Source organism: Streptomyces sp. NPDC004539 (assembly GCF_040610055.1).
Classification (GTDB): Bacteria; Actinomycetota; Actinomycetes; order Streptomycetales; family Streptomycetaceae; genus Streptomyces.
Window position 1 is genome coordinate 1 of record NZ_JBEXLS010000050.1, and the last position, 48,961, is coordinate 48,961.

8 protein-coding genes are annotated in these 48,961 nt (G+C 74.3%); 7 read left to right on the forward strand and 1 reads right to left on the reverse strand.

Translation table 11 applies throughout. The features are described from left to right. The 7 genes from ABZX85_RS48710 to ABZX85_RS48740 all read left to right on the forward strand — a co-directional run. Window positions 1-1,603, forward strand: a 1,603-nt coding sequence (locus ABZX85_RS48710) for an SDR family NAD(P)-dependent oxidoreductase (protein ID WP_355884847.1), incomplete at its 5' end; no start/stop codon positions are given. A gap of 53 nt (window positions 1,604-1,656) precedes the next feature. After that, on the forward strand, window positions 1,657-13,749 hold the full coding sequence (locus ABZX85_RS48715) for a type I polyketide synthase (RefSeq protein ID WP_355884848.1): 12,093 nt from the start codon (window positions 1,657-1,659) through the stop codon (window positions 13,747-13,749). 9 nt (window positions 13,750-13,758) lie between these two features. After that, a complete protein-coding gene (locus ABZX85_RS48720) occupies window positions 13,759-23,190 on the forward strand; it encodes an SDR family NAD(P)-dependent oxidoreductase (protein ID WP_355884849.1) in 9,432 nt (3,143 codons plus the stop codon). A gap of 37 nt (window positions 23,191-23,227) precedes the next feature. Next, a complete protein-coding gene (locus tag ABZX85_RS48725; protein ID WP_355884850.1) occupies window positions 23,228-24,427 on the forward strand; it encodes a cytochrome P450 in 1,200 nt (399 codons plus the stop codon). Between the two features lie 172 nt (window positions 24,428-24,599). Further along, window positions 24,600-33,506, forward strand: a complete 8,907-nt coding sequence (locus ABZX85_RS48730; RefSeq protein ID WP_355884851.1) for a type I polyketide synthase — start codon at window positions 24,600-24,602, stop codon at window positions 33,504-33,506. A gap of 65 nt (window positions 33,507-33,571) precedes the next feature. Next, window positions 33,572-44,302 (forward strand): SDR family NAD(P)-dependent oxidoreductase, encoded by a 10,731-nt coding sequence (locus tag ABZX85_RS48735; protein WP_355884852.1) that lies wholly within the window; start codon window positions 33,572-33,574, stop codon window positions 44,300-44,302. 322 nt (window positions 44,303-44,624) lie between these two features. Further along, the gene (locus ABZX85_RS48740; protein WP_355884853.1) at window positions 44,625-47,228 is read left to right on the forward strand and encodes a LuxR C-terminal-related transcriptional regulator; all 2,604 of its coding nucleotides are present in this window, start codon (window positions 44,625-44,627) and stop codon (window positions 47,226-47,228) included. Window positions 47,229-47,304: 76 nt separating this feature from the next. On the opposite strand, the gene ABZX85_RS48745 is transcribed toward ABZX85_RS48740, so the two are convergent. Then, on the reverse strand, window positions 47,305-48,961 hold a 1,657-nt coding region (locus ABZX85_RS48745; RefSeq protein WP_355884854.1), incomplete at its 5' end, for an SDR family NAD(P)-dependent oxidoreductase.

Genomic DNA, 48,961 nt, shown 5'->3' on the forward strand with positions numbered 1-48,961 from the left:
GCTCCTCCCGCGCGGCGGGCACTTCGTGGAGATCGGGAAGACGGACCTGCGCGACAGCGCCCAAGTCGCCTCGGAACACCCGGGTGTCGCGTATCTGCCCTTCGACCTCGGGGACGCCGGGCCCGACCGGATACGCGAGATCCTCGACGAACTCCAGCCCCTCTTCAGGGCCGGCACGCTCACCCCGCCGCCGGTCACCGCCTGGGACGTGCGGCGGGCCCCGGACGCGTTCCGCGCGGTCGCGCAGGCACGCCTCGTCGGCAAGGCGGTACTGACCCTCCCCGCCCTCACAGACACGGACACGGTCCTGGTCACCGGCGGCACCGGCACCCTCGGCGCGCACGTCGCCCGCCACCTGGTCCGGGCGCACGGCGTACGGCGCCTGGTGCTGACCTCCCGGTCCGGCGGGGGAGCGGACCTGGTGGCCGAGTTGACGAAGCTGGGCGCCGAAGTCCGGGTCGCGGCCTGCGACATGGGCGACCGGGAGGCCGTGGCCCGGTTCCTCGACGGCATCGACGGACTGACCGGCGTCGTGCACTGCGCGGGCGTCACCGACGACGGCGTCCTCACCGCCCTCACCCCCGAACGCACCACCGCCGTCCTCCACCCGAAGGCGTACGGCGCCCTCCACCTGCACGACCTCACCGCCAATCTTGACCTGGACTTCTTCGTCCTGTTCTCCTCCGCGTCCGCGACCTTCGGCGCCGCCGGACAGGGCAACTACTGCGCCGCCAACGCCGCGCTGGACGCGCTCGCCGTCGAACGCGTCCGGCAGGGCAGGCCCGGTACGGCGATCGCGTGGGGGCTGTGGGAGGAGGCCAGCGGGATGACGGCGGCGCTCGGCGCCCGGGACCTGGAGCGGTTGCGCCGTACCGGCACCCGGCCGCTGGCCACCGCCGAGGGGCTGGCCCTGTTCGACGCCGCGCTCGCCGGAACCCAACCGGCGGTCACCGCGGCGCCGTTCGACCTGTCGGCGCTGCGTGCCCGCTACCGCGAGGAACCGGCCCCCGCACTGCTCGCCGGGGTCCTCGGGACACCCCGGCCGCAGCGCAGGGCCACCACCCGCCACGAGTCCGCCGGCACCGGGGACTTCAGGGCGGCCCTGGCCACGCTGGCGGAGGAGGACCGGCCGGGACGGATACTGGCGCTCGTCGTCGAACGCACCGCACAGGTCCTCGGGCACGCGCACGCCGGGGACATCGACCCGGAACAGGCGTTCAAGGACCAGGGCTTCGACTCCCTGACCGCCGTCGAACTGCGCAACCGGCTCACCGCGGCCACCGGCCTCACCGTCCCCGCGACCCTCGTCTTCGACCATCCCTCACCGGCCGCGCTCGCCGAACACCTGCTGAAGCTGCTGCTGCCGGCCGAGACGGACCCCGCCGAGCGGCTGCGGCGCGACCTCGACCGGCTGGAGACGGCCGCCGAGGCGCTCGACCCCGGCGACCCGGCGCACACCGAGACCGCCGAACGCCTGCGCCGCATCCTCGGCCGGCTCACCACCACCGCGCCGGCCGAGGACACACCGCACACCGGACTCGGCGGCGCCAGCGCCGACGAACTACTGGCCTTTATCGACAGCGAGTTCGGCGACCTGACCTGACCGGCGAACAGCCGACCCTCCCCCCTCCACCGAAGCGGCCCATCGGAGAACCCGTGGCGAACGACGACAAGGTTGTTGACTACCTCAAGCGGGTGACCGCCGACCTCCAGCGCACCCGCAGCCGGCTCGGCGAGCTGGAGAACGACCGCCGGGAACCGGTGGCCATCGTCGCGATGGCCTGCCGCTTCCCCGGACAGGCCGACACCCCCGAGGCCCTGTGGGACCTCGTACGGGAGGGCCGCGACGCCATCGGACCCTTCCCCGAGGACCGCGGCTGGCAGACCCAAGCCCTCGCCGACGCCGGCGTCCGCCTCGAAGGCGGATTCCTGTACGGCGCCGGGGAGTTCGACGCCGCCTTCTTCGGGATCTCCCCGCGCGAGGCGCTCGCCATGGACCCCCAGCAGCGGCTCCTCCTGGAGACCTCCTGGGAGGCCGTCCGGCGCGCCGGCCTCGACCCCGCCGCGCTCAAGGGCAGCGACGCGGGCGTGTTCGTCGGCATGACCGACCAGAAGTACGGCCCGCACGGCGAGACCGCGCTCGGCGAGGTCCGCGGCCATGTCCTCACCGGCACCACCAGCAGCGTCGCCTCCGGCCGCCTCTCCTACCACTACGGCCTCGAAGGGCCCGCGCTCACCGTCGACACCGCCTGCTCGTCCTCCCTCGTCGCCCTCCACCTCGCGACCCGCTCCCTGCGCGCCCGCGAATGCTCCCTCGCGCTGGTCGGCGGCGCCACCGTGATGGCCGCGCCCTCCCTGTACGAGGAGTTCCTCCTGCAAGGGGGTCTCGCGGGCGACGGCCGCTGCAAGTCGTTCGCCGACACCGCCGACGGCACCGGCTGGGGAGAGGGCGCGGGCGTGCTCGTCCTGTGCCGGCTCTCCGACGCCGTCCGCGAGGGCTATCCCGTGCTCGCCGTGATCCGCGGCTCGGCCGTCAACCAGGACGGCGCCTCCAACGGCCTCACCGCACCCAACGGCCCCTCCCAGGAACGCGTCATCAAGTCCGCGCTCACCGACGCCCAGCTCAGTCCCGGACAGATCGACGCCGTCGAGGCCCACGGCACCGGGACCCGGCTGGGCGACCCCGTCGAGGCGCAGGCACTGCTCGCGACGTACGGGCAGGACCGCGAACACCCCCTGTATCTCGGCTCGTTGAAGTCCAACATCGGACACACGCAGGCCGTGTCGGGACTCGGCGGCGTCATCAAGACCGTGCAGGCGCTGCGCGCCGCGATCCTGCCGAGGACCCTCCACCTGGACACGCCGACCCGGGAGGTGGACTGGACCTCCGGAGCCGTCGAACTCCTCACCGAGGAACGGGAGTGGCCGCAGACCGGACGACCCCGCCGCGCCGGTGTCTCCTCGTTCGGGATCAGCGGGACCAACGCGCACGTCATCCTGGAACAGGCACCCGACCCGGAGACGGCCCCCGCCCCGGACGACGCCGACCGCCCCACCACCGTCCTCCTCTCCGCGCGCACCCCCGAGGCCCTGCGTGCCAGCGCCGCCCGGCTGCGCGAGCACGCCGCGCGACCCGACGCCGCCCCCGTCCCCGTGCTGGCCCGCGCGCTCGCCCCGGCCGCCGCGCACTTCGCGCACCGCGCCGCCGTCACCGGCACCGGCGCCGACGAGATCCGCGCGGGGCTCGACGCGCTCGCGCAGGGCCGCCCGCACGCCCACGCCGTACGCGGCAGCGCCGCACCGGCCGGGAGACTCGCCTTCCTGTTCACCGGACAAGGAGCTCAGCGTGCCCGCATGGGACGCGAACTGTATGCCGCGCATCCGGTGTTCGCCGACGCCTTCGACGCCGTCCGCACCCGGCTGGACCCGCTCCTGGAACGGCCCCTGGAGGAGGTCCTCGACTCCGACGAACTGCTCGGACGCACCGCCTACACGCAGACCGCGCTGTTCGCCGTGGAAGTCGCCCTGTTTCGGCTGCTCGGACACTGGGGCATCACCCCCGACCTCATGCTCGGCCACTCCGTGGGGGAGCTGGCCGCCGCGCACGTCGCCGGGGTGTTCTCCCTCGACGACGCCTGCACGCTGGTAGCCGCCCGCGCGACCCTGATGCAGGCGCTCCCCGAGGGCGGCGCGATGCTCGCCGTCGAGATCCCCGAAGCGGACGCCGAGGAACTCCTGACGGCGGCCGGCACCGGCGGGAAGCTCGCCGTGGCCGCCGTCAACGGGCCGCGCGCGACCGTGCTCTCCGGCCTCGCCGAAGCCGTCGACCAGACCGCCGCCCTGTGCGCGGAACGGGGCCTGCGCGTACGCCGCCTCAAGGTCAGCCACGCCTTCCACTCACCCCTGACCGAGCCGATGCTCGCCGGCTTCGCCGAGGTCGCCGCCCGCGTCACCTACCACGCCCCGGCGATCCCCGTCGTCTCCAACCTCACCGGCGAGATCGCCGGCGCCGAACTGGGCACCCCGGACTACTGGGTGCGGCACGTCCGCGAGGCCGTCCGCTTCCACGACGGGGTCCGCACGCTGGCCGCCGAAGGCGTCACCGCCTGCCTGGAGGTCGGGCCCGGCGGCGCGCTCAGCGTGCTGGCCCGGGACTGCGTGCCGGAGGGCGGACCGGTGTGCGTCCCCGCGCTGCCCCGCGACCGCCCCGAACCGGCCGCGCTGCTCACGGCCCTCGCGACCCTGCACGTCCAAGGCGTCCCCGTCGACTGGAGCACCGTCCTGGGCGGCCCCGCCGACCCGTACGAGACGGCCGCGCTGCCGACGTACCCCTTCCAGCGCGAGCGCTACTGGCTCCCCGCGACACCGGGCTCCGCGAACCTGCTGCCGCCCGCGCCGCAGCTCACCGCACCCCGGCCGGCCGCCGCACGGACCGGGGGAGCGGACCTGGACCTGGTGCGCGGCGCGGCGGCGGCCGTCCTCGGACACGCGAGCGCCGACGCCGTACCCGCCGACCGCTCCTTCGACGAGCTGGGCTTCGACTCGCTGTCCGCCGTCCGCTTCCGCGACCTCCTCGCCGAGGAGACCGGCCGGACGCTGCCCGCGACGCTGGTCTTCGACCACCCGACGCCGCAGGCCGTCGTCGCCTTCCTCAACGGCGACACGGACGGCCCGGCCGCCGTACACCGCGCGACGCTCCTCGACGAACCCCTCGCGGTCGTCGGCATGGCCTGCCGCTACCCCGGCGGGGTGACCGACCCCGCGTCACTGTGGAAGCTCCTCACCGAGGGCGGCGACGGCATCACCCCCTTCCCGCGCGACCGGGGCTGGGACCTCGCCGCACTGCGCCGCATCGACGCGAACGCGCCCACGGCGGGCGGATTCCTGCACGACGCCGCCGACTTCGACGCCGGGTTCTTCGGGATCTCCCCGCGTGAGGCGCTCGCCATGGACCCCCAGCAGCGCCAGCTCCTGGAGACGTCCTGGGAGGCGCTGGAGAGCGCGGGACTCGACCCGTCCGCGCTGCGCGGCTCCCGCACCGGCGTCTTCGCAGGGAACGCGGGCTCCGACTACGCGGGCGTGCTGGCCGCGTCACCGGAGACCGAGGGACACGTCATGACCGGCACCGCCGGCAGCGTCCTGTCCGGCCGCGTCTCCTACCTCCTCGGCCTGGAGGGGCCGGCCGTCTCCGTCGACACCGCCTGCTCGTCGTCGCTCGTCGCCCTGCACCTCGCCGGGCAGGCGCTGCGCGCGGGGGAGTGCGACCTCGCGCTCGCGGGCGGCGTCACCGTCATGAACACCATGGGCGGATTCCTGGAGTTCACCCGCCAGGGCGGCCTGGCCGCCGACGGCCGCTGCAAGGCGTTCTCCGACAGCGCCGACGGCACCGGCTGGTCGGAAGGCGTCGGGGTGCTCGTCCTGGAACGGCTCTCCGACGCGCGCCGGGCCGGACACGAGATCCTGGCCGTCGTCCGGGGCTCGGCCATCAACCAGGACGGCGCCTCCAACGGCCTCACCGCACCGAGCGGTCCGGCCCAGCAGCGCGTCATCGTCCAGGCGCTCGCCAACGCCGGACTCCGCCACGACGAGGTCGACGCCGTCGAGGCGCACGGCACCGGCACCCGGCTCGGCGACCCCATCGAAGCCCAGGCCGTCCTCGCCACCTACGGCCAGGACCGCGAACACCCGCTGTACCTCGGCTCGTTGAAGTCCAACATCGGACACAGCATGGCGGCGGCCGGGGTCGGCGGGGTCATCAAGACCATCCTCGCCCTGCGCGCCGGCGTCCTGCCGCGCACCCTGCACGCCGAACAGCCCACCCGGCAGGTCGACTGGACCTCGGGCGCGGTCGAACTCCTCACGGAGCAGCGGGAATGGCCGCAGACCGGACGGCCCCGGCGTGCGGGGGTGTCGTCGTTCGGGATGAGCGGGACCAACGCGCACGTCGTCCTGGAACAGGCGCCTTCGATGGCCGTGCCGGAGGTCGCCGGGGAGGAACCGGCGCCGCGTCCCTGGGTGTTGTCGGCCCGGACCCCGGACGCCCTGCGCGCACAGGCCGCACGCCTCGCCGCCGCCCTGGGACACGCCGCGCTCGAAGGCGCCACGCCTGAAGGCGCCACGCACTCCGTCACCGCCGTCGGTCGCACGCTCCTGTCCAGCCGGACGCTCTTCGAGCACCGAGCTGTGGCGATCGGCCGGGACTGGGACGAACTCATCGATTCGGTAAGGGAGTTGGCGCAGGGCACGGCCACCGCTCCCGCCGTCACCACCGGCTCCTCCCAGCCCCTCGGACGCGGACCGGTGTTCGTGTTCCCGGGCCAGGGCTCGCAGTGGACGGGCATGGCCGTCGAACTCCTCGACTCCTCCCCGGTGTTCGCGGCCCGGATGGCCGAGTGCGAGACGGCACTCTCGGAGTTCGTGGACTGGTCGCTGACCGAAGTCCTCCGTGAGAACGGCGAGTTGGAGCGGGTGGACGTCGTCCAGCCGGTGTTGTGGGCCGTGATGGTGTCGCTCGCCGAAGTCTGGCGGTCCTACGGCGTCGAGCCCGCCGCCGTGGTGGGCCACTCGCAGGGCGAGATCGCGGCGGCCGTCGTCGCGGGCGCGCTCTCGCTGGAGGACGGCGCGCGCGTCGTCGCGCTGCGGTCCCGGGCGATCCTCGCGCTGTCGGGTCGCGGCGCGATGGTCTCCGTCCAGATGTCCGCCGACGAGGTGAGGTCCCTCAAGGCCGTCGCCGACGGCCGGGTTGACGTGGCCGCCGTCAACGGGCCCTCCTCGGTCGTCGTCGCCGGGGCTCCCGCCGACGCCGAGGAGGTCCTCGCGGAGGTCGCCGCGAACGGCGGCCGTGCGCGACGGGTCGACGTCGACTACGCGTCGCACTCCGCGCACGTCGAGGAGATCCGGGACGCGGTCGTGTCCGCGCTGGACGGCATCGCGCCCACGGCGTCGGCCGTGCCGTTCCACTCGACCGTCGAGGCCGGGGTGTTCGACACGGCCGGCCTCGACGCCGAGTACTGGTACCGGAACCTGCGCTCGACGGTCCGCCTCGAACCCACCGTCGCCGGACTCCTCGCCGCCGGGCACCACGTCTTCGTCGAGATCAGCCCGCACCCCGTCCTGACCTCCCCGCTCACCGAGACCGCCGAGTCCGCCGGGGCCGAACCCCTGGTCGTCGGCACCCTCCGGCGCGACGAGGGCGGCCCCGCGCGCATGCTGGCCTCACTCGCCGAACTCCACGTCGGAGGCGTCCCCGTCGACTGGACGGCCGCCTACCCGCAGGGCCCGGCCACCCCGGTCGCGCTGCCGACGTACGCCTTCCAGCACACGCGGATCTGGCCGACGGCCCTGCCGAACCCGGCGGGCTCCGACCCGGCGCACGACGACTTCTGGCGGGCGGTCGAGACCGGGGACGCCGGTACGCTGGCCGGCGTCCTCGACCTGCCGGACGGCGACGCGCTGACGGCCGTACTCCCCGCGCTCTCCACCTGGCGGCGCACCCGGCGCGAACGGGACACCATCGACGGCTGGCGGTACGCCGTCGACTGGCGCCCCCTCACCGCCCCCGCCGCCCCCGCCGCCCTCCCCGGAACCTGGCTCATCGCCGTACCGGAGACGACCGCTCTCACCGAGGTCGCCGAGGCCGTCCGCCTGCGTGCCGAGCACGCCGTCGTCCTGACCGTCTCCCCGCACGACACCCCCGACACCCTCGCCCACGCGATCCGCGAGGCCGCGCCCACCGCCGTCCTCGCGCTGACCGGCGCCGACACGGCCCCGCACCCGGCGAGCCCCGACGTCCCCACCGGACTCGCGACGACCCTGACCCTCTTCCAGGCCCTCGTACGATCCGAACTCACCGCACCCCTGTGGTGCGTCACCCAGGGCGCCCAGGGCACCGCCGACGACGCCGGACCCGCCGACCCCGCGCAAGCCGCCGTGTGGGCGCTGGGCCGCTGCGCCGCCGTCGAACTCCCGCACCTGTGGGGCGGGTTGATCGACCTGCCGGCCGCACCGGACCCGGCGACCACGGACCAGCTCGTCACCGTCCTCGCCCGACCCGCAGCCCTCGCCGCCGAGGACCAGCTCGCCCTGCGCCCCACCGGCGTCCTCGGCCGCCGCCTGGTCCGCACCGGACCCCCCGCGCACGGCAACCCCGGCTGGCGCGCGAACGGCACCGTCCTGGTCACCGGCGGCACCGGCGCGCTCGGCACACACATCGCGCGCTGGCTCGCCGGAGACGGCGCCGCCCACCTGATCCTCCTCAGCCGCCGGGGACCGCAGGCCCCCGGAGCCGGTGAACTCGCCGCCGAGATCGAGGCGTCGGGCACGAAGGTCACCCTCGTCGCCTGCGACACCGCCGACCGGACCGCCGTCGCCGAGACCCTCGCAGCCCTCCAGAGCGACGGCGACCTGATCCGCGCCGTCGTCCACGCGGCCGGGGTCGGCGCCGGCGGACCCGTCGCGACCGCGCCGTTCGAGGACCTCACGGCCGTCCTGTCGGCCAAAGTCACCGGCATCGACAACATCGAAGCCGCCCTCGACCCGGCGCAACTGGACGCCGTCGTCTACTTCTCCTCCGTCACCGCCGTGTGGGGAGCCGCCGACCACGGCGTCTACGCCGCCGGCAACGCCGTCCTGGACGCCCGAGCCGAACGCCGCAGCGCCGACGGCGTCCCCACCCTCTCCGTCGCGTGGGGCCCCTGGGCCGGCGGCGGCATGGTCTCCGAGACCATCTACGACCACCTGAGGCTGACCGGCCTGCCCGTCATCGAACCCGACACGGCCGTAGCCGGACTGCGGACGGTCCTCGCCGACGGCGACGTCTCCGTCCTCCTCGCGGACGTCGACTGGCCGCGCTTCGCCGAGGTCTTCACGACCGGCCGGCCCAGCCGCCTCCTCGACGAACTCCCCGAGACCCGCCCGCAGACCGACGACGAACAGCCGGCCGGAGCCGCCGCGCCCGCCTCCGAACTGGCCCGCACCCTCGCCGGACTCGACCAGGGCGCCCGCACCCGCGCCCTGCGCGACCTGGTCCGCGAACACGCGGCCGGCGTCCTCGGCCACACCGGCGCCGACGCCGTCGACCCCAAACGCGCCTTCCGCGACCTCGGCTTCGACTCCCTGACCGCCATCGACCTGCGCAACCGGCTCGCCGCCGCGACCGGCATCCGGCTGCCCTCCACGCTCGTCTTCGACCAGCCCACCGCGACCGCGCTCGCCACCCACCTCGGCGAGAAACTCTTCGGCGCGCAGGACCGCACGGCACCCGTCGTGGTCCGCGCGGCCGACCGGGACGAACCCGTCGCCGTCGTCGCCATGGGATGCCGCTTCCCCGGCGGCATCGGCTCCCCCGAGGACCTGTGGCACGCGGTCACCGAGGGCGCCGACCTCGTCGGCGGCTTCCCCGCCGACCGGGGCTGGCCGCTGCACCGGCTCCACGACCCCGAGGAGACCACCACCGACTCCAGCTACGTCGACCAGGGCGGCTTCCTGTACGACGCCGCCCTCTTCGACGCCGGGTTCTTCGGGATCTCCCCGCGCGAGGCCCTCTCCATGGACCCCCAGCAACGGCTGCTCCTGGAGACGTCCTGGGAGGCGCTGGAACGCGCCGGGATCGCCCCCGCGACCCTGCGCGGCTCCCGCACCGGCGTCTACGTCGGCATCAGCGAACAGGGCCACACCGCACGGCTGTTGGACGCCGTCGGTGACGTCGAGGGGTACTTCGCGACCGGCGCCGCCGCGAGCGTCGCCTCCGGCCGGATCTCCTACACCCTCGGCCTCGAAGGCCCGGCGGTCACCGTCGACACCGCCTGCTCCTCGTCGCTGGTCGCCCTGCACCTCGCCGCGCAGGCCCTGCGCGCGGGGGAGTGCGACCTCGCGCTCGCGGGCGGAGCGGCCGTCATGTCGGAACCGGCCTCCTTCGTCGGGTTCAGCCGTCAGCAGGCACTCGCCCGCGACGGCCGCAGCAAGGCGTTCGCGGCGGCGGCCGACGGCTTCGCCCTCGCGGAGGGCGCGGGCATGCTCGTCGTCGAACGGCTCTCGGACGCCCGCCGCAACGGCCACCCGGTCCTGGCGATCGTCCGAGGTTCGGCCGTCAACCAGGACGGCGCCTCCAACGGCCTCACCGCGCCCAACGGCCCCTCGCAGCAGCGGGTGATCCGGGACGCGTTGGCCGGCGCCGGTCTCACACCGGCCGAGGTCGACGCCGTCGAGGCCCACGGCACCGGCACGAGGCTCGGCGACCCCATCGAGGCCCAGGCCCTCCTGGAGACCTACGGACAGAACCGTGAACGGCCCCTGCTGCTCGGCTCGTTGAAGTCCAACGTCGGCCACACCCAGGCGGCGGCCGGGGTCGGCGGCGTCATCAAGACCGTCCTCGCCCTGCGGGAAGGGCTGTTGCCGCAGACCCTGCACATCGACGAGCCCACCCCCGAGGTCGACTGGACCACCGGCGCCGTGGAACTCCTCACCGAGAACCGGCCCTGGCCCAAGACGGACCGGCCCCGCCGCGCGGGCGTCTCGTCCTTCGGGATCAGCGGGACGAACGCGCACGTGATCCTCGAACAGGCCGAGGACGACACCGAACCCCCGGCCGAAGAGACACCGCACGCGACGACCGTCCCGATCGTCCTGTCCGGCCGCGACGACACCGCCCTGCGCGCCCAGGCCGCCCGCTACGCCGAACACCTCGCCCGGCACATCGGGTTGACCCCGGCGGACCTCGCCCTCTCACTCGCGTTGACCCGCACGGTCCACCCGACCGCCACGGTCCTGACCGCCACCGGCCGCGACGACCTCCAGGCTGCGCTCGCGGCTCTCGCCACCGACGGCCCGACCGTCACCGACGCCCCGGCGGACGGGGGGCTCGCGGTGGTGTTCTCGGGGCAGGGGTCGCAACGGGTCGGCATGGGCCGGGAGTTGTACGAAAAGTACCCGGTGTTCGCCGCCGCCTTCGACGAGGTGTGTGCGGGGTTCGGTGAACTGTTGCTGAAGGAGGCGGTGTTCGGGGGTACGGCTGAGGAGTTGGCGGAGACGGGTCTCGCTCAGCCGGCGTTGTTCGCGACGGAGGTTGCTCTGTATCGGCTGCTGGAGTCGTGGGGGATACGTCCGGACGTCGTGTTCGGGCATTCCCTGGGCGAGTTGGTGGCCGCGTATGTCGCCGGGGTGTGGTCGTTGGAGGACGCCTGCCGGGTGGTTGCGGCTCGGGGTCGGCTGATGCAGGAGTTGCCGTCCGGTGGGGTGATGTGGGCTGTGGAGGCGGAGGAGTCGGAACTCATCGACGTCCCCGGAGTCTGGCTGGCTGCTGTCAACGGGCCCCGGGCGGTGGTGCTTTCCGGTGAGGAGACCGCTGTCAAGGAGGTCGCCGACGGCTTCGCGGCTCAGGGCCGCCGGGTCAAGCAGCTGAAGGTCAGTCACGCGTTCCACTCCGGCCTGATGGACCCGATGCTGGACGAGTTCGCCCAGGTGCTCGCCTCCGTCTCCTACGAAGAGCCGGTCGTCCCGGTTGTCTCCAACGTCACCGGTGAGATAGCGGGCCCCGAACTCACCACCCCCGACTACTGGCTCCGGCACGTCCGCGCGGCCGTCCGCTTCGCCGACGGAGTGCGGACCGTGCAGGCCCAGGACGTCACCACCGTCCTCGAAGTCGGCCCCGACGGCTCCCTGGTCTCCCTCGTGGAGGACACCGCGCCCGGCCTGCTCGCGCTCGGTGCGCTGCGGACGGGGCGGGAGGAGACGCGGAGTCTGGCGGTCGCGGTCGGGCGGCTGCACGTGCGGGGGGTGGCCGTCGACTGGCCGGCCCTGCTCCCCGGCGCACGCCGCGCCGAACTGCCGACGTACGCCTTCCAGCACGCCTCCTACTGGCTGGAGACCACCCGGCACGCCGAAGCCCCCGACACGGCCGAGCTGTACGTCCCCGAGTGGCGGCCGATCGCGGCGCGCACCGCGTCCCTCGCCCGCCCGGCGGTCGTCGGATACGCCGACGGACACGCCGGAGTCCTCGCCGCCGCCCTCGACACCGAGGCACACGCCGGCCCCGGACAGGTGCCGGACGACGCCGAGTTCGTCGTCATCGCCCTGGAGACGGCACGCGACACGGACGAACCCGAGAACGTACGGAACTCCGCGCACGCCGCGCTGGTGTCGCTGCGGGACGTCCTGACCGACGAGCGGCTGTCGGCGCTGCCGGTGATCGCCGTGACGGAGGGCTCCACCACGGGTGGGCCCGCGCACGCCGCCGCCTGGGGGCTCGCGCTGTCGGCGCAGGCCGAGCACGCCGACCGGCTGCTGCTGATCGACCTGGCCGACGACGCCGTCGACGCTCCCCGGCTGGCGGACGCCATCGCCACCGCGCACGCCGAGGGCGAGTCCCAACTCGCTGTGCGGGACGGCCGGTTGCACGTGCTGCGGCTCGCCGTGGCCGACCCGGGCCCCGTGTCCGAGGCCCGCACCGACGGGACCGTGCTGATCACCGGGGCCACCGGGGAGCTGGGGTCGCTCGTCGCCCGGCATCTCGCGACGGCCCACGGGGTACGGGACCTCCTCCTCGTCAGCCGCAGCGGAGCCGACGCGCCGGGGGCCGCCGCGCTGGCCGCCGACCTCGAACAGGCGGGCGCGCGGCCGGTGTTCGCGTCCTGCGACGCCGGTGACCGGGACGCGCTCGCCGCGCTGATCGCCGGGATACCGGACGACCGGCCGCTCACCGGGGTCGTCCACACGGCCGGGGTCACCGACGACGGAGTTCTCACCTCGCTCACCCCCGAACGGATCGACACCGTGCTGCGGGCCAAGGCGGACGCGGCGCACCATCTCCACGAACTCACACGGGACTTGGGGCTGGACCGGTTCGTGCTGTTCTCCTCCGCCGTCGGCACGCTCGGCGGCGCCGGACAGGCCAACTACGCGGCGGCCAACGCGGCGCTCGACGCCCTCGCCCGCACCCGCCGCGCCGCCGGCCTCCCGGCGACATCGCTGGCGTGGGGGCTGTGGGGGACCGGCGGCGGCATGGGGGCGCGGATCGGGGAACTCGACCGCCGGCGCATGAACAAGGCCGGTGTCCTGGCGCTGGACGCCGCACAGGGCCTCGGCCTCTTCGACCGGGCGTGGGAGGCGGACGACGCCGTCCTGCTGCCGATGCGCACCGACCGGACCGCGCTGCGGGCCCGCGCCGAGGCCGGCACCCTCCCGGCCGTCCTGCGCGACCTCGTCCCGGCCGGCACCGGCAAGGCGCGCACGGCCGTCGAGGCCGCCCCCGAGACCGGGCTCCGCGCGCTGCCCCCGGCCGAGCGCTCCCGCGCCCTGCTGGACCTGGTGCGCTCGCGCGCCGCCGCCGTCCTCGACCACGCGTCGGCCGACGGCGTCGACCCGGAACGCGCCTTCCGCGAGGCCGGCTTCGACTCGCTGACGGCGGTGGAGCTGCGGGGCAGCCTCGCCGCCGCGACCGGGCTGGCCCTGCCCGCCGCACTGGTCTTCGACCATCCGACCCCCGCCGCGCTCGCGGCGGAACTCGACCGGCGCCTCGGTGCCGGAGCCGAGCAGGCCCGCCCCGAACTGTCCGTCCTGATCGGCCAGTTGGAGGCGGCGTTCGCCGAGCTGGCGGTGGCCGACCCCGAACGGCCCCGGTACGCGGCCCGGCTGCGCGCGCTGGCCGAGTCGGGGCCGTCCGCCCCGGACGGCGGCGACGTCGACACCCGGCTCGCGGACGCGTCGGACGACGAGCTGCTCGATTTCATCCGCACGGAACTCGGCAAGGAGTGAACGGTTCGCATGGCTGAGGACAAGGAACTCCGCGACTACCTCAAGCAGGTCGCGGCGGAACTGCACCGGACGCGCAAGCGGCTGGGAGAGCTGGAGTCGGCGGCCCGGGAACCGATCGCGGTCGTCGGCATGGCCTGCCGCTACCCCGGCGGGGTGGCGAGCCCGGACGACCTGTGGCGGCTCGTCGCCGAGGGCCGCGACGCCGTCGCCAGCTTCCCCACCGACCGGGGGTGGGACCTGGCGTCCCTCTACGACCCCGACCCGGACAAGGAAGGCACCTGCTACGTCCGCGAGGGCGGCTTCCTCGACGACATCGCCTCCTTCGACGCCGCGTTCTTCGGGATCTCCCCGCGCGAGGCGCACTCCATGGACCCCCAGCAGCGGCTGCTGCTGGAGAGCTCCTGGGAGGCCCTGGAGCGCGCCGGGCTCGACACCCGCGCGCTGAAGGGGAGCCGCACCGGTGTGTTCGCCGGTGTCTCCCAGCAGGACTACGCCAACCTCCTGAACGCCACCGAGGGAGGGATCGACGGACACGGTTCCACCGGTGTCTCCAACAGCGTGCTGTCCGGGCGGATCTCCTACGTCCTCGGCCTGGAGGGGCCGGCCGTCACGATCGACACCGCCTGCTCGTCCTCGCTGGTCGCGCTCCACCTCGCCGTGCGCTCACTGCGCGCGGGGGAGTGCGATCTGGCGCTCGCCGGGGGCGTCACCGTGATGTCCACGCCCGACGTGCACGTCATGCTGTCCCGGCAGGGTTCCCTCGCCCCCGACGGCCGCTGCAAGGCGTTCGGCGCCGCCGCCGACGGGGCGGGCTGGTCCGAGGGCGCGGGTGTCCTCGTCGTCGAGCGGCTCTCGGACGCGTTGCGCAACGGCCACCCGGTGCTGGCGGTCGTGCGGGGCTCGGCGGTCAATCAGGACGGTGCCTCCAACGGGCTGAGCGCGCCCAACGGGCCCTCGCAGCAGCGCGTCATCCGGGACGCGCTCGCCGACGCTGGGCTCACGCCGGCCGAGGTCGACGCCGTCGAGGCGCACGGCACGGGGACGCGGCTCGGGGACCCCATCGAGGCGGACGCGCTGCTGGCGACCTATGGCGCCGCGCGTCCCGCCGGACGGCCGCTGTGGCTGGGGTCGCTGAAGTCCAACATCGGGCACACGCAGGCCGCCGCAGGGGTCGGCGGCATCATCAAGATGGTCCAGGCGATCCGGCAGGGGCAGTTGCCGCGCACCCTGCACGCCGACGAGCCGACGCCGTTCGTCGACTGGTCCGCCGGGACCGTGCGGCTGCTGTCCGAGGCACGGGACTGGTCCGACGAGAGCGCGCCGCGCCGGGCCGGGGTCTCCTCGTTCGGCGTGAGCGGGACGAACGCGCACATCATCCTGGAACAGGCACCGCGCGAAGAGGCCGCACCCGAGGCCGTCCCCGGGGACGACGGTGTGCTCCCCACGCTGCTCTCCGCCAAGGGGACCACCGCCCTCCGGGTCAGGGCCCGGCAGCTCCTCGACCACCTCGGCGCCGATGGCGTCGACACCGCCGGGCACGACCTGCCGGCCGTCGCCCGCCCCCTCGCGCTCGGCCGTACCCCCCTCGACCAGCGCGCCGCCGTCCTCACCGACAGCCGCGACGGGCTGCTCACCGCTCTGACCGCGCTCGCCGAAGGCCGCCCGCACGACGCGCTCGCCGAAGGCACCGCCGTCACCGGACGCACAGCGCTCGTGCTCCCCGGACAAGGGTCCCAGTGGCTCGGCATGGCCCGCGAACTCCTCGACGCGGAACCGGTGTTCGCCGAGCACGCGCACGCCTGCGCACAGGCCGTGCAGGAGCTGGTCGACTGGGACGTCCTGTCCGTCCTGCGCGGCGAGCCGGACGACGTCGACGCCGACCGGATCGACGTCATCCAGCCCGTCCTGTTCACCGTGATGGTCTCCCTGGCCCGCACCTGGGAGGCGTACGGAGTCCGGCCCGACGCCGTCGTCGGCCACTCGCAGGGCGAGATCGCCGCCGCTCACCTCAGCGGCGGGCTGAGCCTCGACGACGCCGTCCGTGTCGTCGTCCTGCGCAGTCGTGCGCTGCGCACGCTCACCGTCGAGGGCGGCATGGCGTCCGTGCTGCTGCCCGAGGCGGAGGTGCGTGAGCGGCTGGCGCCGTGGGCGGACCGGCTGTGGATCGCCGCCGTCAACGGTCCGGCGTCCGTCGCGCTGACCGGTGTACCCGACGCCTGTGACGCGTTCGTCGCCGCCTGCGAGGCGGACGGCGTCCAGGCCCGCCGTATCCCGGGGGCCGCGAGCCCCGGACACTCGCCGTTCGTCGAGGTGCTGCGCGAGCAACTCCTCAAGGATCTCGCCGGGTTGCAGCCGCGCGGCGGCGAGGTGCCGTTCTACTCGACCGTCACCGGCGCCCCCCTCGACACCGCGCGGCTGGACGCTGCGTACTGGTGCCGCAACATGCGTGAGCCGGTGCGGTTCGCCGACGCCGTGCGGGCGCTGCTCGCCGACGGGCACCGGCTGTTCGTCGAGCCGAGCCCGCACCCCGTGCTCGTCACGTCCGTCCAGCAGTGCGTGGAGGCTGAGGAGCACGACGCCGCCGTGGTCGGCACCCTGCGCCGGGGCGAGGGAGGTACCGCGCGGCTGCGGACCGCGCTCGCGCACGCCTGGGCCGGGGGCGCCGACCCGGACTGGTCGCGCGTCTTCGCCGGCGTCCCGGCCCGCCCCGGGGTGCTGCCCGAGCTGCCGACGTACCCGTTCCAGCGCCGCCGCCACTGGCCGGAGGGGCGGCGCCGTGCCGCCGACGTCACCGCCGCCGGGGTGGGCGCGCTCGACCACCCGCTGCTGGGCGCGCTGGTCCGCCTCGCGGACGCCGACGGCGCCGTCCTCACCGGCCGGATCTCCGCCGCCGACCACCCGTGGCTCGACGGCTACGCCCTCGTCGACCGCCCGGTCCTTCCCGGCACCGCCTTCGTCGAACTCGCCGTCGCGGCCGGTGACCCCTTCGACCGGGGGCGCGTCGAGGAACTCACCCTGCACACCCCGCTCACCCTCCCGGCGGACGGCACGGTCGCCCTCCAGATCAGGGTCGGCGCCGACACCGACGAGCGCCGCACCTTCACCGTCCACTCCACCTCGGCCGCGCCCGACGAGGACGCCCCCTGGCTCCTGCACGCCTCCGGCACCCTGGTCCCCGAGACGACCACCGCCCCCGAAGACCTCACGTCCTGGCCACCACCCGCCGAACAGGCCGACGTGACCAAGGTGTACGACGACCTCGGCGCGGCCGGCTTCACCTACGGCCCCGAACGCCGCCTCCTCACCGCCCTGTGGCGCACCGGGAGCGACGCCTACGCCGAAGTCGCCCTGCCCGCAGGACAGGGCACCGAAGCCGCCCGCTTCGCCCTGCACCCCGCGCTCGCCGAAGCCGCCCTGCACGCCCTCCAGGCGCTCGACGGCGACCCGGCCGTCCCCTTCTCCTGGAGCGGCGTCCAACTGCACGCCACCGGCGCGACCCGCCTGCGCGTCCGCCTCACCCGCACCGGACCGGGCACGGTCCGCGTCCTGCTCGCCGACACCACCGGCGCCCCCGTCGCCACCGCCGACGCCCTCCTGCTGCGCCCCGTCGCCCCGGCGGGCCTCCTCACGGCAACCCCGTCCGCCGAACGCCTCGACCGCGTCGAACCGTCCCCCCGGCCACGCCCCCGCCGCACCGCAGCCGCTGCCGGGACCGGGGACGACGCCGACGCGGGAACCCTGCGCGGCTGGCTCCTGCCGCTCACCGAGACCGAACGCACCGGCGTCCTGCTGCGCCTGGTCCGCGACACCGCCGCCACCGCCCTCGGCCACGAGGACGCCGACAGCGTGCAGTCCGCACGGCCCTTCCGGGACCTCGGCTTCGACTCCCTGACCTCGGTCGACTTCCGCAACCGGCTCTCCACCGCGAGCGGACTGCGCCTGCCCGTCTCGATCGTCTTCGACCACCCCTCGCCCCGCCAACTCGTCCGCGCCCTGTACGCCGAGCTGTTCCCGGACGCCGCCGAGACGACGGCCGCGACCGGCGCCGCACCGGCCCGCCCCCGCCGCACCGGCGCCGACGACGAGCCGATCGCCGTCGTCGGGATGGCCTGCCGCTTCCCCGGCGGGGTCGGCAGCCCCGAGGAGCTGTGGGAGATGCTCGCCGAAGGCCGCGAAGGCATCGGCGGACTCCCGCGCGACCGGGGCTGGCGCCCGCAGGAGGCGGCACGCGGCGGCTTCCTCGACGACGTCGCCGGATTCGACGCCGCCTTCTTCGGCATCACCCCGCGCGAGGCCCTGACCATGGACCCCCAGCAGCGCCTGCTCCTGGAGACATCGTGGGAGGCCGTCGAACGCGCCGGGATCGACCCGGCCACCCTGCGCGGCACCCGCACCGGCGTCTACGCCGGCGCCGCCGGACTCGGCTACGCCACCCTCTTCCCGCCCGGCTCGGAGCAGCTCGCCGGATACACCGTCACCGGCAGTGCCACCAGCGTCATCACCGGCCGTGTCGCCTACGTCCTCGGCCTGGAGGGGCCGGCCGTCACCGTCGACACCGCCTGCTCCTCCTCCCTCGTCGCCCTGCACGACGCCGTGCAGGCGCTGCGCCGGGGCGAGGTCGACCTCGCGCTGACCGGCGGGGTCTGCGTCATGCCGGACGCCGCGCTCTTCGCGGACTTCGGCCGCCAGGGCGGCATGGCCCCCGACGGCCGCTGCAAGGCGTTCTCCGACTCCGCCGACGGCATCGGCTGGGGGGAGGGCGTCGGCGTGCTGCTCGTCCAGCGGCTCTCCGACGCGCGCCGCGACGGAAACCGGGTGCTGGCGGTCGTACGCGGGTCGGCGATCAACCAGGACGGCGCCTCCAACGGGCTCACCGCGCCCAACGGCCTCGCTCAACAGCGGGTCATCCAGGACGCGTTGGCGGACGCGGGGCTCGCACCGGCCGACATCGACGCCGTCGAGGCCCACGGCACCGGGACGAAACTCGGCGACCCCATCGAGGCCAACGCGCTGCTGGCCACCTACGGCGCCGAGCGCCCCGAGGGGCAGCCGCTGTATCTCGGGTCGCTGAAGTCCAACATCGGGCACACCATGTCGGCGGCCGGGGTCGGCGGCGTCATCAAGACCGTCCTCGCGCTCGGCCGGGGTGAACTCCCCAGGACCTTGCACGCCGACGAGCGATCCACGGCGATCGACTGGGAGGCGGGGACCGTCGAGCTGCTCACCGAACCCCGGAGCTGGCCGGAGACCGGTCGGCCCCGGCGCGCGGGAGTCTCCTCGTTCGGGATCAGCGGCACGAACGCGCACGTCCTGCTCGAACAGGCCCCGCAGGAACCCGGCGTGGAGGCCCCCAACCCGCAGACCCCGCCCCGCTCCTGGCCGCTGCTGGTCTCCGCGCACGACGAGAACGCCCTGCGCGCCCAGGCGTCCCGCCTCCTGGAGCGGCTCACCGCCGACCCCGCGCCGGCCCTCACCGACCTCACCCGCTCGCTCGCCACCACCCGGACCGCCCTGGAACTGCGCGCGGCGGCCGTCGTCCACGACCTCACCGAGGCGCGGGAGGCGCTCACCGCGCTCGCGGACGGCGAACTGCCCGCCGGACTCCTGCGGGACACGGCACGCGAAGGGGACCTCGCGCTGCTGTTCACCGGCCAGGGCGCCCAGCACCCCGGCATGGGCCGCGAACTGTACGCCGCCCACCCGGTGTTCGCGCAGACCCTCGACGCGGTCTGCCTCCACCTGGACCCGCTGCTGCCGCGCCCGCTCACCGAGGTGATGTTCGCGGAGACCGGCGACGACATCCACCGCACCGAGTTCACCCAGCCCGCGCTGTTCGCCTTCGAGACCGCCCTGTACCGGCTCCTGGAGAGCTGGGGTATCAGGCCCGCCTACCTGCTGGGGCACTCCGTCGGCGAGATCACCGCCGCGCACGTCGCCGGAGTGCTGTCCCTCCCCGACGCGTGCACGCTGATCGCGGCCCGGGGCCGGCTCATGCAGCGACTCCCGGAAGGCGGCGGCATGCTCGCCGTCTCCGTCGACGAGGAACGCGCTCTCGGCGTCCTCGCCAGCCGCACGGACGTGACCGTCGCCGCCGTCAACGCCCCCGGCTCGGTGGTCCTGTCCGGGCCGTCCGGGGAACTGGCCGCGCTGCGCGAGCAGTTCACCGAGGAGGGCGCGCGGACCCGGGTCCTGACGGTCAGCCACGCCTTCCACTCACCGCTGATGGAGCCGATGCTGGAGGAGTTCGGGGCGGTCGTCGCCGGACTCGACCTGCGCGCGCCGCGCATCCCCGTCGTCTCCAACCTGACCGGGCTCCCGCTCACCGCCGAGCAGGCGTGCTCTCCCGAGTACTGGGTGCGGCACGTCCGCGAGGCCGTCCGCTTCGCCGACGGGGTGCGCCACCTCGCCGCCGAGGGGGTGGGCGTGCTGCTGGAGGCGGGGCCCGACGGCGCCCTGACCGGCATGGCACAGAGCTGCCTCGACGAGCGGGGGGACACGGTCGTGTGCGTCCCCGCGCAGCGCCGGGACGCTCCGCAGGACGAGACGCTGATCACCGCCGTCGCACGCGTCCACCTCGCGGGCCGGTCCGTCGACCACGCCGCGCTGTTCGCCGGGTCCGGCGGCCGGACCGTCTCCCTGCCCACCTACCCGTTCCAGCGCGCACGCTACTGGCCCGACCCCCGTCCGGCGGGCGGCGGCGACCTCGCCTCCCTCGGCCTCGACGACGCCGGACACCCGCTGCTCGGCGCGCGCGTCACCACCGCCGACGGACAGACCCTGTTCACCGGCGAGCTGTCCACGGCCACGCACGCCTGGCTCGCGGACCACGCGATCCTGGAGACGCCGCTCTTCCCGGGCACCGGCTTCGTCGAACTGGCGCTGTGGGCGGGCGGCGTCTTCGGCTGCCGCCACCTCGACGAACTCACCCTCGCCGCCCCGCTCCCCGTCCCCGGCGACACCCCCGTCCGCCTCCAGGTCGCCGTAGGCCCCGAGGAGGCGGGCGCGCGCACCGTCACCGTGCACTCCCGCACCGAGGACGACGGACCCTGGACCGCGCACGCCGAAGGCACCCTCCTCACCGAAGCCGAGGGCGCCGCCCCGGTCCCCTTGGCGTGGCCGCCGGCCGACGCCGAGGCCGTCGACCTGTCCACCTACTACGGCGACCTCGTCGACCACGGCTTCACCTACGGCCCCGCCTTCCAGGGACTCACAGCCGCCTGGCGACGCGGCACCGAGGTGTTCGCGGAGGTGCGGCTCCCCGAACACCTCGGTGCCGGATTCTCCGTCCACCCCGCGCTGCTGGACGCCGCCATGCACGCGCTCGGCTTCCGCCCGAACGCCACCTCCGCCTCCGGCCCGCTGCTGCCGTTCGCCTGGCGCGGCGTCACCCGCTACGACCAGCAGGCCACCACGCTGCGCGTCCACGTCCGCGACGAGGCCGAGGACAAGGTCTCCGTCGACCTCGCCGACGTGGACGGCCGGCCCGTCCTCACCGTCGCCGCGTTGCACATGCGGGCCACCTCCAGCGCCCAGCTCGACACCGTGCGGCTGCGTCCGGAGTGGCTGCTGCGCACCGAGTGGACGCCGCTCGGGCAGGCACCGTCCGGGACGGCTGCGGTGCGTGGGCGGATCTCCGTGCTCGGCGCGGCGGACCCGGAGCTGCTGGAGTCGCTGGGGGAGGACGTCGAACAGGTCACGGACCTCGACGCGTTGCGCGCGCTGGACACGTCTCCCGCGCTCGTCGTCGTCCCCGTGGAGCGGGCCGCGCCGACCGCCGCCGCGACCCGGGACGCCGTCCACCGGACGCTGTCCCTGCTCCAGACGTGGTCCCGTGAACCGGTGCTGGCCGGAACGCAGTTGGTGCTGTGCACGTCGGGTGCGGCGACCGGCGAGGACACGGCCGTGGCCGATCCGGCGGGCGCCGCCGTGTGGGGGCTGGCCCGCTCCGCCCAACTGGAGAACCCGGGAAGCGTCCTGCTCGTCGACCGGCTCCCCGGCGCCACCACCGCACTGCGCACGGCGCTCGGCCGAGCCGCTGTCCTCGGCGAGGACCAGCTCGTCCTGCGCGGCGACCAGATCCTCGTCCCCCGCCTGACCCGCCTGGCACAGGCCGACCCGGCCCCCGACCCGCTGTGGCCCACCGAAGGCACCGTCCTCGTCACCGGCGCGACCGGCACCCTGGGCCGCCTCGTCTCTCGCCACCTCGTCACCCGGCACGGCGTCACCGGCCTGCTGCTGGTCTCCCGGCGCGGCGCCGACGCCCCCGGCATGGACGACCTGATCGCCGAACTCGCTGCCCAGGGAGCCACCGTCCGCACCGCCGCCTGCGACACCGCCGACCGGGACGCGCTCGCCGCGCTCCTCGGCACCGTCCCCGACCTGCGGGCCGTCGTCCACACGGCCGGGACCGTCGCCGACGCCACGCTCACCGCGCTCACCCCCGAACAGGTCGACACCGTCCTGCCCGTCAAGACCGACGCCCTCGCACACCTCGACGAACTCGCCCCGGACGTCGAACGGTTCGTGGTGTTCACCTCGCTCGCCGGCGTCATGGGAGGCGCCGGACAGGCCAACTACGCGGCGGCCAACGCGTTCGCGGACGCCCTGTGCACCCGCCGCGCCGCCCAGGGACGGCCCGCCACCGCGCTCGCCTGGGGACCCTGGCAGCGCGGCGAGGGGATGACGGCGAACGTCGGCGAGAGCGACCTCGCGCGCATCGCCAGGATCGGCCTGCGCCAGCTCGACCCGCGCGAAGGCATGGCCCTGATGGACGCGGCCGTCGCCACCGGCGCCCCCGCGACCGTCCCCGTCCGCCTCGACGTCTCCGTCCTCGACGCCGACGACCCCACCACCCCCGTCCTGCTGCGCGGCCTCGCCCCCCGCACCGCCGGCGCGTCCGCCGTCCCGGCGGGCAGCCTGCGCGAACGCCTCCTGCCGCTGTCCGACGACGACCGGATCACCGCGCTCGTCGACCTGGTCCGCGCCGAGACCGCCACCGCCGCAGGACTCGGCGCCGGGAGCGCCGTACCGCCCGGGAAGCCGTTCCAGAGCCTCGGCTTCGACTCCTTGATGTCCGTCGACCTGCGCAACCGGCTCTCCGCGCTCGCGGGCCTCAGGCTGCCGGCCACCCTCGTCTTCGACCACCCGACCCCCGGCGACGTCGCCGACCTCCTCTTCCAGGAACTCGACCTGGCCTCCGCCCAGGCCCCCGACCCGGCGGCGCTCGCCCTGCGGTCCCTGGAGGACGCCCTGAGCACACCCGCCGACGACGACCCCGCCCGCACCGCCAACCTCGCGGCGCGGCTGCGCGCCCTGCTCACCCGGCTCGAAGCGCCCGCCGACCGCATGGGCGACGACGGCACGGACGGCGACGACGACCTCAGCGGCGCCAGCACCGCGGAACTCCTCAGCCTCATCGGGGACGAGTTCGGCATCCGCTGACCCATCCCTACTTCCTCGAACATTCACGGAGCGCACCATGCCCCTGGAGATGGAAACCCCCCTCCCCTACCAGCGCGACCAGCGCTGCCCCTACGACCCGAGCCCGGCACTCAGCCGAGCCCAGCGCGAGGAACCGGTCGCCAAGTACCGGATGGCCGACGGCCGGGACATCTGGGTCGTCACCCGCTACGACGACGTCCGCGAGGTTCTCACCGACGACCGTCTCAGCAGCGCGCTCACCCCCCTCACCCTCATGGTCCCCGGCGTCGACGACACCGGCCTGGAGATCTCCCCCGGCAGTTTCGTCAACATGGACCCCCCGCACCACACCCGGCTGCGCCGCACCATCGCCGGCGGCTTCACCGCACGCCGGATGCGCGAACTCACCCCCCGCCTGGAGCAGATCGCCGAGAACTGCCTCGACGACCTCGAACGCAAGGGGCACGGCACCGACTTCATGACCGCGTTCGCCAACCCCTTCCCGCTGCTGGCGATCTGCGAACTCCTCGGCCTCACCGACGAACAGCGCGCCGCCTACCTCGCCATCACCGAACGCTCACCCGGCCTCGCCGCCACCGAGGAGGAGGCGCTCGAACTCATCGGCGCAGCAAACCAGTTCATGTTCGACGTCGTCGCCGAACAACGCGCACACCCCGGCGACGGAATGATCGGCATCCTCGTCCGCGACCACGGCGACGACCTCTCCGACGCCGAGATCGCCGGCATGGCCAACATGCACCTCACCGCCGGATTCGACACCGTCGCCGGCACCCTCGGCCTCGGCCTGCTCGCCCTCCTCGACCACCCCGACCAGTTCCGTCTCCTGCGCGACGACCCCGCCGTCCTCGACACGGCCGTCGAGGAACTCATGCGCTACCTCAGCGTCATCTCCGCCACCGGCGGACGGACGGCCACCGAGGACATCGAACTGCGCGGCGTCACCATCAAGAAGGGCGAGTACGTCGTCCCCGCGCTCGCCGCCGCCAACCGCGACCCCGACCGCTTCCCCGACCCCGACCGGCTCGACCTGACCCGCCCCCAGAACCAGCAGGTCGGCTTCGGCCACGGAGTGCACCGCTGCCCCGGCGCCGCCATGACCCTCATCGAGATGAAGGTCGGCCTCACCGCGCTCCTACGCCGCTTCCCCGGCATCCGCCTCGCCGTCCCCCGCGAGGAGATCGCCTTCCGCGGCTACAACATGGTCCACAGCGCCCTCGCGATCCCCGTCGCCTGGTGACCCACCGCACCGCCCCCACCCCCTAGCGTCCCCGCGCCCACCCCTAGCGCGCGGGAGCCGCCCTTCTGGGGGTTACAGCACCACGGACCAGCCATAGCGTCCGAAGCAGGCACCGGATTCCGCTTCACCCGCGAGCGGCACGAGCGGCAGAGATCATGGGAGTCCCCAGGCTATGAACACGTCCCTCGACGAGGCCGTCGACGCGCTGCGCACCGCGCTGCTGGAGAACCAGCGGCTGCGCAGCAGCAACCAGCGGCTCACCGCCGCCGCCGGGGAACCCCTCGCCGTCGTCGGCATCGGCTGCCGCTTCCCCGGCGGTGTCGCGGGCCCCGAGGACCTGTGGCGGCTGGTCGCCGAGGGCCGCGACGCCATGACCGGTCCCCCCGCCGACCGGGGCTGGCAGCACCTGCCGTCCTACGACCCCGGCCACCAGGGCGCCTTCCTGCCCTCCGCCGCCGACTTCGACCCCGGCTTCTTCCGGATCTCCCCGCGCGAGGCACTCGCCATGGACCCCCAGCAGCGCCAGCTCCTGGAGGTCTCCTGGGAGGCGCTGGAACACGCCGGGATCGACCCCACCTCCCTGCGCGGCACCCGCACCGGCGTCTTCGTCGGCGGAGCGCCCCAGGAGTACGGCGCGCTGCTCGCCGCCTCGCCCGACGACACCGACGGCTACGCCATCACCGGCCTCCCGGCGAGCATCCTGTCCGGCCGCATCGCCTACACCCTCGGCCTCGAAGGGCCCGCGCTCACCGTCGACACCGCCTGCTCGTCCTCCCTCGTCGCCCTCCACCTCGCCGCCCGATCCCTGCGCGCGGGCGAATGCGACACGGCACTCGTCGGCGGCGTCCTCGTCATGACGACCCCCGCGATCTACGGCGAGTTCGACAGCCAGGGAGGCTCCGCGCACGACGGCCGCTGCAAGGCGTTCGCCGACACCGCCGACGGCACCGGCTGGGGCGAGGGCGCCGGCGTCCTCGTCGTGGAACGCCTCTCGGACGCCCAGCGCCTCGGCCACGACATCCTCGCCGTCGTCCGGGGCTCCGCGATCAACCAGGACGGCGCCTCCAACGGCCTCACCGCCCCCAACGGCCCCTCCCAGCAACGCGTCATCCGCGACGCGCTCGCCGGTGCCGGACTCGGACCCGACGAGGTCGACGCCGTCGAGGCACACGGCACCGGCACGAAACTCGGCGACCCCATCGAGGCCCAGGCGCTGCTGGCCACCTACGGCCAAGGGCGCCCGCAGGAACGGCCGTTGTGGATCGGCTCCGTCAAGTCCAACGTCGGACACACCCAGTTCGCGGCCGGCGTCCTCGGCGTCATCAAAATGATCATGGCGCTGCGAGAAGGGGTCCTCCCGCGTACCCTGCACGTCGACGAACCCACCCGCCAGGTCGACTGGACCACCGGCGCCGTCCGCGTCCTCAGCGAGGCACAGCCGTGGCCGGACACGGGACGGCCGCGCCGTGCGGGTGTCTCCTCCTTCGGTATCAGCGGCACCAACGCGCACGTGATCATCGAACAGGCCCCCTCGATAGAGGAGTTGCCCAAGGCTGAGCCCCCTCTCACGCCTCCTCTCGTCCCCGTCACCCTCACCGCCCGCACCCCCGAAGCCCTCCGCGCCCAGGCCGCCCGCCTCCTCACCCACCTCGACACCCACCCCGCACCCGACCTCACCGACCTCGCGCACACCCTCGCGACCACGCGTGCCGCGCTGGATCACCGGGCCGTCCTCACCGGCGACTTGACCCAGGGGCTGCGTGCACTGGCCGACGGCGACGACATCGCGGGACTGGTCCGGGGTGCCGTCACGGGTGGGGGAGTGGCCGTCGCCTTCTCCGGGCAGGGGTCGCAACGGGTCGGTATGGGGCGGGAGTTGTACGAGGCGTATCCCGTGTTCGCCGCCGCTTTCGACGAGGTGTGTGCGGGGTTCGGTGAACTCGCCCTGAAGGAGGCGGTGTTCGGCGGCTCCGCCGAGGAGCTGGCGGAGACGGGTCTCGCGCAGCCCGCGTTGTTCGCGGTCGAGGTTGCCTTGTATCGGCTGCTGGAGTCGTGGGGTGTTCACGCCGATGTGGTGTTGGGGCATTCGCTCGGTGAGTTGGTGGCCGCGCATGTCGCCGGGGTGTGGTCGTTGGAGGACGCCTGCCGGGTTGTGGCCGCGCGTGGTCGGCTGATGCAGGAGCTGCCCTCGGGCGGTGCGATGTGGGCCGTGGAGGCGGAGGAGTCGGAACTCACGGACACTCCCGGTGTGTGGCTGGCCGCCGTCAACGGGCCCCGGGCGGTGGTCCTTTCCGGTGAGGAGACCGCCGTCAAGGAGGTCGCCGACGGGTTCGCTGCTCAAGGCCGCCGGGTCAAGCAGCTGAAGGTCAGCCACGCGTTCCACTCCGGCCTGATGGACCCGATGCTGGACGAGTTCGCGCGGGTGCTGGCCTCCGTGTCGTACGAGGAGCCGGTCGTGCCGGTCGTCTCGAACGTCACCGGTGAGATCGCGGGCGATGAACTGACCACCCCCGACTACTGGGTTGGGCACGTCCGTGCAGCCGTCCGCTTCGCCGACGGTGTCCGCGCGGTCGCCGCCGAAGGTGTGACGACGGTCCTGGAAGTCGGCCCCGACGGCTCCCTCCTCACGACCGTCCGCGACACCGTCCCCGACCTCGTGACCGTCCCGGTGCTGCGCCGCGACCGTCCCGAGCAGGAGGCGTTGTTGGGCGCGCTCGGTGAGGCGTACGTGCATGGCGTGAACGTCGACTGGGCGGGCGTCCTCGGCGGCGGGGGCCGACGGGTGGCGTTGCCGACGTACGCCTTCCAGCACCGGAGGTTCTGGCCTCGACCGGGGAGCCCGGCGGGGACCAGGCCGCAGGACGCGCGGCGGTACCGGATCACTTGGCGGCCGGTCGCGCTGAACGAGGGTGTGCTGAGCGGGCGTTGGCTTCTCGTCGGGGGTGCTCAGGGGCTCGGGGCTTTCGAGGAGCGCGGGACTTTTGAGGGGGTCGCGCAGGCGTTGCGGGACGCGGGCGCCGAGGTCGAGACCGCAGCCGACGCCCGCGAGGTCTCCGGCGAGTACGCCGGGGTCGTGGCGCTGCCGGGGAGTCCCGCCGAGGCCGTCGCGCTGGTCCAGGATCTGCGCGCCGCCGAGGTCAAGGTGCCGTTGTGGTGGCTGACCCGGGACGCCGTGCGCGTTGCCCCCGGTGACGCCGTCGACCCCGACGCCAGCCGGCTGTGGGGGCTCGGACAGGTTGTCGGGCTCGAAGAACCCGGCTGGTGGGGCGGGTTGATCGACCTCCCTGCGCAGTGGCACCCCGAGACCGGCCCGACGCTCGCCGCCGTCCTCGCGGGAGCCACCGGCGGAGAGGACCAACTGGCCCTGCGTACCGGCGGCGTGTTCGCGCGCCGCCTGGTCCGCGCCCCGCTCACCGGCCGCACCCCGGCCCGGCGCTGGCAGCCACACGGCACCGTCCTGATCACCGGCGGCACCGGAGGCGTCGGCGCGAACGTGGCGCGATGGGCCGCCACCGAGGGCGCACGCCACCTCGTCCTCACCAGCAGGCGCGGCGCCGAGGCCCCCGGCGCGGCCGAACTCGCCGAGGAACTGGCGGCGTTGGGCGCGTCCGTCACGTTCGCCGCCTGCGACGCCGCTGACCGGGACGCGCTCGCCGCGACCCTGGCCGCGATCCCCGACGAACATCCGCTGACCGCCGTCGTCCACGCCGCCGGCATCGTCCGCTACACCAAGGTCCGCGACCTGACCCCGGACGAACTGGACGAGGTCCTCACCGGCAAGACGGCCGGCGCCCGCCACCTCGACGAACTGACCGCGCACCTGGAGCTGGACGCCTTCGTCCTGTTCTCCTCCGGCGCCTCCACCTGGGGCGGCGGCTCCCAGGGCGCCTACGCCGCCGCCAACGCCTACCTCGACGGCCTCGCCGAGCAGCGGCACGCGGCCGGCCGCCCGGCGACCTCGCTGGCCTGGGGGATCTGGGGCGGCGGCGGAATGGGCGCCGACCTCGACGAACAGTCCCTCTCCCGGATGGGACTCGCCCTCCTGGACCCCGCGCTCGCCCTCGACATCATGCGCGAGGCCGTCGAACACGCCGAACCGAACCTCACCGTCACCGACACGGACTGGTCCCGCTTCGCCCCCGTCTACGCGGGCGCCCGCCGCCGCCCCCTCATCGAGGACATCCCGGAAGCGGCAGCGGCACTGAGCGCTCCCGAGGAGAAGCAGACCGCACCGGACGACACCTTCCGCACCCGCCTCGACCGCCTCACCGAACACGAGCGCCGCGCCACCCTCCTCGACCTCGTCCGCACCCGCGCCGCCGCCGTCCTCGGCCACACCGACACCACCGAAGTCTCCGACCTGCGCTCCTTCAACGACCTCGGCTTCGACTCCCTCACCGCCACCGAACTCCGCGACCGCCTGAGCACGGCGACCGGCCTCGCTCTCCCCGCCACCCTGGTCTTCGACCACCCCAACCCCGCAGCCCTGGCCACCCACTTGAGCCACGAGCTGTACGGCGGCGCCGACCCGTTCACGCGCATCGTCGCCGTCCACCGGGCCGACGCCGACGATCCGCTCGTCCTGGTCGGCATGGCCTGCCGGCTCCCCGGCGGCGTACGCGGCCCCGACGACCTGTGGCGCCTCGTCACCGAGGGCCGCGACGCCATCACCGGCGCCCCCGACGACCGGGGCTGGGACACCTGGGGAGACACCGGCGCCCTCCGGGGCGGCTTCCTCGCCGACGCGACCGGCTTCGACGCGGAGTTCTTCGGGATCTCCCCGCGCGAGGCGCTCGCCATGGACCCCCAGCAGCGGCTGCTCCTGGAGACGGCCTGGGAGGCGCTGGAGCGCACCGGCCTCGACCCTGCGAGCCTGCGCGGCTCCCGGACCGGCGTCTTCGTCGGCGGCACCCCCACCGGCTACGGCGCCCTCCTCGGCGACGGCGGAGAGGCCGGCGGCTACCTCCTCACCGGCAACAGCGGCAGCGTCATGTCCGGCCGCATCGCCTACGTCCTGGGCCTGGAAGGGCCCGCGCTGACCGTCGACACCGCCTGCTCCTCCTCCCTGGTCTCCCTCCACCTCGCCGGCCAGGCCCTCACCCGGGGAGAGTGCGACCTTGCCCTCGTCGGCGGCGTCGCCGTCATGCCGACCCCCGGCGCCTTCGACGAGTTCGACCGTCAGGGCGGCCTCGCCTCCGACGGCCGCTGCAAGGCGTTCGCCGACGCCGCCGACGGCACCGGCTGGTCCGAGGGCGTCGCCTTCCTCGTCGTCGAGCGGGAGTCCGACGCGCGGCGCAACGGACACCGGGTCCTCGCGGTCGTACGCGGCTCGGCGATCAACCAGGACGGCGCCTCCAACGGGCTCAGCGCCCCCAACGGCCCCTCCCAGCAGCGGGTCATCGCACAGGCTCTCGCGAACGCCGGGCTCGATGCGGATGACGTGGACGCGGTCGAGGCGCACGGCACCGGGACGCGGCTCGGGGACCCCATCGAGGCGCAGGCGCTGCTCGCGACGTACGGGCGGGGCCGGTCCGCCGAACGGCCGCTGTATCTGGGGTCGTTGAAGTCCAACATCGGTCACACCCAGGCGGTCTCCGGGGTGGCCGGGGTCATCAAGACGGTCCTCTCGTTGCGGGAGGGGGTGCTGCCGAAGACGCTGCACGTCGATGCGCCGAGTGGGCAGGTCGACTGGACGGCCGGTGCGGTGGAACTGCTCACGGAGGCAAGGGAGTTCCCGGAGACGGGGCGTCCTCGTCGGGTCGGTGTCTCGTCGTTCGGGATCAGCGGCACCAACGCGCACGTGATTCTTGAGCAGGCGCCGGATGCGGGGGCTCGTCCGGAGCCGTTGACGGGGCCGCTCCCGTGGGTTCTCTCCGCGCATACGGAGGGTGCTCTGCGTGAGCAAGCGTCGTTGCTCTCCGGCTACTTGAACGAGCGTTCCGGTGTGTCCCTTGACGCTGTCGCGGCTTCTCTTGCTGTGTCGCGTGGGGGGTTGGGGTGTCGTGCGGTGGTGGTGGGGTCCGGGCGGGAGGAGTTGGTGCGGGGGATTGCCGCTGTCGCGGCCGGGTCTGCTGATCCGGGTGTGGTGCGGGGGCGGGTGGGCTCGGGGGGTGTGGTGTTCGTGTTCCCCGGCCAGGGGTCCCAGTGGATGGGGATGGCGGTCGAACTCCTCGACTCCTCGCCGGTGTTCGCGGCGCGGATGGCCGAGTGCGAGGCGGCGCTGTCGGAGTTCGTGGACTGGTCGCTGAATGATGTCCTGCGGGAGCAGGGTGAGCTGGTGCGGGTGGACGTGGTCCAGCCGGTGCTGTGGGCGGTGATGGTGTCGCTCGCGGAGGTGTGGCGGTCCTACGGGGTCGAGCCGGCTGCTGTGGTGGGGCATTCGCAGGGGGAGATCGCGGCGGCTGTGGTCGCGGGCGCGCTGTCTTTGGAGGACGGTGCGCGGGTGGTGGCTTTGCGGTCTCATGCGATTCTCGCGATCTCCGGGAAGGGCGGCATGGTCTCCGTCCAGCTCCCCGCCGACCGTGTACGCGAGGAACTCACCCGCTGGGAAGGCCGGATCGACCTCGCCGCCGTCAACGGCCCCACCTCAGTCGTCGTCGCCGGGGACACCGAAGCACTCGACGAACTCCTCACCTGGGCCGAAACAGACGGGGTACGGGCGCGGCGGATCGCCGTGGACTACGCCTCCCACTCCGCCCACGTCGACGCCGTCGAGGAGGAACTCGCCGACGTACTGGCGCCGGTGACACCCCGGGAATCGCGCGTCGCGTTCTACTCCTGCGTCACCCCCGGACGCCTGGACACCACCACCCTCGACGCCGGCTACTGGTTCCGCAACCTCCGCCAACCCGTCCAGTTCGAGGACACCACTCGCGCCCTCCTCGAACAGGGCCACACCCTGTTCGTCGAGGTCACCCCGCACCCGGTCCTGACCACCGCCGTCCAGGAAACCGCCGAGGACACCGGCCGCACAGTCACCGCCACCGGCACCCTGCGCCGGGACGAGGGCGGACTCCACCGCCTCCTCCTCTCCCTCGCCCAAGCCCACACCCACGGCGCACCCATCAACTGGACGCGTGCTCTGCCGCAGGCCGGGGAGAGGGTCGTCGATCTGCCGACCTACGCGTTCCAGCGCCGGCGGTACTGGCCGGAGGCGTTCGCCGGGGCGGGTGTTGGTGGGCGGCTCGTAGACGAGTGGAAGTACCGGGTCGTGTGGCGGCGGGTGGCCGCTGCCGAGGGGACACTCGGCGGACGCTGGCTGCTGGTCGCTCCGCCGGACGGGGTCGCGGAGGTGCTGCGGGAAGCGGGCGTCGAGGTGGAGACGACCGACGGCGCTCTCGGCGCTCTCGGCGGTGACTTCACCGGCGTCCTCGCCGCCCCGGCCGGACCCCAGGCCGCCCTCACCCTCCTCCAGAACCTCGACACGGCCGGTGTCCGCGCCCCCCTCTGGTGGCTGACGCGCGGTGCCGCCGCCGTCACCGCCGACGAGACCCTGACCCCGGACGCGACCGCACTGTGGGCCCTCGGACAGGTCGTCGGACTCGAACACCCCGACTGGTGGGCCGGATCGATCGACCTCCCCGCCCAGTGGACCCCCGAGACCGGCACGGCTCTCCTGAACGTCCTCGGCGGCGGCACCTCGGAGGACCAGATCGCGCTGCGCCCGTCCGGAGTCCTCGCCCGCCGACTGGTACGCGCCGCCCGCCCCGCCCGTACGGCACCCCCCTGGCAGCCGCACGGCACCGTCCTGGTGACCGGCGGCACCGGAGGGATCGGCGCGCACGTCGCCCGCTGGCTCGCCGGCGCCGGTGCGGAGCATCTCCTGCTGCTCGGGCGGCGTGGCGCGGAGGCCCCCGGTGCCGCCGAACTCGCCGAGGAGATCACGGCGTCGGGAAGCACCGTCATGTTCGTGGCCTGCGACGTCGCCGACCGGGACGCGCTCGCCGCCGTCCTCGCCGGCATCCCCGCCGAGACCCCGCTCACCGCCGTCGTCCACGCGGCCGGCGTCGCCACCTTCGGCGACGTCCTGTCCGTGACCCCCGCCGACCTCGCCGAGGCCACCGCCGCGAAGGTGGACGGCGCACGTCACCTCGACGAACTCACCGACGGCCTCGACCTGGACGCGTTCGTCCTGTTCTCCTCCGGCGCCGCCGTCTGGGGCAGCGCCGGGAACGCCGCCTACGCCGCAGCGAACGCGTCCCTCGACGGACTGGCGCACCAGCGCCGGGCGCGTGGACTCGCCGCGACCTCGATCGCCTGGGGAGGCTGGGCCGACGGCGGGATGCTCGCCGGGGACAACCCGGTCGCCGACCAGCTGGAGCGCATGGGGGTCCGGCGGATGCGTCCCGAACCCGCCATCGAGGCGCTGCGGGACGCGGTGGAGCAGGGGGAGGCCACGCTCACCGTCAGCGACATGGACTGGTCGACGTTCGCCCCGATCTACACCCTCTCCCGGCGCCGCCCGCTCATCGAGGAGATCCCCGAGGCCGCCCGCGCCCTCTCCGGTGACGGCACCGGTGACGGCACGGCGGCGGACGACGACAGCGCCGTCACCCGGCTGAGGGAGTCCCTCGCCGAACTCACCGAACTCGAACGGCAGGACACCCTCGTCGGCCTCGTCCGTGAGCACGCCGCCGCCGTCCTCGGCCACACCGACCGGGACGGCGTCACCGAGGACCGGGCCTTCAAGGACCTCGGTTTCGACTCGCTCACCGCGACCGAACTCCGCAACCGACTCGGCGCGGCAACCGGCCTGAAGCTCCCCGCGACCCTCGTGTTCGACCACCCCACCCCGGCCGCGCTCGCCGAACTCCTGGCCCGCGAACTCGCCGTCGGCGCCGTCCCCGGCGACGCCCTCCACGCCCAGCAGGACCTCGACCGCACGGAACAGTCCCTGTTGAAGGCGGCGAACGCCCCCGACATGGACCCCGACACCCTCGCCGACATCGCGCGCCGGCTGCGCGACCTCGCCGCACGGCTCACCGGCGCAGAGGAGCCCGCGCTCGCCTCGGCCGCGCTGGACTCCGCGACCGACGACGAGATCTTCGACCTGATCGACGGCGACCTCGGCGTCGCCTGACCTCTCCGCGCGACCCGCCCACCGCAGGGCCCATCCCCCCACCAGACCGAACGGGAGTCGACCACATGACAGAGGACAAGCTCCGCACCTACCTGCGGCGGGTCACGGCGGAGTTGCAGACCACCCGTGAGCGGCTGCGCGAGTCCGAGGAGCGGTGGCGTGAACCTCTCGCGATCGTCGGCATGGCCTGCCGGCTCCCCGGCGGCGCCGACTCGCCGGAGAAGCTGTGGCGGCTCGTCGCCGACGGCGTCGACACGACCGGCGGGCTCCCCGACGACCGTGGCTGGGACCTCGACGCCCTCTACGACCCCGACCCCGACAAGCCCGGCAAGACGTACACCAAGGAAGGGTCGTTCCTCTACGACGCCGGAGACTTCGACCCCTCCCTGTTCGGGATCTCCCCGCGCGAGGCGCTCGCCATGGACCCCCAGCAGCGGCTGCTCCTGGAGACCTCCTGGGAGGCCGTGGAGCGCGCCCGCATCGACCCGACCTCGCTGCGCGGCTCCCGCACCGGCGTCTTCGTAGGCGGCCTGCCCACCGGGTACGGCGCGATGCTGCTCGACTCCGAGGAGGACCAGGGGTACGCGCTGACCGGCGGCACCGGCAGCGTCATGTCCGGCCGGGTCTCCTACACCCTCGGCCTCCAGGGACCGGCGGTCACCGTCGACACCGCCTGCTCGTCGTCCCTCGTCGCCTTCCACCTCGCCGCCCAGTCGCTGCGCCAGGGGGACTGCTCCCTGGCGCTCGCCGCCGGCGTCGGCATCCTCGCCACCCCGGCCGGGTTCGTCGTCTTCGCCCGCCAACGCGGACTCGCGGTCGACGGCCGCTGCAAGGCGTTCGCCGACGCCGCCGACGGCATCGGGTGGGGGGAGGGCGCGGCCGTCGTCCTGCTGGAACGCCTCTCCGACGCACGCCGCAACGGGCACCCCGTCCTCGCCGTCGTCCGGGGCTCGGCCGCCAACCAGGACGGCGCCTCCAACGGCCTCGCCGCCCCCAGCGGTCCCGCTCAGCAGCGCGTCATCCGCCAGGCGCTCACGACCGCCGGGCTCTCCCCCTCCGACGTCGACGCCGTCGAGGCGCACGGCACCGGCACCCGGCTCGGCGACCCTATCGAGGCGCAGGCCGTCCTCGCCACCTACGGGCAGGGGCGCGAGCCCGGACTCCCGCTGTATCTGGGCTCGTTGAAGTCGAACATCGGCCACACCCAGGCCGTCTCCGGTGTCGCCGGGGTCATCAAGACCGTCCTCTCGCTGCGGGAAGGCGTCCTGCCGAAGACCCTGCACGTCGACCGGCCCTCCACCGAGGTCGACTGGAGCGTGGGGGACGTCGAACTGCTCACGGAGGCGCGGGACTGGCCCGAGACCGGCCGGGCGCGGCGGGCGGGGGTGTCGTCGTTCGGGATCAGCGGGACGAACGTGCACGTGATCCTGGAGGAGGCCGACGCCGCCGACACCGAGGCGGCTACGGACGACGCCCCCGAAACCGTCTCCGAACCGCTCCTCCGCACCGGCACCCTCCCCTGGACCCTCTCCGCCGCCACCCCCGCCGCTCTCCGCGAGCAGGCCGCCCGCCTCCACGACCACCTCCTCGCCACTCCCGCCCTCACCGCCCCCGAGGTCGCCGGCTCCCTCGCCGCGACCCGCGCCGCCCTTGAACACCGCGCCGTCCTCCTCGCCGAGGACCGAGCCGACTTCCTCACCCGCCTTGAGGCTCTCCGGGACGCCGCCCCCGACACCCCCGGCGTGATCACCGGCTCCGGCGCCAAGGCGAAGACGGTGTTCGTGTTCCCGGGTCAGGGGTCGCAGTGGACGGGCATGGCGGTCGAACTCCTCGACTCCTCACCGGTGTTCGCCGCGCGGATGGCCGAGTGTGAGACGGCACTCTCGGAGTTCGTCGACTGGTCGCTGACCGAAGTCCTGCGCGAGCAGGGCGACTTGGAGCGGGTCGACGTCATCCAGCCGGTGCTGTGGGCCGTGATGGTCTCCCTGGCCGAACTCTGGAAGTCGCACGGCGTCGAACCCGCCGCCGTGGTGGGCCACTCGCAGGGGGAGATCGCGGCGGCCGTCGTCGCGGGCGCGCTCACTCTGGAGGACGGCGCGCGTGTCGTCGCGCTGCGCTCCCGGGCCATCCTCGCCATCTCCGGCAAGGGCGGCATGGTCTCCGTCCAACTCCCTGCCGAGCGCGTACGGGAGGAGCTGAAGCGGTGGGACGGCCGGATCGACCTCGCCGCCGTCAACGGCCCCGCCTCCGTCGTCGTCGCCGGTGAACCCCAGGCGCTGGACGAGCTGTTGGAGTGGGCCGAGGAGAGCGGGGTGCGGGCGCGGCGGATCGCCGTGGACTACGCCTCCCACTCCGCACACGTCGACGCCGTGCGCGAGGAACTCGCGGAGCTGCTCAAGGATGTCTCGCCCACCTCGTCGACGGTCGCGTTCTACTCCTGCGTCACGGCGGGACGGCTCGACACCAAGGCGCTCGACGGGGACTACTGGTTCCGCAACCTGCGCCACCCCGTCGAGTTCGAGCAGACCACCCGCGCACTCCTGGACCAGGGCCACAACCTCTTCGTCGAGGCCACCCCGCACCCGGTGCTGACCAGCGCCGTCCAGGACACCGCCGACGCGGCCGGCCGTGAAGCCGCCGTCACCGGCACCCTGCGCCGAGGAGAGGGCGGGCCCCGGCGGATGCTGGCGTCCCTCGCCGAGGCGTACGTCCACGGCGCCCCCGTCGACTGGACGACCTGCCTCCCCGCCGCCGACACCGTCGATCTGCCGACGTACGCCTTCCAGCACCAGCGGTACTGGATGAAGACCCCTGCCACGGCCACCGGCGTCGGCCGCCCCGTCGACGCGTGGCGCTACCGGGTCGCCTGGCGGCGGACCGGCCTTCCCACGGGGACGGCTCTCGACGGGCGCTGGCTGCTGGTCGACCCGCTCGGCGAGGGTGATGAGGTGGCGGAGGCGTTGCGCGGGGCCGGTGCCGTGGTGGACGTGGTCGAGAAGGTGGGCGACGGGATCACCGGTGGCACCCCCGCAGAGACCGTCGCCGACACCGAGATCGCCGGCATCCTCTGCCTCCCCGCCACCCCCGCCGACGCCCTCGACACCCTCCGGATACTGGACGCGGCCGGCGTGCGCTCGCCGATGTGGTGGCTGACACGCGGCGGCGCCGCCGTGTCCGGCGGGGACACCGTCCGTGCCGAGGCCACCCGGCTGTGGGGACTCGGACAGGTCGTCGGCCTCGAACTCCCCGAGCGCTGGGGCGGGATCGTCGACCTGCCGGGGGAGTGGACCGACGGCACGGCCGCCGCGCTGACCGCTGTGCTGGCCCAGGGAGCCGGGGGAGAGGACCAACTCGCTGTTCGGGGACCCGCCGCCTACGCGCGCCGTCTCGTGCGCGCGCCGCTCACCGAACGCGGCACGCTCCGGCCGTGGAAGCCGCGCGGCACGGTCCTGATCACCGGCGGCACGGGCGGCATCGCCGCCCATCTCGCACGCAGGCTCGCCACCGAGGGCGCCGAACACCTCCTGCTGCTCGGCCGGCGCGGCGCCGACGCGCCCGGTGCGGGCGAACTCGCTGAGGAGATCAAGGCGTTGGGGTCCGAGGTGACCTTCGCCGCCTGTGACGTCACCGACCGCGAAGCACTCGCCGCCGTCCTCGCGGGCATCCCCGAGGCGACCCCTCTCACGGCCGTCCTGCACGCCGCCAGCTCCACCAGCTACGGTCCCGCGCTCGACGTCACCGCCGAGGAACTGGCCGCCGGCATGGCCGCGAAGGTGGACGGCGCGCGCCACCTGGACGAGCTGACCGCCGGTCTCGACCTGGACGCGTTCGTCCTGTTCTCCTCCGGCGCCGCCGTCTGGGGCAGCGCCGGCAACGCCGTGTACGCCGCCGCCAACGCCTACCTCGACGGCCTCGCGCACGAACGCCGCGCCCGTGGACTCACCGCGACGTCCGTCGCCTGGGGCGGCTGGGCCGACGGCGGCATGCTCAGCGACTTCGGCCAACTCGCCGACCAGCTCACGCGGATGGGTGTCCGCCCGATGCGCCCCGACACCGCGATCGACGTCCTGTGGGAGGCCGTCGAGCACGACGAGACGACCCTCACCGTCAGCGACATGGACTGGGAGCGCTTCGCCCCCGTCTACGCGCTCTCCCGCCGCCGCCCGCTCATCGAGGACATCCAGGAGGCCGCCCGCGCACTCGCCCCGGCCGACGACGGCGACTCCCGGGGCGACGACAACGAACTGCGCGCCACCCTCGCCGGACTCAGCCCCGCCGAGCAGCGCGCGACCCTCCTGGAGCTGGTGCGCGGCCGGGCCGCCGGAGTCCTCGGCCACACCGACCCGGCCGGCCTCGCCGCCGGACGCCCCTTCAAGGACCTCGGCTTCGACTCGCTCACCGCGACGGAACTCCGCAACCGCCTCAACGCGGCCACGGGCCTGAAGCTCCCCGCGACCCTTGTGTTCGACCACCCCACCCCGGCCGCGCTCGCCGACCACCTCCGCGACGAACTCCTCGGCGTCCAGGCCGAGTCGGCGCTCCCCCGGGCCCGTCCCGCCGACACGGAGGACCCCCTGGTCGTCGTCGGCATGGCCTGCCGCTACCCGGGTGGCGTGCGCGGCCCCGAGGACCTGTGGGAGCTGCTCACCGAAGGCCGCGACGAGATGGCGGACTTCCCCGACGACCGGGGCTGGGACGCGCTCTCCCTCTACGACCCCGGCCGTGAGACCGCGCTGTCCGGGCAGGGCGCGTTCCTGTACGACGCGGGGGACTTCGACGCCGAGTTCTTCGGGATCTCCCCGCGCGAGGCGCTCTCCATGGACCCCCAGCAGCGGCTGCTGCTCGAAGTCTCCTGGGAGGCGCTGGAGCGCACCGGTATCGACCCGCTCTCGCTGCGCGGCTCCCGCACCGGGGTGTTCGTGGGCGGCACCCCGCAGGAGTACGGCGCGCTGCTGATGAACTCGGCCGCGCTCGCCGGGGGTTACGCGCTCACCAGCTCCTCCGGCAGCGTCATGTCCGGCCGCGTCTCCTACGTCCTCGGCCTCGAAGGCCCGGCGGTCACCGTCGACACCGCCTGCTCCTCCTCCCTGGTCTCCCTGCACCTCGCCGGACAGGCGCTGCGCTCCGGGGAGTGCGACCTCGCGCTCGCGGGCGGCGTCACCGTCATGGCGACGCCGGGCTCCTTCGCCGAGTTCGCCAACCAGGGGGGCCTGTCCTCCGACGGGCGCTGCAAGGCGTTCGCGGACTCCGCCGACGGCACCGGCTGGGGAGAGGGGGTCGGGATCGTCGTCCTCGAACGGCTCTCGGACGCCCGCCGCAACGGCCACCGGGTCCTCGCGACCGTACGAGGCTCCGCCGTCAACCAGGACGGTGCCTCCAACGGCCTCACCGCGCCCAACGGCCCCTCGCAGCAGCGCGTCATCCGTGCCGCGCTCGACAGCGCCGGGCTCACCCCGGACGACGTCGACGCCGTCGAGGCGCACGGCACCGGGACCCGGCTCGGGGACCCCATCGAGGCGGGCGCGCTGCTGGCGACCTACGGCAAGGGGCGTGACCCCGAGCGGCCGTTGTGGCTCGGCTCCGTCAAGTCGAACATCGGGCACACGCAGTACGCCGCCGGCGTCGCCGGGGTGATCAAGACGGTCCTCGCCCTGCACGCGGGCGTGCTGCCGCGCACCCTGCACATCGACGAGCCGACCCGGCAGGTCGACTGGTCCGGCGGCGGGGTCCGGCTGCTGACCGAGGCACGGCCGTGGCCCGAGACGGACGGGCCGCGCCGGGCCGGCATCTCCTCGTTCGGGATCAGCGGGACCAACGCGCACGTCATCCTGGAGCACACGCCGGACCCCGCCCCCGAGCCGCAGGAGCCGCCCGCCGTCGAGTCGCCCCGCGTGTCCTGGCTTCTGTCCGGGCACACCGAGACCGCCCTGCGCGACCAGGCGCACGCCCTCCTCACCGACCTCGAAGTCCGCCCGGACACCCGGCCGTTGGACGTCGCGCACTCCCTCGCCACCACCCGCAGCGCGCTCGCCCACCGGGCCGCCGTCGTCGGGGACACCCGGCAGGCACTCCTGGACGGACTGCGCTCCCTCGCGGCGGGCACCCCCGACGCCGACGTCCTCACGGGCACCCCCCGCGACACCCCGCTCGCGGTCGTCTTCCCCGGCCAGGGCTCCCAGCGCGTCGGCATGGGCCGCGAACTGTACGCACGGCACCCGGTGTTCGCCGCCGCCCTCGACGACGTGTGCGCCGCCTTCGACGGGCTCCTCGACCGGTCGCTGCGTGAGCTGCTGCTGGCGGAGGACACCGACCGTGAGGTCCTCGACGACACCGGGTACACGCAGCCCGCGCTGTTCGCCGTCGAGGTCGCCCTCTACCGGCTGCTGGAGAGCTGGGGAGTGCGCCCGGACGCGCTGATCGGGCACTCGATCGGGGAGCTCGTCGCCGCGCACGTCGCGGGTGTGTGGAGCCTGCCGGACGCCTGCCGTGTCGTCGCCGCGCGCGCCCGGCTGATGGCGGCGCTGCCCGCCGGGGGCGCCATGGTCGCCGTGCACGCCGCCGAGACCGAGGTCGTCGGCGTGCTCGCCACCCACGCGCCGGCCGGGGTCGGCATCGCCGCCGTCAACAGCCCCACGTCGGTGGTCATCTCCGGACCGGAGAGCCAACTCCTCGAAGCGACCGCCGAGTTCGTCGGACGCGGACACCGCGCCAAGACCCTCGCGGTCAGCCACGCCTTCCACTCCGCGCTGATGGAGCCGATGCTCGCCGACTTCGCCGCCGAACTGGCCCGCGTCACGTTCCACGAGCCCGCCCTGACCATCGTCTCCGACGTCACCGGCACCACCGCCTCGCCCACCGAACTGGGCGCCCCCGCCTACTGGGTGCGGCACGTCCGCGACACCGTGCGGTTCGCCGACGGGGTCCGCACCCTCCTCGACCGGGGTGTGCGGACCTTCCTGGAGGCCGGCCCCGGCGGCACGCTCACCGCGATGGTCGCCGAGACCGCAGCCGCGCACCTCCCCGAAGAGGACCCGGTGACCTGCGTGTCCGCGCTGCGCACCGCCTCCGGCGGCGAGGCCGACGCGCTCGTCACCGCCGTCACCCACCTCACCCTCACCGGCCGGCCCCTCGACTGGAGCGCCCACTACGAGGGGAGCGGTGCCCGCACGGTCCCGCTGCCCACGTACGCCTTCCAGCACCGCCGTTACTGGCTGCGCGTCCTCGGCGGCAGTGGCCAGGACACCGCCGCGCTCGGACTGGACCCCGCGCACCACCCGCTGCTGGGCGCGGTCACCACGCTCCCGGAGACCGGGGGAGTCCTGTTCACCGGCTCCCTCGCCCCCGACCGGCAGCAGTGGCTCGCCGACCACGCGCTGGGCGGCGTCCCGATCCTCCCCGGCACCGCGTTCCTCGAACTCGCCCTGCACGCGGGCCGCCACACCGACTGCGACCAGGTCGAGGAACTCGTCGTCCACGCCCCCCTCGCGCTCACCGGCCCGACCGCGCTACGGCTCGGCGTGGACGCCCCCGACACGAACGGGAGGCGTACCTTCGCCGTCCACGCGCGCACCGAGGAACCCGGCGCCGAGTGGACACGGCACGCGAGCGGCGTCCTGAGCCCCCTCCCCGCACCCGCCGAAGTCCTGGCCGCCGCCTGGCCGCCGCCCGGCGCCGAGGAGGTGCCGCTGGACGGCTTCCTCCTCGCGACCGCCGAACGGGGACTGGAGTACGGTCCCGCCTTCCACGGCCTGCGCGCCCTGTGGCGGACCGAAGGGACGCTGTACGCCGACGTCACGCTCCCCGAGGTCCTGTCCGGTCCCGACCTCGACACGGAGGGCGGACCCGGCGCGCGGGGGGCGGACGACCACGCCGTGCACCCCGCGCTCCTCGACGCCGCGCTCCAGCCGCTCGCCCTCGGCATCCTGGCCGCCTCCGCCGACGCCACCCCGGTCCCGGCCGGACTGCCGTTCGCCTGGTCAGGAGTCCACCTGTACGCCACCGGCGCCCGCGAGCTGAAGGCCCGGCTGACCGCCGCCGCCGACGGCACCGTGGCCGTCCTGCTGGCCACCCCGGACGGGCGGCCCGTGCTGAGCGTCGACGCGCTGACCCTGCGCACCCCGAGCCTCCCCGAGACCTCCGCCGCCCCGGCGAGCGACCTGTACCGCCTCGACTGGCCCGAGATTCCCGTCCCCACCGGGTCCGACGGCGCCGGCTGGGCGCTGGTCGGACTCGACCCGCGCGAGCTGCGGCCCCGGCTCGCCGCCGCTGCCGGACGGGACGTCGTCCCCTACTCCGACGCCCGTGTGCTCGCGGACGCGCTGGACTCCGGCGCACCCGCCCCCGCCGCCGCGCTCCTGTGGTGCGACGCGCCGGACAGCGGGGACCCGGCGGCCGACACCCGTGCGCTCGGCCGGCGCACCCTCGCGCTGCTCCAGGAGTGGCTGGCCGACGAGCGGCTGACGGACGTCGTGCTGGTCCTGGTCACCCACGGCGCGGTCGCCGTCGGCGCCGAGGCGCCCGATCCGGCGCTCGCCGCCGTCTGGGGTCTGGTCCGCGCCGTGCAGAGCGAGCACCCCGGCCGACTGGTCCTCGTCGACCTCGAACCGGACCTCGACGCCGCCGCCGACCCGGACCGGGTGACGACCGCGCTCGCCGCCCTGCCGGGCGCGCTCGCCACCGGCGAACCCCAACTGGCCCTGCGGTCCACGACGGTCCACGTCCCCCGCCTCACCCGGCTGCCCGCCCCCGCCGAGCCGGCCACGCCCCTCGCGTTCGACCCGGCCGGGACGGTTCTGGTGACCGGGGCGAGCGGCGGCATCGGCACCCTGGTCACCCGCCATCTCGTCGCACACCACGGCGTCCGCAGGCTGCTGCTGGCCGGCCGGCGCGGACCGCAGGCGCCGGGCGCGCGGGAACTGGCCGCCGAGCTGACGGCGGCGGGTGCCCAGGTGACCGTCGCGGCCTGTGACGTCGCCGACCGTACGGCCCTGGCCGAACTGGTCGCCGCCCTGGACACGCCGCTCGCGGGCGTCGTCCACCTCGCGGGGGTCGTGGACGACGCTCCGGCGCTCGACCTCACGCCGGAGCGGCTGGACGCCGTGCTGCGGCCCAAGGCGGACGCGGCCTGGCAGCTGCACGAGCTGACGGGCGGCGCGTACTCGTCGCCGCCGGACGGACAGCCGCAGGAGGGCACCGGACGCCGGCCCGTGTCGCTGGTCCTGTTCTCCTCGGCCGCCGGGGTCCTCGGCAGCGCCGGACAGGCCAACTACGCCGCCGCCAACGCCTTCCTGGACGCCCTCGCCCACCTGCGCGCGACGCGCGGACTGCCCGTGGTCTCGCTGGCCTGGGGGCCGTGGAGCGGCGTCGGCGGCATGGCGGACCAGGTCGACGCGGGGGCGCGTGCGAAGAGCGGCGGCCTGCTGCCGTTCGGGGCCGACGCGGGGCTCGCCGTGCTGGACGAGGCACTCGGCGCCGGGTCCGGGCCCGTGCTGGTGCCGTTGCGGCTCGCGCTGAAGGCCGCCGAGGGACTGGCCGTCGAGCAGATCCCGGCGGTGCTGCGGGGCCTCGTGCGCGGCGTCCGGCGTCCGCTGCGGCAGGCGTCCGGGACGGGCCGTCCCGCGTCCGGCGCCGGTTCGCTGGCCGCACTCGCGCCCGAGGAGCGGGCCGGTGCGCTGCTGGCCCTGGTCCGCGGCGAGGCGGCCCGGGTCCTGGGACACGACGGCCCCGACGGCATCGACGCCGACCGTGCCTTCGGGGACCTCGGGTTCGACTCGCTGACCTCCGTCGAACTGCGCGGCCGGCTCGCCTCGGCGACCGGGCTCAGGCTCCCGCCGACCCTGGTCTTCGACCACCCGACCCCGGCCGCGCTCGCCGCCGCCCTCGACGCCCGCCTCACCGGTCCGGCGCCGCGTGCCGCGCTGGCCGAGGCCCCGGCCGACCCCACGACGGTCGTCGCGGACGCCGTCGAGTCCCTCTACCGGCACGCCGTGTCCGTCGGCCAGTACGACAGGGCCGCCAAGGTGCTGATGAACTCGGCGGGGCTGCGGCCCTCGTTCGCCTCGGCCGAGGAGGCGGGCACGGCACCCGGCCTGGTCCGGCTCGGCGACGGCGACGGCAGCGGACGGCCCGCGCTCATCGGACTCCCGTCCACCTCGGTGTGGGCCAGCGACCAGGAGTTCGTCGCGCTGGCCAGGCCGCTGCGCGGGCTGCGTGACACGCACTCGCTGATGATGCCGGGATTCGTCTCCGGGGAACTCGTCGCCGGGAGCGTCGACGCGATCGCCGACCACGTGGCCCGGACCGTCCTGCGCGCCATGGACGGCGCCCCCTTCGCGCTGGCTGGCCGCTCCTCGGGAGGCTCCCTCGCCTACGCGGTCGCCGCCCGTCTTGAGGAACTCGGCGCGCCCGCCGTGGGGGTCGTCATGCTCGACTCCTACCTCGCGCACACCCCGCAGACCCAGTACATGGTGCACGTCATGGAGTCCCGCTCGCTGGAGCGGGAGGCCGAGTTCGGGCGGATGACGGGGCTGCGGCTCACCGCGATGGCGTCGTACTTCTCCCTCTTCGACACCTGGACGCCCGCCGAACTCGCCACACCGGGGCTGCTGCTGCGCGCCTCCACACCGGTCGCCGCCGACCCCGAGCACCCCATCGAGGTACCGGAGGAGTGGCAGACGGTGTGGCCGGTGCCGCTGACCGTGCGGGACGTGCCGGGCGACCACCACTCGATGATCGAGGAGCACGGGCACATCACCGCCACGGCGATCCACGACTGGCTGAGTGATCTGGGGCACTAAGGATTCTACTAGTGGAAAGTTGGTTCCACAGGATGGGGCCGAACTGAATAATGGACCCTGCTCGCACCTCATTTTCAATGGGGTGCGAGCGGCGTTCAATGATTCCTAACCACCCTCTTGTAGAGGTGAGGTCTGTTCTACATTCGGGGTGTTGACCAACAGCAAATGCGCCGAACATGCGTAAAGCAGCAGGCTTCTTGTCGCCCTTCGATTGACTCACTACGTTATTGAAGAGGCGTCAGATATGCCCGCGCAGTATATGGCGTGGGAATAGAGGTGGAACTTAGTGATGCCTTCCGGTCGAGCTGACGAGTTTCAGGTCATGAACGCCCTGTACGCCCGGTGCGCCCGGGGCCGGCCCATGACCGTCATCGTGGAGGGCGGTGCCGGCTGCGGGAAATCCGCCCTTGTCGACACCCTCGCCCACCACGCCGCCGAACGGGGAGCGACCGTCATCGCGCCCCCCTCCCTCCTCCCCTCCCAGGAGACCCCCACCGCCCGCGACGCCCAGGCGTACGCCGACCGGCTCGCGGACCTCGCCCGGGAGAACCCCGTCGTCATCTGCCACGACGACCCCCAGGGCCGGGACGAACACACCACCCGCCTCCTCCTCGAAGCCGTCCGAAGGCTGCGCGGCAGCAGAGTCATGCTCCTGCTCACCATGCTCCCCTTCGGCGGCACCTTCACCTCCGCGATCCGCCGCGACCTCCTGCGCCAGCCGCACGTGCACCGCGTCCAACTGCGCCTCCTGCTCCCCGAGCAGAGCCGTGAACAGTGGAACCTGCTGGGCGGAGACACCTTCTTCCACGGCAGCGCCGAGGACGCGCACACCATCAGCGGCGGCAACCCCCTCCTGCTGCGGGCCCTCGCCGAGGAACTCGGGATGCCGATGCCGATGACGTCCTGGCCCCAGCCCCACGGCCTCTTCGTCCAGTCCGCCGTCGACTGCGCCCGCGACAGCGGACCCCTCGCCCTCAAGGTCGCCACCGGCATCGCCGCCCTCGGCGAGTTCGCCGACCACGACAGCGTCGCCACCGTCCTCGGCCTCAGCCCCGCCGAGACCACCCACGGCCGCAGCCTCCTGCACGCGGCGGGCCTCGTCCACGGCTGGCGCGTACGCCACCCGGCCGTCGCGGCGGGCCTCCTCGACCGCCTCGAAGAGAGCGCGCGGACCGCCCTCGGCACGGAGGTCGCGGAACTGCTGCGCCGCCGCGGCGCGAGCGTCACCGACCTCGCCCACCACCTCCTGGACACCCGCGCCGCCACCGGTGCCTGGCAGGCCACCACCCTCGAATGCGCCGCCGCCGAAGCGCTCGACCACGACGACGCCGAATTCGCCGACGCCTGCCTGGCCCTCGCCCAGGACGCCACCACCGACTGCTGGAACCACGTACGGCTGGAGCTGAAGCGGTACGCCCTGCGCATGCGCACCGCCCCCTGGACAGCCGGCCGCACCTTCCTAGACCGGGTCCGCACCACCCCCTGCCCGCACGGCGACAACCCCTGCCAGGCCCGCGCGGTCCTGCACGCCAGACTCCTGCTCGACTGCGGACGGCTGGAAGAGAGCGCCGCCGTCCTCCAGACCATGTCCGCGCAGCCCAAACCCTCCGGCGACGAGAGCCATCACACCTGGCCCTGGCTCTTCCGGGTCGCCCCCGGCCTCGCCCACTTCCCGCCCACCGTCCGCGCCATCGACGCCTCGCTCGCCGGTACCATCATCACCGACCTGTTCACGTACGACGCCTGCTTCAGCAGCCTCAGCCACGGCCACCCCGAACCGTACGAGGTGGAGGAACTCCTGCGCTCCCTCGCGCTCGGCGACACCACCCTCGGACTGATCCTGCCCGCCCTCACCTGCCTGAGCCGGACCGGCTGCCCCGACCTCGCCGAGATCTGGGCGGCGCACTTCCTGCGCCAGGCCACCGAACGCGGCGTCGAGGGCTGGCGGCAGATCTTCACCGCCGTCCGCGCACAGGCCGCACTCGCCCGCGGCCGGCTCGCGGAGGCCGAGGAACACGCACGCGCCGTGCTCACCGCCTCCGAGGCCGAGCCGAGCTACTCGCTCCACGGCGGCGCGCTCGCCGTCCTCGTCGACGTCTGCGCCGCGACCGGCCGGTACGAAGAGGCCACCCGCCTCCTCGACCGGCCGCTGCCCGACGACTTCTCCCGCAGCTTCTTCTCCCTGACCTACCTCGAAGCACGCGGCCACTTCCTCATCGGACTCGGCCGCCCCCACCTCGCGCTCTCCGACTTCCTCACCATCGGCCAGCGCGCCGAGCACTGGCTCGTACCCGACTGGGCGCAGCCCGCCTGGCGCATCGACGCCGCCGAGACCTGGCTCAGGATCGGGGGCGACGAGGAAGCCGCCGAACTGCTCGCCGAGCACGAGGCCGCCGCCCCCGGCGACAAGGTGCTCTTCCCGGGACAGTGGCTCAGAGCACGCGCACGCCTCGCCAGACCGCAGGAACGCACCGAACTCCTGGCCCGCGGCATCGAACAGCTCCGCGAGTCCAGCGGCGGCTGGATACTGGCCGGCGCACTCGCCGACCTCGCCGAGTCCTACCAGGACCTCGGCCTGCACGGCCCCGCCGAACTCGCCCTGCGCGAGGCCGCGCAACTCGCCGAGGAGTCCCGCGCACGCACCCTCCTGGAACGCATCGCCGGCCTCACCGAGGGCGAGCGACCCCACCGCGGCGCGCTGCGCGGCCCCCGCTCGGTGGACCCCACCACCAAACTCAGCGATTCCGAACTCCGCGTGGCCGTTCTCGCCGCACAAGGCCGCACCAACCGGGAGATCTCCGAAGAACTGTTCATCACCGTCAGCACGGTCGAACAGCACCTCACCCGGGTCTACCGGAAACTCGACATCACCTCCCGGCAGGAACTCCCCCTCCACGTGGAGAGCGCGTTGAGCGAAGCCGCCTGAAAAACCCTCAGGGCACACAGAAAAAGGCCGGGGCCCCGCCGATCGTCGGCGGGGCCCCGGCCCGATGGACCACCGCTCAAGCGGAGTCGGCCGAAAGGCTCCTGGCCATCTCGATCAGGGACGCGGCGTCCATGGCCGCGATCTCCTGCCGCTCCTCCTGCCCCGCCACCGGGACGTCCCGCGCCACGGCGGCCGGCGCCAGCGCCAGCAAGGAGTCCAGCAGACCGCTCTCACGCAACCGGTCCAGCGGCAGCGACAGCAGCAGACTCCGCACCTCGTCGTCGCCCGGACCCGGCCGCGCGGGCACGGCCCCCTCACCGGCCGCCGCACCCTCGAAGAGCCGCTCCCCGACATACGCGGCGAGCGCGTCCAGCCGGGGATGGTCGAACACCAGCGTCGCCGGAAGCCGCAGCCCCGTCGCCGAGCCCAGCCGGTTGCGCAGCTCGACGGCCGTCAGCGAGTCGAAACCCATCTCCCGGAACGAACGCTCGGGATCGACCAGCGACGGCGACGCGTGCCCGAGCACGGCCGCCACCTCGCCCCGCACCACCATCAGCAGCGCGCTCTCCCGCCGCTCCCGGGGCAGCGCGCCCAGCCTGCGGCGCAGCACCTCACCCGGCTCCCGGCCCTCCCGGGCCGCCCGGCGCCGGCCACCGCCCGCGCCCGCACCGGCCAGCGACCGCAGCAGCGGCGGCAGCGACTCCCGCGCGGACCACGCCCGCAGCGCGGACGTGTCGACCGGCGCGGCCACGACCGCGCTCCCGGCGACGGCACCGGTCAGCGCGGCGTCGAACAGCGCCAGCCCCTCCTCGGTGGACAGCGCCTTGAACCCGCCCGACCGCAGCCTGCGGCGGTCCGCCTCCGTGAGATGCGCGGTCAGCGCGCTGTCCTCCTCCCACAACCCCCACCCGACGGACACGGCAGGGCCGAACCCCCGGGCGTAGGCGTCGAGGAAGGCGTTCGCGGCGGAGTAGTTCGCCTGACCCGGTGAGCCGAGGGTCGCGGCGGCGGACGAGAACAGCACCAACCGCCGCACACCCGGGTGGAGTTCGACGAGCCGCGCCAGATGCTCGGTGCCGTGGACCTTGGGCCGCAGCACCTCCGCAAGACGCTCCGGGGACAGCATCGGGACGGAACCGTCGTCGGTGGTCCCCGCGCAGTGCACGACGGCGGCGAGCCGGAGACCTCGTTCGGTCAGAAAGGTGTGGAGTCGGGCAGGCGCATCGGGGTCACCGATGTCGCCGGCCACGACGTCCACGTCCACATCCGCATCGGAGTGAGCCAGCGCGGAGCGGAGCGTGTCGGCCTGCGGGGTGTGCGGGCCGCCACGAGTCAGGAGGGTGAGATGCCGTACGCCGTGCCGCTCGGCGAGCCGCCGGGCGACGAGCGCCCCCAGCGTCCCGGTGGCGCCGGTCACGAGCACGGTCTCACCAGGGGTGAAGCCGGATACAGGGAGCGTCAGCACGGCCTTGCCGACGAGGCGGGCCTGCGCCAGCGCCCGGAACGCCTCGGGAGCCTCCCGGATGTCCCACACGGTCACCGGCGGCGGAGTCAGCGTGCCGGCGGTGAAGAGGGTCCCGAGTTCGTCGAGGATCTCCTCGATCCGGCCGGGGCCGGCGTCCGCCAGGTCGAAGGGGAGGTAGACGACTCCTGGATGCTCCACAGCCAGCCGCCCGGGGTCACGGAGGTCGGTCTTGCCCATCTCGACGAAGTGTCCGCCGTGGGGGAGGAGT

What these genes read in the sequence shown, in the direction of transcription:
- ABZX85_RS48720 (WP_355884849.1), top strand. Translation starts at nt 13,759, where the DNA reads ATGGCTGAGGACAAGGAACTCCGCGACTACCTCAAGCAGGTCGCGGCG.
- ABZX85_RS48725 (WP_355884850.1), top strand. Translation starts at nt 23,228, where the DNA reads ATGCCCCTGGAGATGGAAACCCCCCTCCCCTACCAGCGCGACCAGCGC.
- ABZX85_RS48730 (WP_355884851.1), top strand. Translation starts at nt 24,600, where the DNA reads ATGAACACGTCCCTCGACGAGGCCGTCGACGCGCTGCGCACCGCGCTG.
- ABZX85_RS48735 (WP_355884852.1), top strand. Translation starts at nt 33,572, where the DNA reads ATGACAGAGGACAAGCTCCGCACCTACCTGCGGCGGGTCACGGCGGAG.
- ABZX85_RS48740 (WP_355884853.1), top strand. Translation starts at nt 44,625, where the DNA reads ATGAACGCCCTGTACGCCCGGTGCGCCCGGGGCCGGCCCATGACCGTC.